Origin of the sequence: Streptomyces phaeofaciens (genome assembly GCF_014648915.1) — a bacterium.
GTDB lineage: Bacteria > Actinomycetota > Actinomycetes > Streptomycetales > Streptomycetaceae > Streptomyces > Streptomyces phaeofaciens.
On sequence record NZ_BMSA01000014.1, the window covers coordinates 171,381 to 227,154 of the forward strand.

Annotated in this window: 55 protein-coding genes and 1 riboswitch (2 of these 56 only partly in view); of the genes, 28 read left to right on the plus strand and 27 right to left on the minus strand. The window is 72.2% G+C overall.

Annotated elements, in window-relative coordinates; translation table 11 throughout:
• From IE275_RS23730 to IE275_RS23745, 4 genes are all read left to right on the plus strand, one after another.
• Positions 1–1,190, plus strand: partial view of an MFS transporter gene (locus tag IE275_RS23730; protein ID WP_189713393.1) — the 3' portion only. It extends 244 nt beyond the left edge of the window; only the last 1,190 of its 1,434 coding nucleotides appear in the window; its start codon lies off the left edge, out of view; the stop codon is at positions 1,188–1,190.
• A 93-nt stretch (positions 1,191–1,283) separates the two neighbouring features.
• On the plus strand, positions 1,284–1,796 hold the full coding sequence (locus tag IE275_RS23735; RefSeq protein ID WP_189713394.1) for a DUF2771 domain-containing protein: 513 nt from the start codon (positions 1,284–1,286) through the stop codon (positions 1,794–1,796).
• Positions 1,766–2,518 carry a futalosine hydrolase gene (locus IE275_RS23740; protein WP_189713395.1) on the plus strand — a complete coding sequence of 251 codons (753 nt, stop codon included), beginning with the start codon at positions 1,766–1,768 and terminating at the stop codon, positions 2,516–2,518. Before IE275_RS23735 ends, IE275_RS23740 begins: the two co-directional genes overlap by 31 nt.
• Positions 2,508–3,359, plus strand: coding sequence for a 1,4-dihydroxy-6-naphtoate synthase (locus IE275_RS23745; protein ID WP_189713396.1), 852 nt, complete (start codon positions 2,508–2,510; stop codon positions 3,357–3,359). The genes IE275_RS23740 and IE275_RS23745 overlap by 11 nt, the downstream gene beginning before the upstream one ends.
• A gap of 1 nt (position 3,360) precedes the next feature.
• Here the strand turns inward: IE275_RS23745 and IE275_RS47095 are convergent, their stop codons facing one another.
• A complete protein-coding gene (locus IE275_RS47095; protein WP_189713397.1) occupies positions 3,361–3,744 on the minus strand; it encodes a cold-shock protein in 384 nt (127 codons plus the stop codon).
• A gap of 177 nt (positions 3,745–3,921) precedes the next feature.
• Here IE275_RS47095 and IE275_RS23755 point away from each other — a divergent pair, with 177 nt between their 5' ends.
• Positions 3,922–4,173 carry a hypothetical protein gene (locus tag IE275_RS23755; protein WP_189713398.1) on the plus strand — a complete coding sequence of 84 codons (252 nt, stop codon included), beginning with the start codon at positions 3,922–3,924 and terminating at the stop codon, positions 4,171–4,173.
• Here IE275_RS23755 and IE275_RS23760 read toward each other — a convergent pair.
• On the minus strand, positions 4,149–4,784 hold the full coding sequence (locus IE275_RS23760) for an HAD family hydrolase (protein ID WP_189713399.1): 636 nt from the start codon (positions 4,782–4,784) through the stop codon (positions 4,149–4,151). The genes IE275_RS23755 and IE275_RS23760 overlap by 25 nt on opposite strands.
• Positions 4,785–5,013: 229 nt before the next feature.
• Complete coding sequence (locus tag IE275_RS23765; protein ID WP_189713400.1) at positions 5,014–6,009, minus strand: hypothetical protein; 996 nt, start codon at positions 6,007–6,009, stop codon at positions 5,014–5,016.
• Positions 6,010–6,114: 105 nt separating this feature from the next.
• On the opposite strand from IE275_RS23765, the gene IE275_RS23770 reads away from it, so the two are divergent.
• The gene (locus IE275_RS23770; RefSeq protein ID WP_189713401.1) at positions 6,115–8,670 is read left to right on the plus strand and encodes a helicase C-terminal domain-containing protein; all 2,556 of its coding nucleotides are present in this window, start codon (positions 6,115–6,117) and stop codon (positions 8,668–8,670) included.
• A gap of 91 nt (positions 8,671–8,761) precedes the next feature.
• Here IE275_RS23770 and IE275_RS23775 read toward each other — a convergent pair whose 3' ends face one another.
• Complete coding sequence (locus IE275_RS23775) at positions 8,762–9,304, minus strand: hypothetical protein (protein WP_229870480.1); 543 nt, start codon at positions 9,302–9,304, stop codon at positions 8,762–8,764.
• A 130-nt stretch (positions 9,305–9,434) separates the two neighbouring features.
• On the opposite strand from IE275_RS23775, the gene IE275_RS23780 reads away from it, so the two are divergent.
• The gene (locus IE275_RS23780) at positions 9,435–11,081 is read left to right on the plus strand and encodes a DNA repair helicase XPB (protein WP_189713402.1); all 1,647 of its coding nucleotides are present in this window, start codon (positions 9,435–9,437) and stop codon (positions 11,079–11,081) included.
• 80 nt (positions 11,082–11,161) lie between these two features.
• Here the strand turns inward: IE275_RS23780 and IE275_RS23785 are convergent, their stop codons facing one another.
• Positions 11,162–11,341, minus strand: coding sequence for a hypothetical protein (locus IE275_RS23785; RefSeq protein ID WP_189713403.1), 180 nt, complete (start codon positions 11,339–11,341; stop codon positions 11,162–11,164).
• Between the two features lie 261 nt (positions 11,342–11,602).
• Here IE275_RS23785 and IE275_RS23790 point away from each other — a divergent pair, with 261 nt between their 5' ends.
• Positions 11,603–13,648 carry a HelD family protein gene (locus IE275_RS23790; protein WP_189713404.1) on the plus strand — a complete coding sequence of 682 codons (2,046 nt, stop codon included), beginning with the start codon at positions 11,603–11,605 and terminating at the stop codon, positions 13,646–13,648.
• A gap of 69 nt (positions 13,649–13,717) precedes the next feature.
• Here IE275_RS23790 and IE275_RS23795 read toward each other — a convergent pair whose 3' ends face one another.
• Complete coding sequence (locus IE275_RS23795; protein WP_189713405.1) at positions 13,718–14,419, minus strand: copper homeostasis protein CutC; 702 nt, start codon at positions 14,417–14,419, stop codon at positions 13,718–13,720.
• A gap of 69 nt (positions 14,420–14,488) precedes the next feature.
• Between IE275_RS23795 and IE275_RS23800 the strand changes: the two genes are divergently transcribed.
• Entirely contained in the window at positions 14,489–15,133 is a 645-nt protein-coding gene (locus IE275_RS23800; RefSeq protein ID WP_189713406.1) for an HD domain-containing protein, read from the plus strand.
• Complete coding sequence (locus IE275_RS23805) at positions 15,130–15,636, plus strand: GNAT family N-acetyltransferase (protein ID WP_373299279.1); 507 nt, start codon at positions 15,130–15,132, stop codon at positions 15,634–15,636. The genes IE275_RS23800 and IE275_RS23805 overlap by 4 nt, the downstream gene beginning before the upstream one ends.
• A 49-nt stretch (positions 15,637–15,685) precedes the next feature.
• Here IE275_RS23805 and IE275_RS23810 read toward each other — a convergent pair whose 3' ends face one another.
• Positions 15,686–15,973 carry a DUF4031 domain-containing protein gene (locus tag IE275_RS23810; protein ID WP_189713407.1) on the minus strand — a complete coding sequence of 96 codons (288 nt, stop codon included), beginning with the start codon at positions 15,971–15,973 and terminating at the stop codon, positions 15,686–15,688.
• Complete coding sequence (locus IE275_RS23815) at positions 15,970–16,365, minus strand: DUF8819 family protein (RefSeq protein ID WP_189713408.1); 396 nt, start codon at positions 16,363–16,365, stop codon at positions 15,970–15,972. The genes IE275_RS23810 and IE275_RS23815 overlap by 4 nt, the downstream gene beginning before the upstream one ends.
• Positions 16,366–16,419: 54 nt before the next feature.
• Here IE275_RS23815 and IE275_RS23820 point away from each other — a divergent pair, with 54 nt between their 5' ends.
• The 5 genes from IE275_RS23820 to IE275_RS23840 all read left to right on the plus strand — a co-directional run bounded on the left by IE275_RS23820 (position 16,420) and on the right by IE275_RS23840 (position 21,033).
• Positions 16,420–17,343: a MurR/RpiR family transcriptional regulator gene (locus tag IE275_RS23820; protein WP_189713409.1), complete on the plus strand. Its 924-nt coding sequence runs from the start codon at positions 16,420–16,422 to the stop codon at positions 17,341–17,343.
• Between the two features lie 47 nt (positions 17,344–17,390).
• A complete protein-coding gene (gene murQ, locus IE275_RS23825) occupies positions 17,391–18,320 on the plus strand; it encodes an N-acetylmuramic acid 6-phosphate etherase (protein ID WP_189713410.1) in 930 nt (309 codons plus the stop codon).
• A 16-nt stretch (positions 18,321–18,336) separates the two neighbouring features.
• Positions 18,337–19,830 (plus strand): PTS transporter subunit EIIC, encoded by a 1,494-nt coding sequence (locus IE275_RS23830; RefSeq protein ID WP_229870482.1) that lies wholly within the window; start codon positions 18,337–18,339, stop codon positions 19,828–19,830.
• Positions 19,831–19,845: 15 nt separating this feature from the next.
• Positions 19,846–20,175 (plus strand): hypothetical protein, encoded by a 330-nt coding sequence (locus IE275_RS23835; protein ID WP_189713411.1) that lies wholly within the window; start codon positions 19,846–19,848, stop codon positions 20,173–20,175.
• A 288-nt stretch (positions 20,176–20,463) separates the two neighbouring features.
• On the plus strand, positions 20,464–21,033 hold the full coding sequence (locus IE275_RS23840) for a hypothetical protein (protein WP_189713412.1): 570 nt from the start codon (positions 20,464–20,466) through the stop codon (positions 21,031–21,033).
• 83 nt (positions 21,034–21,116) lie between these two features.
• Here IE275_RS23840 and IE275_RS23845 read toward each other — a convergent pair whose 3' ends face one another.
• The 6 genes from IE275_RS23845 to IE275_RS23870 form a co-directional block, all read right to left on the minus strand.
• A complete protein-coding gene (locus IE275_RS23845; protein ID WP_189713413.1) occupies positions 21,117–21,584 on the minus strand; it encodes a hypothetical protein in 468 nt (155 codons plus the stop codon).
• An 80-nt stretch (positions 21,585–21,664) separates the two neighbouring features.
• Complete coding sequence (locus IE275_RS23850) at positions 21,665–23,023, minus strand: S1 family peptidase (protein ID WP_189713414.1); 1,359 nt, start codon at positions 23,021–23,023, stop codon at positions 21,665–21,667.
• A gap of 312 nt (positions 23,024–23,335) precedes the next feature.
• On the minus strand, positions 23,336–24,880 hold the full coding sequence (locus IE275_RS23855; protein WP_189713415.1) for a carboxylesterase/lipase family protein: 1,545 nt from the start codon (positions 24,878–24,880) through the stop codon (positions 23,336–23,338).
• A gap of 133 nt (positions 24,881–25,013) precedes the next feature.
• On the minus strand, positions 25,014–26,486 hold the full coding sequence (locus IE275_RS23860; RefSeq protein WP_189713416.1) for an MFS transporter: 1,473 nt from the start codon (positions 26,484–26,486) through the stop codon (positions 25,014–25,016).
• Between the two features lie 139 nt (positions 26,487–26,625).
• Entirely contained in the window at positions 26,626–27,480 is an 855-nt protein-coding gene (locus IE275_RS23865; protein WP_189713417.1) for a metallophosphoesterase family protein, read from the minus strand.
• Between the two features lie 28 nt (positions 27,481–27,508).
• Complete coding sequence (locus IE275_RS23870) at positions 27,509–28,636, minus strand: NADH:flavin oxidoreductase (protein WP_189713418.1); 1,128 nt, start codon at positions 28,634–28,636, stop codon at positions 27,509–27,511.
• Between the two features lie 252 nt (positions 28,637–28,888).
• Here IE275_RS23870 and IE275_RS23875 point away from each other — a divergent pair, with 252 nt between their 5' ends.
• Positions 28,889–29,776, plus strand: a complete 888-nt coding sequence (locus IE275_RS23875) for a glycerophosphodiester phosphodiesterase (protein WP_189713419.1) — start codon at positions 28,889–28,891, stop codon at positions 29,774–29,776.
• Between the two features lie 118 nt (positions 29,777–29,894).
• Here IE275_RS23875 and groL read toward each other — a convergent pair whose 3' ends face one another.
• The 4 genes from groL to thrC all read right to left on the minus strand — a co-directional run bounded on the left by groL (position 29,895) and on the right by thrC (position 34,206).
• Complete coding sequence (gene groL, locus IE275_RS23880; RefSeq protein ID WP_189713420.1) at positions 29,895–31,517, minus strand: chaperonin GroEL; 1,623 nt, start codon at positions 31,515–31,517, stop codon at positions 29,895–29,897.
• Between the two features lie 345 nt (positions 31,518–31,862).
• Positions 31,863–32,069 carry a cold-shock protein gene (locus IE275_RS23885; RefSeq protein ID WP_007493268.1) on the minus strand — a complete coding sequence of 69 codons (207 nt, stop codon included), beginning with the start codon at positions 32,067–32,069 and terminating at the stop codon, positions 31,863–31,865.
• 463 nt (positions 32,070–32,532) lie between these two features.
• Positions 32,533–32,808, minus strand: a complete 276-nt coding sequence (locus IE275_RS23890; RefSeq protein WP_189713421.1) for a MoaD/ThiS family protein — start codon at positions 32,806–32,808, stop codon at positions 32,533–32,535.
• A 114-nt stretch (positions 32,809–32,922) separates the two neighbouring features.
• Positions 32,923–34,206 carry a threonine synthase gene (gene thrC / locus IE275_RS23895; protein ID WP_189713422.1) on the minus strand — a complete coding sequence of 428 codons (1,284 nt, stop codon included), beginning with the start codon at positions 34,204–34,206 and terminating at the stop codon, positions 32,923–32,925.
• Between the two features lie 18 nt (positions 34,207–34,224).
• Positions 34,225–34,371: riboswitch (SAM riboswitch) on the minus strand.
• 180 nt (positions 34,372–34,551) lie between these two features.
• Between thrC and IE275_RS23900 the strand changes: the two genes are divergently transcribed.
• Together IE275_RS23900 and IE275_RS23905 are read left to right on the plus strand one after the other, a co-directional pair.
• Positions 34,552–35,496 (plus strand): glucosyl-3-phosphoglycerate synthase, encoded by a 945-nt coding sequence (locus tag IE275_RS23900; protein WP_189713423.1) that lies wholly within the window; start codon positions 34,552–34,554, stop codon positions 35,494–35,496.
• A 105-nt stretch (positions 35,497–35,601) separates the two neighbouring features.
• The gene (locus IE275_RS23905; RefSeq protein WP_189713424.1) at positions 35,602–37,083 is read left to right on the plus strand and encodes an alpha,alpha-trehalose-phosphate synthase (UDP-forming); all 1,482 of its coding nucleotides are present in this window, start codon (positions 35,602–35,604) and stop codon (positions 37,081–37,083) included.
• Here the strand turns inward: IE275_RS23905 and otsB are convergent.
• From otsB to IE275_RS23920, 3 genes are all read right to left on the minus strand, one after another.
• Positions 37,053–37,904 carry a trehalose-phosphatase gene (gene otsB / locus IE275_RS23910; RefSeq protein WP_189713425.1) on the minus strand — a complete coding sequence of 284 codons (852 nt, stop codon included), beginning with the start codon at positions 37,902–37,904 and terminating at the stop codon, positions 37,053–37,055. The genes IE275_RS23905 and otsB overlap by 31 nt on opposite strands.
• Before the next feature lie 90 nt (positions 37,905–37,994).
• Complete coding sequence (locus IE275_RS23915) at positions 37,995–38,234, minus strand: DUF3263 domain-containing protein (protein WP_189713426.1); 240 nt, start codon at positions 38,232–38,234, stop codon at positions 37,995–37,997.
• A gap of 33 nt (positions 38,235–38,267) precedes the next feature.
• Positions 38,268–39,557 (minus strand): extracellular solute-binding protein, encoded by a 1,290-nt coding sequence (locus IE275_RS23920; RefSeq protein WP_444545886.1) that lies wholly within the window; start codon positions 39,555–39,557, stop codon positions 38,268–38,270.
• A gap of 204 nt (positions 39,558–39,761) precedes the next feature.
• Between IE275_RS23920 and IE275_RS23925 the strand changes: the two genes are divergently transcribed.
• From IE275_RS23925 to IE275_RS23935, 3 genes are all read left to right on the plus strand, one after another.
• The gene (locus IE275_RS23925; protein ID WP_189713427.1) at positions 39,762–40,703 is read left to right on the plus strand and encodes an ROK family protein; all 942 of its coding nucleotides are present in this window, start codon (positions 39,762–39,764) and stop codon (positions 40,701–40,703) included.
• Positions 40,703–41,935 (plus strand): N-acetylglucosamine-6-phosphate deacetylase, encoded by a 1,233-nt coding sequence (nagA, locus tag IE275_RS23930; protein ID WP_189713428.1) that lies wholly within the window; start codon positions 40,703–40,705, stop codon positions 41,933–41,935. Before IE275_RS23925 ends, nagA begins: the two co-directional genes overlap by 1 nt.
• 112 nt (positions 41,936–42,047) lie before the next feature.
• Entirely contained in the window at positions 42,048–42,968 is a 921-nt protein-coding gene (locus IE275_RS23935; RefSeq protein WP_189713429.1) for a 1-phosphofructokinase family hexose kinase, read from the plus strand.
• Positions 42,969–42,974: 6 nt separating this feature from the next.
• On the opposite strand, the gene IE275_RS23940 is transcribed toward IE275_RS23935, so the two are convergent.
• Both IE275_RS23940 and cdgB read right to left on the minus strand, forming a co-directional pair.
• Positions 42,975–43,934, minus strand: a complete 960-nt coding sequence (locus IE275_RS23940) for a carbohydrate-binding protein (RefSeq protein ID WP_189713430.1) — start codon at positions 43,932–43,934, stop codon at positions 42,975–42,977.
• A gap of 131 nt (positions 43,935–44,065) precedes the next feature.
• On the minus strand, positions 44,066–45,733 hold the full coding sequence (cdgB, locus tag IE275_RS23945) for a diguanylate cyclase CdgB (RefSeq protein WP_189713431.1): 1,668 nt from the start codon (positions 45,731–45,733) through the stop codon (positions 44,066–44,068).
• A gap of 473 nt (positions 45,734–46,206) precedes the next feature.
• Between cdgB and IE275_RS23950 the strand changes: the two genes are divergently transcribed.
• Both IE275_RS23950 and IE275_RS23955 read left to right on the plus strand, forming a co-directional pair.
• Entirely contained in the window at positions 46,207–46,725 is a 519-nt protein-coding gene (locus IE275_RS23950) for a flavin reductase family protein (protein WP_189713432.1), read from the plus strand.
• A gap of 74 nt (positions 46,726–46,799) precedes the next feature.
• Positions 46,800–47,330: a GNAT family N-acetyltransferase gene (locus tag IE275_RS23955; RefSeq protein ID WP_189713481.1), complete on the plus strand. Its 531-nt coding sequence runs from the start codon at positions 46,800–46,802 to the stop codon at positions 47,328–47,330.
• A 159-nt stretch (positions 47,331–47,489) separates the two neighbouring features.
• Here IE275_RS23955 and arfB read toward each other — a convergent pair whose 3' ends face one another.
• On the minus strand, positions 47,490–47,927 hold the full coding sequence (arfB, locus tag IE275_RS23960; protein ID WP_189713433.1) for an alternative ribosome rescue aminoacyl-tRNA hydrolase ArfB: 438 nt from the start codon (positions 47,925–47,927) through the stop codon (positions 47,490–47,492).
• 183 nt (positions 47,928–48,110) lie between these two features.
• Between arfB and IE275_RS23965 the strand changes: the two genes are divergently transcribed.
• The gene (locus IE275_RS23965; RefSeq protein WP_189713434.1) at positions 48,111–48,686 is read left to right on the plus strand and encodes a TerD family protein; all 576 of its coding nucleotides are present in this window, start codon (positions 48,111–48,113) and stop codon (positions 48,684–48,686) included.
• Between the two features lie 170 nt (positions 48,687–48,856).
• Positions 48,857–49,864, plus strand: coding sequence for a bifunctional GNAT family N-acetyltransferase/NUDIX hydrolase (locus tag IE275_RS23970; RefSeq protein WP_189713435.1), 1,008 nt, complete (start codon positions 48,857–48,859; stop codon positions 49,862–49,864).
• Here IE275_RS23970 and IE275_RS23975 read toward each other — a convergent pair.
• Complete coding sequence (locus tag IE275_RS23975; RefSeq protein WP_189713436.1) at positions 49,834–51,237, minus strand: M1 family metallopeptidase; 1,404 nt, start codon at positions 51,235–51,237, stop codon at positions 49,834–49,836. The two genes, IE275_RS23970 and IE275_RS23975, sit on opposite strands and share 31 nt — an antisense overlap.
• Before the next feature lie 57 nt (positions 51,238–51,294).
• Between IE275_RS23975 and IE275_RS23980 the strand changes: the two genes are divergently transcribed.
• Complete coding sequence (locus tag IE275_RS23980; RefSeq protein WP_189713437.1) at positions 51,295–51,795, plus strand: hypothetical protein; 501 nt, start codon at positions 51,295–51,297, stop codon at positions 51,793–51,795.
• A 79-nt stretch (positions 51,796–51,874) separates the two neighbouring features.
• Here the strand turns inward: IE275_RS23980 and IE275_RS23985 are convergent, their stop codons facing one another.
• Positions 51,875–52,573 (minus strand): pentapeptide repeat-containing protein, encoded by a 699-nt coding sequence (locus IE275_RS23985; protein WP_189713438.1) that lies wholly within the window; start codon positions 52,571–52,573, stop codon positions 51,875–51,877.
• A gap of 119 nt (positions 52,574–52,692) precedes the next feature.
• On the opposite strand from IE275_RS23985, the gene IE275_RS23990 reads away from it, so the two are divergent.
• Both IE275_RS23990 and IE275_RS23995 read left to right on the plus strand, forming a co-directional pair.
• On the plus strand, positions 52,693–53,664 hold the full coding sequence (locus IE275_RS23990; protein ID WP_189713439.1) for a zinc-binding dehydrogenase: 972 nt from the start codon (positions 52,693–52,695) through the stop codon (positions 53,662–53,664).
• Between the two features lie 79 nt (positions 53,665–53,743).
• Positions 53,744–55,246 (plus strand): MFS transporter, encoded by a 1,503-nt coding sequence (locus IE275_RS23995; RefSeq protein WP_189713440.1) that lies wholly within the window; start codon positions 53,744–53,746, stop codon positions 55,244–55,246.
• Positions 55,247–55,283: 37 nt separating this feature from the next.
• On the opposite strand, the gene IE275_RS24000 is transcribed toward IE275_RS23995, so the two are convergent.
• A protein-coding gene (locus tag IE275_RS24000) for an NAD(P)/FAD-dependent oxidoreductase (RefSeq protein WP_189713441.1) crosses the window boundary here: on the minus strand, positions 55,284–55,774 show its final stretch. The gene runs 928 nt beyond the window's last position; 491 of the gene's 1,419 nt are visible here — the last part of the coding sequence; its start codon lies beyond the right edge, outside the window; the stop codon is at positions 55,284–55,286.

Below are 55,774 nucleotides of genomic sequence, written 5' to 3' on the forward strand. Positions count from 1 at the left end.
TGATGATCACCGTCGCGCTCGCCTCCACCGTGTTCTTCTCCGTGCCGACCGACGAGGCCCGGGGGCGGGTCGCGCTCTACCTGGCGATCACGATGGCGCCCTTCACGGTGCTGGCCCCGGTGATCGGCCCGCTCCTCGACCGGCTGCCGCACGGGCGCCGGGCCGCCATGGCGGGCGCCATGTTCGCGCGGGCGCTGCTCGCCCTCGTCCTGTCGGGTGCGGTCGTCACCGGCAGTATCCAGCTGTACCCGGCGGCCCTGGGGGTGCTGGTCGCCTCGAAGGCGTACGGGGTGGTGCGCAGCGCCGTCGTGCCCCGGCTGCTGCCACCACGGTTCTCCCTGGTCAAGGCGAACTCACGGGTGACCCTCGGCGGCCTGCTGGCCACCGCGGTCGCCGCGCCGGTCGGGGCGGGGCTTCAGCTGGTCGGACCGCGCTGGCCGCTGTACGGCGCCTTCGTGATCTTCATCGCCGGTACGTTCCTGTCGTTCTCGCTGCCCCACAAGGTCGACTCCGCCAAGGGCGAGGACGTGGCACTGCTCGCCGCCGACGAGGAGCATCTGCACGGCCCGCACCGGCAGCCGGTGAAGCGGCCGGGCCTGCGGACCGTGGGGATCGCCGTCACCCACGCGCTGGGCGCCAACACGGCGCTGCGCTGGCTGTCCGGGTTCCTGACCTTCTTCCTGGCGTTCCTGCTGCGCGAGCACCCGATGACCGGGCAGAGCGCGGCGCTGTCGCTGGGCATGGTGGCGGTGTCGGCGGGCGTGGGCAACGCGCTCGGCACGTCGGTGGGGGCCTGGCTGCGGTCGCGGGCCCCGGAGCTGATCATCGTGACGGTGCTGGCGGTCGTGCTGGGCGCGGCGATCACCGCGGCCGTGTTCTTCGGGGCGGTGGTGGTGGCGGGCCTCGCGGCGATCGCCGGGTTCTCGCAGGCGCTCGCCAAGCTGTCGCTGGACGCGCTGATCCAGCGGGACGTGCCCGAGCAGGTCCGGACGTCGGCGTTCGCCCGCTCGGAGACGCTGCTCCAGGTGTCCTGGGTGTTCGGGGGCGCGGTCGGTATCGCGATGCCGCTGAACGGGGCGCTGGGCCTGTCGGTGGCCGCCTGTGTGCTCGCCCTCGGCTGGGTGACGACCGCCCGTGGCCTGATCGGCTCGGCCCGCCACGGCGGCGGGTCCCGCACCCGTGTGACGTGACCGCGGACCCGCCCCCGCCCCGCGTGGCGTAACACACAGCCACGCCGCACCCCGCGTAAGGAGCGGGTGGGATGTGCCCGATAACCTTCGGCCATGACCACGATGCCCCGCGGCGGAGCCGCTGATGTACCTGGCGTTGTGCGACGCCGCCGCGTCGTCGCCGCCGTCGGCGCTGTTTCCGCCGGACTGCTCGTCCTGTCGGCCTGCGAGAAGCCGACGCCGCTGTCCACGATCACCGTCGGCCGTACCTCGGTCAGCTCCGAAGCCACCTGCGGCGGCGAGGGCGACGCCCTGAAGGCCGCGGACCTGACGAAGTGCCTGGCCGACAAGGACATCAAGTCCATCAGTGTCGACCCGGACGAGACGGTCCGCTTCGGCGTCGACCCGGACGTCGCGGACAAGCGCTGGACGATCCTCATGAACGGCCAGCCGCTCACCGAGGACAGCGACAAGACCTACCGCACCATCCCGGGCAGCGTGTTCTTCAACGCCCAGTACGGCGCCCAGGGCGACTCCACCCTCGTCTCCATCAAGGCGGGCGACGGCAAGAAGGACAGCCAGACGGTGACCGGGCTGTGGTCGTTCAAGCTGAAGAAGGACGACTGACCACGTCCCGCACCCGCATCCTCGTGGCCGCCGCGGTCCCCGCCGAACGGGACGCGGTGGCACGGGCGTTCCCGGAGGCGTCCGGCCGTGTGACGCACCGGCCCGGCATCGCGCTGCACCACGCCGGCGACGGGTACGACCTGCTCGCCGCCGGGGTCGGCCCCGCCCTCGCCGCCGCCTCCGTCTCCGCCGCGCTGACCGCCGCCGTCCTGGAGGACGCGCCGTACGGTCTCGTCGTCTCGGCCGGTATCGCCGGCGGGTTCCAGCCCGAGGCCCCGGTGGGCTCCCTGGTCGTCGCCGACGTGATCACCGCCGCCGATCTGGGCGCGGAGAGCGCGGACGGCTTCCTGCCGGTCACCGAACTGGGCTTCGGCACCGTCACCCACCACCCGCCGAAATCCCTCGTACGGACGGCGGCGACAGCCACCGGGGCCCGCACCGGCGCCGTCCTGACCGTCTCCACGGTCACCGGCACCGCCGCCCGGGCCGCCGCGCTGCGCGCCCGCCATCCCCGTGCCCTCGCCGAGGCCATGGAGGGCTTCGGGGTCGCCGAGGCGGCCGCCGCGCACGGCACCGCCGTCCTGGAGATCCGCGCGGTCTCCAACCCCGTGGGCCCCCGTGACCGTGCCGCCTGGCGCATCGGGGAGGCACTGGCCGCCCTGACGACGGCCTTCGGGAAGCTCGCACCCGCCCTGGAGAGTTGGAACCGACATGACCAGTGACCAGCAGCTGCGGATCGCGTACTCCCCCTGCCCCAACGACACCTTCGTCTTCGACGCCCTCGCCCACGGCCGGGTGCCGGACGCCCCCGCGCTCGACGTGACCTTCGCGGACATCGACCTCACCAACGGCATGGCCGAGCGCGGCGAGTTCGATGTGCTGAAGGTGTCGTACGCGGTGCTGCCGTACATCCTCGGCACGTACACGCTGCTGCCCTGCGGGGGTGCGCTGGGGCGGGGCTGCGGGCCGCTGGTGCTGACGCGGGAGGCCGGTCTCGGACTGGCCGGGCGGACGGTCGCCGTACCGAGCGAGCGGTCGACGGCGTATCTGCTGTTCCGGCTGTGGGCGGCGGAGACCGTGCCCGGCGGGGTCGGCGAGATCGTCGTGCTGCCGTTCCACGAGATCATGCCGGCCGTCCGGGACGGCAAGGTCGACGCGGGGCTCGTGATCCACGAGGCACGCTTCACCTACCAGAACTACGGGCTGCACAAGCTCGCCGACATGGGCGAGCACTGGGAGTCCACGACCGGACTGCCCATCCCGCTCGGCGCGATCGTCGCCAGGCGCTCCCTGGGCGCCGAGACCCTCACCGGGCTCGCCGACGCGATCCGCGCCTCGGTGCGCGCCGCCTGGGACGCCCCCGAGGTCTCCCGCCCGTACGTCATGGAACACGCCCAGGAGATGGACCCGTCCGTCGCCGACCAGCACATCGGCCTGTACGTCAACGAGTTCACGGCGGAACTCGGCGAGGACGGATACGCCGCCGTACGCGGGCTGCTGACACGCGCGGCGGCCGAGGGGCTGGTACCGCCCCTCGGCCCGGATGCGCTGGACTTTCCCTGAACTACACGTCCAACTGGTCGGCGACCGCGCGCAGGAGACCCGCGATCTTCTTGCCGGAGGCCTTCTCGGGGTAGCGGCCCTTCTCCAGCATCGGCGTGATGTTTTCGAGGAGGGTCGTCAGATCCTGGACGATGGACGCCAGTTCGTCGGGCTTCTTGCGCTGGGCGGCCGCGACCGACGGGGTCGGGTCGAGGACGACGACGGAGAGTGCCTGGTCACCGCGCTGTCCGGCGACGACACCGAACTCCACTCGCTGGCCCGGCTTCAGTGCCTCGACTCCGGCGGGGAGGACGGAGGAATGAACGAAGACGTCACCGCCGTCGTCGCGGGAGAGAAAGCCGAAGCCCTTCTCGCTGTTGAACCACTTGACCTTGCCGGTAGGCACGTCTGTCCTCGTCCTCGTACTCGTCGGAAAACTGCTTCGGAAAAACAGTTCTGGAACGGCTCTTGATAGCACTTGGACGGGTCGACCCTGACCCGCCGGTACCAAGGCTAATGGTCTTCGGGCGGCTGACAAGACGTCGCCCGGTTGTTCCTTCGCGCTGGGAACTACCCTGGTCCGGTGCGTGACAAAACCCAAACGAATTCCGCCGCTCCCGGTGACCGACTGATCCGTGCCGGTGCCATCGTGTTCTTCGTCGGCGCCGTGGCCACCCTCGTCACGGTCGCCCCTCTGTTCCTCGGTACGACGCCATTTCCCACATACATGTTCGGATTGAGCATGCTCATGGGTGTCGGCTTCCTGATCGCGGGCGCCGGAGTGCTCCGCTCCGCCGCGGCGGGACGGCGTCAGGCGCGCGAAGCGGCCAGATAGCCGGCGAACCAGGCCGGGAACTCCGTCAGGTCGGCGAGGACCACGTCCGCGCCCGCCTCCCGCAGTTCCCCGGCCCCGCACGGACCGGTCGGCACCGTGACCGACAGCGCGTCGGCGCCGCGCGCCCCGCGGACGTCGCCCACGTGGTCGCCGACGTACACGCTCGCGCCGTGCTCGCGCAGCGCCGTCGCCTTCCGCTCGGCCCACAGGTCGCCGATGACCGCGTCGGCGTCGATGCCGAGGTGCTCCAGGTGCAGCTTGGCGTTGGGCTCCCACTTCGCGGTGACGACGATCGCCCGGCCGCCCGCGGCGCGCACGGCCGCGACCGCCTCCCGGGCGCCGGGCATCGCGAGCGTGCCGCCGACGGCGTACGCCGGGTAGATCTCCCGGTACAGGGTGGTCATGGCGGTGATCCGGTCGGCGGGGAACCAGTTGGCCATCTCCGTCTCCAGCGGCGGTCCGAGCCGGGTGACGACGAGATCGGCGTCGATGTACGTCCCCGTCCGCGCCGACAGTTCGACATAACAGGCGTGGATGCCGGGCCGGGAGTCGATCAGGGTCATGTCGAGGTCGAAGCCGACCGTGGGCGCGGGAGACGTCATGGGGGCCATTCTGCCCAGCTCCCGCACCCGTCCCACTTCTCCGGCTTCTCCGGTACGACTGCCCCGTCCGGCTTCCCTAGGGGGTGTCTCGTCGATCAGGCCGGATCAGGGAGCGGGGTCCGGTGCCGTGCATCGCAAGGCGGAGGAGGGCGTCATGGCGGAGCCATGGCAACCGACGACAACGCCGCGAGGCGCGGTGCCGGACCCCGCGAGCCCGGCATGATCGGCGAGACGCCCCCTAGGTCTGCCGCCGTGACCGCCAGACCAGGAACAGCGCCGTCGCGACCGCCGCGCCCTTGACCACCCAGGGCCAGGTCTCGGCGAGCGCGACGCTCATCCGCCCCTCGGCGATGGGCTCGCCCCAACGGCCCACGGACCGGCCCCACAGCCAGACGATCCCGGCGGCGGCCGCGAGCCCGGGCAGCCAGACCACGGCGAACTTGGTCTCGCGCTCGGTCAGCCGGTGCGAGGCGTAGGCGATGAGCCAGCCCAGGACCAGCGCGAACCAGTTGCCGAGCACCGCGCCGGCGACGAGCGACACGGCGGCCAGCAGCAGCAGGGGGTTGTTCCAGCCGGTCCCGGAACGGAAGAGGCGCGGCAGCCCGCGCCGGCCCGCGGGCGCGTCCTCGTCCCCCGCCGTCTCCGCCTCCGCGCCCTCCGCGCTCCCGAAGGGAACCGGCTCGGACTCGGACTCCTTCGGCCGGGGCCGCTGGAGCAGCTCGGGGATCTCCACACCGCCCACGAAGCCCGGCACCTCGTCGTCGACGACGAAGGAATCGGGCTCGCCCCGCCACCAGTCGGGCGGCCGCACACCGTCGCCCGGCGCGTCCGCACCGCCCCGGCGCGGGGCCGGCAGGTCCGAGGGGGCGGGGGACGGCGTACCCGGGCGGGGCCGCGGCACCGCCCGCCAGAAGCCCTTGGGCCGGGCCGGCTCCCCGTCGGGCGAACCGCTGTCCCGCTGCACGGGCACGGCGGGCGCCGGCTGTTCCCGGGGCGCCCCGGTGCCGTCGTCCGAGGCGGCCGCGACGACGTCGTCGGGCTCGCCGAGGCGCTCCAGGATGCGGCGGACGGCGGCGGGCGAGTCGACGGGCGTCCTGGCACGGCGCCGGTCGATCTCGTTGCGCAGCTCGGAGACGAGCCGCATCCGGGTGGCCGACGACAACTGCCGCTGCTGGGCGACGTCACCGACGCGGCTCAGATACTCGTAGACGACCTGGTCGCTCTCGATCCCCACGGGGGCACGTTATCGCGCAAGGAGGGGGAATCATCCCGTCCACCGCCGGAAGCGGAGGTCCCGCGGCGCAGCCCCCGGGGACGGCGACCCGCTACCGTGGGTCGGATGAGCAGCGATGAGAAGCCGGCGGCGGCTCCCCGGTCCCTCGCGGAAGCGCTCCGCGGCAGGGACGACACCTCCCTTGCCGCCCTCCTGCGCAGCCGCCCCGACCTCATCACCCCGGTCCCCAGCGACCTCACCCAGCTCGCCACCCGCGCCGGCACCCGTGCCTCCGTGGTGCGCGCGCTGGAGCGCCTCGACCGGTTCGCCCTCCAGACCGCGGAGGCACTGGCGGTGGCCGGCGACCCGGCGACGTACGGCGAACTGCTCGGCCTGGTGGCCGGGGACGCCCGCGACCCCGAGGTGACCGCCGCGCTGCCCGGCGCCCTCGCCGCCCTGCGCGAGCAGGCCCTGGTGTGGGGCGCCGACGACCGGCTGCGGCTGGTGCGCACCGCCCGGGAGTTGCTCGCACCGTCGGCGCAGCATCCGTCGCCGACCGGGCTCGGGCCGAGTGTGCAGGAGGCGACGGCCGGGATGTCGCCGGGGCGGATCCAGGAGATCGTGGCGACGGCCGGGCTGCCGTCCACCCATGACTCGGTCTCCGCCGTCGGCGCGCTGACCTCGCTCTTCACCGACCGCAAGCGGATGGCGGGCCTGCTGGCGGGCGCCCCGGCCGAGTCCCTGGAGGTGCTGGAGCGGCTGGTGTGGGGGCCGCCGTACGGGCAGGTCACGCACGATCCCGCGGTGCGGCTGCGCTGGCTGCTGGACCGCGGGCTGCTGCTGCCGACGGCGCCCGGCACGGTCGTCCTGCCCCGTGAGGTCGCCCTGCATCTGCGGGCGGGCCGGGCGCACCGGGCACCGGAGCCGGTGCCGCCGGCCGTGGGCGCGGCGGCCGGCCACCGCCCGCAGGTGGTCGACGCGACGGCGGCCGGACAGGCCTACACGGCCCTGGCGACCGTCGAGGAGCTGCTGCAGGACTGGGACGAGGGCGGACCCGCGGTGCTGCGGGCCGGCGGGCTGAGCATCCGGGACCTCAAGCGGACCGCCGTCGCCCTGGACCTTCCCGAGCCCGTGGCCGCGTTCTGGGTGGAACTGGCGTACGCGGCCGGACTGCTCGCCTCCGACGGCGAGGCCGACGAACGGTACGCGGCGACCCCGGCCTACGACGACTGGCTGGAGCGTCCGCCCGCCGAGCGGTGGGCCCGGCTGGCGGAGGCATGGCTGGCCGCGACCCGGACGTCCGGCCTGGTCGGCGGACGGGACGCGAAGGAACGCGCGCTGTCGACGCTGGGCCCCGGGCTCGACCGGTCCGCCGCGCCCGAGGTGCGGCACCGGGTGCTGGTACTGCTGGCCGGGCTGCCCGAGGGCGCCGCGCCGGACACGGAGGCGGTACTGGCCCGGCTGAGCTGGGAGCGGCCCCTGCGGGGCCCGCAGACCGCGCAGGGCGAGGACGACCTGCGGACCCGGCTCGCCCGCTGGACGCTGGCCGAGGCGGAGCTGCTGGGCGTGACCGGGCGGGGCGCGCTGTCCGCGCACGGACGGGCCCTCCTCGGAACACCGGCCGACCGGGCCCCGAAGGACGCGTCACCGACCCCGCAGGGGCCCGGCGACAAACTGCCCGTCCACCACCGGGCGGGCGCCGCAGGGCCGGAACCCCTGTCCACCACCGGGCGGGCCCGCGCCGCCGCGACCGCCGCCCGGCTGCTCGCGCCGCTGCTCCCCGAGCCGCTGGACCACGTGCTGCTCCAGGCCGACCTGACGGCGGTCGCCCCGGGCCCGCTGAAGCGCCCGCTCGCCGCCGTGCTGGGGGTTCTCGCCGACGTCGAGTCGAAGGGCGGCGCGACCGTCTACCGGTTCACGCCCGCCTCGGTCCGGCGCGCCCTCGACGCCGGTCGCACCGCCTCCGACCTGCACGCCTTTCTCGCCGCGCACGCGCGTACACCGGTGCCGCAGCCGCTGGCGTACCTGATCGACGACGTGGCCCGCCGGCACGGCCGGCTGCGCGTCGGCGCGGCCTCGGCGTACGTGCGCTGCGACGACGACACCCTGCTGAACGAGATCCTCGCCGACAAGCGGGCCACCGCCCTGCGGCTGCGCCGGCTCGCCCCGACCGTGCTGGCGGCCCAGGCCGACCCGGCGACACTGCTCGAAGGGCTGCGCGCGATGGGGTTCGCGCCCGCCGCCGAGTCCGCCGAGGGCGATGTCCTGATCACCCGGGCCGACGCCCACCGCACCCCGCCGCGCACACCGCCCGAGCCGGTCCCGGACGGCCCGCCGGTGCCCGACGCCACCCTGCTGTCGGCGGCGATCCGCGCGATCCGGGCGGGCGACCTGGCCTCGACGGCCCCGCTCAAGCCGGCCGACACCACGGCCCCGCTCGCCCCGGGCGAGCTGCCCCGCACCAGCCCCGCCGAGACCCTCGCCACCGTGCAGGCCGCCGTCCTCACCGGCGAGGCCCTGTGGATCGGTTACGTCAACGCCGAGGGCGCCGCCAGCCAGCGGGTCATCGCCCCGGTCCGGGTCGAGGGCGGCTTCGTGACGGCCTACGACCACACGGCGGACGAGGTCCGGACGTATCCGCTGCACCGGATCACGGGCGTGGCGGAGCTGGCGGGGGACTAGGTCGTGTCCGCAAAGTGGCGTCGTCTGCCCGCAGAGCCAGACGGGACTTTGCGGACACGGCCTCAGGGGGCGTCTCCCCGATCTTCGTTGGCTAACAGTCGCCGACCGGGGCGTCCGCGGGCAGGCCGAAGTGGGCGCGGGCCGCGGACTCCAGCCCGGACGCGTCCGTGGCTCCGTCGAGCCGGTACTCGGCGAGGACGCTGAAGTGGTCCTCCTGCCAGGAGGCGTAGTCGGCGCCGTCCGGCGGCTCCTCCTGCGAGACCACGCGGTAGCCGCCGTGCGGGTCCCGCTCCAGCCGCATCACCTGCGGATAGTGCGAACCGCTGCACTCCTGGAGGCTGCCGTCCCGCACCCCGTACTCCATGCACAGGGTGTCCACGCCGGCCCGCACCCGGCCGTCGTCCTGCCGCAGGTCCAGTGGATCCGCGGCGCAGAACCATCGCGCCCCGAGGGCGGCCTCGCCGTACCCCTCCTCGTCCGCGGCCTGCGCCGTGAGCCGGGCCTCGATCGCGGGCCGTACGGCGTCCCACAGCCCGGCGTCCACCTCACCGGTCGACCCGCGCGCCCACGCCCCGGTCGCCACCAGCACCACCACGGCCCCGACGCCGGGTCCCCAGATGCGTACGGAAGTCACCGCGAGCTCCTCACCGAGCCGCGCGCGCTGCGCGGCTTCCCCCGGACAAGACCGCCGAGAGGGGCTCGGGGTTGCACGCGGGATGGGGCACACTGGACGTTTGGCCGTGCGGAAAGGATGTGCGAACCACGTGAACGGACCGCTGATCGTCCAGTCGGACAAGACTCTGCTCCTTGAGGTCGACCACGAGCGGGCGGACGACTGCCGTCGGGCCATCGCACCGTTCGCCGAGCTGGAGCGGGCGCCGGAGCACATCCACACCTACCGGGTGACCCCGCTGGGCCTGTGGAACGCGCGGGCGGCCGGGCACGACGCGGAGCAGGTGGTGGACGCGCTCGTGGAGTACAGCCGCTACCCGGTGCCGCACGCGCTGCTCGTCGACATCGCCGAGACGATGGACCGCTACGGCCGGCTGACGCTGTCCAAGCACCCCGCGCACGGGCTGGTCCTGACGACCACCGACCGGCCGGTGCTGGAGGAGATCCTGCGCTCGAAGCGGGTCGCCCCGCTGGTCGGCGCCCGGATCGACCCGGACACCGTGGCCGTGCACCCCTCCGAGCGCGGACAGATCAAGCAGACGCTGCTGAAGCTGGGCTGGCCGGCCGAGGACCTCGCCGGGTACGTCGACGGCGAGGCGCACCCGATCGACCTGGACGAGGACGGCTGGGCCCTGCGGCCCTACCAGCGGCAGGCGGTGGAGAACTTCTGGCACGGCGGCAGCGGGGTCGTGGTCCTGCCGTGCGGTGCGGGCAAGACCCTGGTCGGCGCCGGGGCGATGGCCGAGGCGAAGTCGACCACGCTGATCCTCGTCACGAACACCGTCTCCGCCCGGCAGTGGAAGCACGAGCTGGTGAAGCGGACCTCGCTCACCGAGGACGAGATCGGCGAGTACAGCGGGACGAAGAAGGAGATCCGGCCCGTCACCATCGCCACCTACCAGGTGCTGACGACCCGGCGCAAAGGCGTCTACCCGCACCTGGAGCTGTTCGACTCCCGGGACTGGGGGCTCATCCTCTACGACGAGGTGCACCTGCTGCCGGCGCCGGTGTTCAAGTTCACCGCCGACCTCCAGGCCCGCCGCCGGCTGGGCCTGACGGCGACCCTGGTCCGCGAGGACGGCCGGGAGTCGGACGTCTTCTCCCTCATCGGCCCCAAGCGGTTCGACGCCCCGTGGAAGGAGATCGAGGCGCAGGGCTACATCGCGCCCGCCGACTGCGTCGAGGTGCGGGTCAATCTCACCGACTCCGAGCGCCTCGCGTACGCGACGGCGGAGGCGGAGGAGAAGTACCGCTTCTGTGCGACGACCGCGACGAAGCGGAAGGTGACGGAGGCGATCGTGCGGCGCTTCGCGGGCCAGCAGATCCTCGTCATCGGCCAGTACATCGATCAGCTGGACGAGCTGGGCGAGCATCTGAACGCGCCCGTCATCAAGGGCGAGACGTCCAACGCCCAGCGCGAGAAGCTCTTCGACGCCTTCCGTGAGGGCGAGATCAGTGTGCTGGTGGTGTCGAAGGTCGCGAACTTCTCGATCGACCTGCCGGAGGCGACGGTCGCCATCCAGGTGTCGGGCACCTTCGGCTCCCGCCAGGAGGAGGCCCAGCGCCTCGGCCGGGTCCTGCGCCCGAAGGCCGACGGCCACCAGGCCCACTTCTACTCGGTCGTCGCCCGCGACACCATCGACCAGGACTTCGCCGCGCACCGCCAGCGCTTCCTGGCGGAACAGGGCTACGCGTACCGGATCATGGACGCGGACGAACTGCTGGCACAGGACGGCTGAGGCCGGGCCGGGACGGCCGGGGCCGGGGCCGGGTCGCCGGCACCGGACGGGCCGGGGTCAGTGGTGCCGGCCGGCCGGGGTCACCGGCGGCGCACGCCGGCCTCCTCGCCGTACTCGCCGAGGATGACCACGTCGAAGGCGGCTCCCACGAAGACCTTGACCGCGCGCAGGGCGTCGCCGAGGCGGTGGCGGTGGGCGCCGGAGAGGGGGGTCGCTCCGGAAGGGCGACCGGGGGCTGGGTTGAGGGTCGCTGCACTCATGTCTCCATGATGGACACGGCGGCGGCGGACGGCATCGGTCCCAGGTCCCCGGTCGGCGTACTACCTGGGTACACCCGTGGACCCGGGCTTCCCCTACGGGACACGGGGTCCGCCCTCAGGGTGCGGGAAAACGCGTTGGCCCCTCCGGCCGCGCTCACCTAGAATCTCCGCTCTTGCCCGCCTCCCCTCGGAGTGCCGCCGTCCGGACGGAAACCGGACGGCATCGCCGTTGCCCACCCCAGCCGGCCCGGAGGCACCCCCTTGTCCACGCCCGCCCACGACGATCCCCTCGGCCGGGAGCGCGCCCACCTCTTCTCCTCCCGCGCCGCCCTGCGCGCCATGCGGGAGGACGTCGAGTCCCTCGACATCAGCGACGTCACCGCGAACTGGGTCAACGCCCAGATCCTGGAGCGCCAGATCGAGGAGCGCATCAAGGCGCTCGCCGACCTCAGTGACACCCCGCTGTTCTTCGGCCGGCTCGACTACCTGCACGCTCCCGGCGCCGACCGGGCGGAGGGCGCGGAGGGGGAACGGTTCTACATCGGGCGGCGGCATGTGCACGACGAGGGCGGCGACCCGATGGTCATCGACTGGCGTGCGCCGGTCTCGCAGCCGTTCTACCGGGCCTCGAAGAAGGACCCGATGGACATCGGGCTCAGGCGGCGCTTCGGCTACACCGGCGGCGACCTGACCGCGTACGAGGACGAGCACCTCTCCGACCCCGGGGAGGCGGCGCGCACCAGCAAGCTGCTCCAGCAGGAGATCGAGCGGCCGCGTGTCGGTCCGATGCGGGACATCGTCGCCACCATCCAGCCCGAGCAGGACGAGATCGTCCGTTCCGGGCTGGGCGGGACGGTGTGCGTGCAGGGAGGCCCGGGAACCGGGAAGACGGCCGTCGGCCTGCACCGTGTCGCGTACCTCCTCTACGCCCACCGGGAGCGGCTCGCCCGCACCGGCACCCTGGTCATCGGGCCGAACCGGTCCTTCCTGCACTACATCGAGCAGGTGCTGCCCGCCCTGGGTGAGATGGCGGTGCGCCAGGCGACCGTCGACGACCTGGTGGCGCAGGTGGAGGTGCGGGGCGCGGACGACGCGGCCGCCGCGATCGTCAAGGGCGACGCGAGGATGGCCCAGGTCGTGCGCCGGGCCGTCTACGCGCACGTCAGGATGCCCACCGAGCCGGTGGTCGTGGTGCGCGGCTCCCGCCGGTGGCGGGTCCCGGCGTACGAACTGGAGGTCATGGTCCGCGAGTTGCTGGACCGGGACATCCGGTACGGCGCCGCCCGGGACGCGCTGCCGCAGCGCGTCGCGCACGCCGTGCTGGTGCAGATGGAGCGTTCCGGCGAGGCGCCGGACGACCGGGTGCAGGACGCCGTCGCCCGCAACACGGCGGTCAAGGCGGCCGTGAAGGAGCTCTGGCCGCCGGTCGACCCGGCGAAGCTCGTGCTGCGGCTGCTCTCGGACCCGGACTTCCTCGCCGCGCACGCGGAGGGGATCCTCACCGAGGACGAGCAGAAGACGATCCTGTGGGCGAAGCCGGCGCGGTCGGTGAAGTCCGCCAGGTGGTCGGCGGCGGACGCGGTGCTGATCGACGAGGCGACGGACGTCGTGGAGCGCACGCACTCCCTCGGCCATGTCGTCCTCGACGAGGCGCAGGACCTCTCCCCCATGCAGTACCGGGCCGTCGGCCGCCGGTGCACCACCGGCAGCGCGACCGTCCTGGGGGACCTGGCGCAGGGCACCACGCCGTGGGCGACACGCAGCTGGGCGGAGGCGCTGACCCACCTCGGCAAGCCGGAGGCGGTGGTCGAGGAGCTGACCGCCGGTTTCCGGGTGCCGACGGACGTCATCACGTACGCCTCCCGGCTGCTGCCGCACATCGCGCCCGGACTGACCCCGGTCGCCTCGGTCCGGGAGAACCCCGGCTTCTTCGACCTGCGGCCGGTCGAGGAGACCGCCGAGGTGGTGGCCGCGTGCGAGGAGCTGCTGCGCAACGAGGGCTCGACCGGCCTGATCGCGGCCGACGCCCGGGTGCCCGTGCTCGCCCAGGCCCTGACGGCGGCCGGTATCGCCCATCTGGCCCCCGGCGAGGAGACCACCCGCGAGACCCGTCTCACCCTGGTCCCGGCCTCCCTGGCCAAGGGCCTGGAGTACGACTACGTGGTCCTCGACGAGCCCCGCGCGGTCGTCGACGCCGAACCGGACGAGCGCACGGGTCTGCGCCGCCTGTACGTGGCTCTGACCCGAGCGGTGTCGGGCCTGATCGTGACGCACGGGGGGCCGCTGCCGGAGCAGCTCACGGCCTGAGCAGCTCACGGCCTGAGCCCGCGGGGCCTCACCGGTCCGGCTTCCGGTCCCGTTTCCGGTCCGGCTGGGTCAGTGTTCCCGGCCCTCGTCCAGTGCCCGTCGCCACTCCCGCACCGCCTGCGCCGACACCGGGCCCGTCCAGCCCCCGGGGCGGGCCGCGCCGCCGATGTGGAAGGCGTCGATCCCGGCGGCGCGCAGGGCCGGCACATGGTCGAGGCGGAGGCCGCCGCCGACCAGGAGCTGCTGCTCGTAGCCCTGCTCGCCGCCGCAGGCCGCCTCGGCGAGCAGGACCGGCAGGCCCTCGTCGACGCCGGAGGCGGAGCCGGCCGTGAGGTAGGTGTCGAGGCCGGGCATGCCGTCCAGCTGCTTGCGCAGGGCGTTGCGGTCGGCGCTGTGGTCCAGGGCCCGGTGGAACGTCCAGGGGCAGCCGTCCAGTTCCGCGACGATCCGTTCCACGGCGGCCAGGTCAGGACCGCCCTCCGCGTCGAGGAAACCGAGCACGAACTCCTCGGCGCCGGCCGACCGCAGCGCACGGGCGGCCCGCACGAGCCGGTCGACGTCGCCCGCGGCGAAGCCGTCCGCCAGCCGCAGCATCACGCGCAGCCGGAGGCCGACCGCGGCCCGGATCGCGGCGAAGACCTCGACGGGCGGGGTGAGCCCGTCCGCGGCCATGTCGGTGATCAGTTCGAGGCGGTCCGCGCCTCCGGCCTGCGCGGCGACGGCGTCCTCGGCGTCGAGGGCGATCACCTCCAGAACTGCACGCTCGCTCATGGGACCCCATTCCTCGGCGATAGGTCTAAACCAATTCAAGAGTATCTCCGTCCGCGCGACAATGAGGCCATGGCCGATCTCGACGCGCTGCGCGCACGCTTCGCCCACACCCTCCGGGCAGCCCGGGAACCCGGCGAGGGCCCCGACCCGGCGCCCTACGCCGACCGCCTCCTGACCCGCTGGCAGGAGCCGCAGCGCCACTACCACACGCTCACGCACCTCACGGCGGTCCTCGACCACGTCGACGCGCTGGAGCGGTACGCCGCCGACCCGGCCGCCGTCCGGCTGGCCGCCTGGTTCCACGACGCGGTGTACCTCCCCGACCGCTCCGAGAACGAGGAACGCTCGGCCCGCCTCGCCGAACGCGCCCTGGCGGAGGCCGGGGTTCCGGACGCCCGAACCGCCGAGGTCGCCCGCCTGGTCCGGCTCACCGTCACCCACGACCCGGCCGACGACGACCGCGACGGCCAGGTGCTGTGCGACGCCGACCTCGCGATCCTCGCCGCGCCGCCGTCCGCGTACGCCGCGTACACCGCCGCCGTCCGCGCGGAGTACCACTTCGTGCCGACCGACGCCTTCCGCACCGGCCGCGCCGCGGTCCTGCGCCAACTCCTGGACCTGCCCCGGCTGTTCAGGACGCCGTACGGGGCGGCGGAGTGGGAGGCGACGGCCCGCTACAACCTGCGGGGCGAGCTGGAGCTGCTGGCCTCGTGATCCGGACCGCGACCGGCCGCCTCACCCTCCGGAGCGCCGCCCTGCCCGCCCTCGCCGAACTGCGGGCGGGCGGCAGCGGCGGCTACGCCTGGCTCGGCGGCGCGCCCTACGAGGGGACGCGCGGCGCCGCCGGCATGGCGCTCAAGGCGCATGAAGCGGGCGTCCTGCGCCCCGGCTTCGGGCTCTACGTCCTCGTACGGACCGCGGACGGCCGGGCCCTCGGCAGCATGGGCTTCCACGGCGCCCCCGACGAGGACGGCCGCACCGAGATCGGCTACGACCTCGTCGAGCCCGCCCGCGGCCACGGCTACGCGACCGAGGCCCTGCGCGCGCTGGCCGACTGGGCGCTGGCCCGGGACGACGTACACCGGCTGTTCGCGACCGTCGCCCACGCCAACGCGCCCTCGCGCGCCGTGCTCGAACGGTCGGGGTTCGTCCTGGTCGGGGAGGGCGAGGAGGAGTACGCCTACGAGCTGCGCCGGCAGCGGCCGGTGCTCCCCTAGAGCCGGTCGTTCGGATCATGCCGCGCGGGGTGTGGCCCGCAGGCCCTGGCTAGACCGTGTCCGGACCGGGGCCCCGTGCCGCGCCCTTGCGTCTGCGCAGACCCGCCCCGTGCAGCAGCCGCACCACCTCGCGGCTGCCGACCTCGACCGCCCCGGCGGCGACCACCTCGGCGTACCGGTGGGACGGGATGTCGTAGTGGTCACGCTCGAAGGCGCGCCGGGGCACGCCCAGGTGCCCGGCGAAGTCGTGCAGTTCGTCGTACGAGACGTCGCTGACCAGGTGGGACCACATGCGTCCGTGTCCCGGCCAGTTCGGCGGGTCGATGTAGACCGTCACGACGAGGACGTTCCCCCGGACGCCGAGCCCAGGGCGCCCACCGCCGCGACCTTCACGCCCGCCAGATGGCACACCCAGTGCGGGTCCGGCCCCAGCTCCGGTTCGACGTCGAGCGCGTGCGGGTCGCCGGAGCCGCACACCGGGCACAGCGGCCAGCGCCCGTACCGCTCCAGCAGGGCGTCCTGCACGTCCTGGGCCACCAGCCCGGCCACGTAGTGCGCCCCCTCCGGCCACTGCTCGACCCACCAGCGCCGCTGGATCACCGAGTCCTCGACCATGGACACCACGTCCGCCGCGGCGACCTGACCGGCGGCCAGATCGGCCAGCACGAGGGAACGCGCGGCGTGCAGGGCCTGTTCCAGGGGACTCACGGAGTCGGCGGAGGGATCCATGTCCCCATTGTGCGCACTCTTGACCGCTTCCAGAACCGAAAATACCTTTCAGAAGTGACCCAGGATGTGAAGGAAACTTTCAGTCCGGCTCAACCGGCCGCGTCCGCACCGGCGCCCGCGCCCGCCGCCCTCGCCGCCAAGGTCCGCACCATGGCCCCGTCCCTGACCCGTTCCATGCAGCGCGTGGCCGAGGCCGTCGCCGGCGACCCCGCCGGCTGCGCCGCCCTCACCGTCACCGGCCTCGCCGAACGCACCGGCACCAGCGAGGCGACCGTCGTGCGCACCGCCCGGCTGCTCGGCTACCCCGGCTACCGCGACCTGCGGCTCGCCCTCGCCGGGCTGGCGGCCCAGCAGCAGTCCGGGCGGGCGCCCGCCCTCACCACCGACATCGACGTCGACGACTCCCTCGCCGATGTCGTCGCCAAGCTCGCCCACGACGAGCAGCAGACCCTCGCCGACACCGCCGCCGGCCTCGACACCGCGCAGCTGGAGGCCGCGGTCGGCGCGGCCGCCGGCGCGCGGCGCATCGACGTGTACGGCATCGGGGCGTCCGGGCTGGTCGCCCAGGACCTCACCCAGAAGCTGCTGCGGATCGGTCTCATCGCCCACGCCCACAGCGATCCGCACCTCGCGGTGACGAACGCGGTCCAGCTGCGCGGCGGCGACGTGGCGATCGCGATCACGCACTCCGGGTCGACCGGGGACGTCATCGAACCGCTGCGGGTCGCCTTCGAACAGGGGGCCACGACCGTCGCGATCACCGGGCGGCCGGAGAGCGCGGTGACGCAGTACGCGGACCATGTGCTGACCACGTCGACGGCCCGGGAGAGCGAGTGGCGGCCGGCCGCGATGTCCTCGCGGACGGGACAGCTGCTGGTGGTGGACTGTCTGTTCGTGGGGGTGGCCCAGCGGACGTACGCGACGGCGGGGCCCGCGCTCGCCGCGTCGTACGAGGCGTTGGCGCACCGGCACCGGTAGGAGTGTCCCGTGGAGCATCGCACCGGAGTCGAAAAGAGCCTCTTCCCATGACCTCTCTCCCCCATGACCTGCGCGCCCAGCTGAACTCGCTGACCACCGAGGCCTTCCGGCCCGAACTCGCCGAGATCGACCGCCTTCCCACTCTCGCCATCACCCGGCTCATGAACGGCGAGGACGCCGCCGTGCCGGCGGCCGTGGCCGAGCGGCTGCCCCAGATCGCCGCCGTGATCGACGCCGTGGCCGAGCGGATGACCCGGGGCGGCCGGCTGATCTACGCGGGAGCCGGGACGGCGGGACGGCTCGGGGTGCTCGACGCCTCCGAGTGCCCGCCGACCTTCAACACCGCTCCCGGGCAGGTCGTCGGGGTCCTCGCGGGCGGGCCCGCGGCGATGGTGACCTCGGTCGAGGGCGCGGAGGACTCCCGGGAACTGGCCGCCCGGGACCTGGCGGCACTCTCGCTGACCCCCGAGGACTCGGTGATCGGCGTCTCCGCCTCGGGGCGCACGCCGTACGCGATCGGCGCCGTCGAGTACGCGCGCTCCCGGGGCGCGCTGACCGTCGGGCTGGCCTGCAACGCGGGCAGTGCGCTGGCCGCGGCCGCCGACCACGGGATCGAGGTGGTCACCGGTCCCGAACTGCTCACCGGCTCGACCCGGCTGAAGGCGGGCACGGCCCAGAAGCTGGTCCTCAACATGGTCTCGACGATCACGATGATCCGCCTGGGCAAGACGTACGGGAACCTGATGGTCGACGTCCGCGCGTCGAACGACAAGCTGCGCGCCCGCTCCCGGCGGATCGTCGCCCTGGCGACGGGCGCCGCGGACCCGGAGATCGAGGTGGCCCTCACGGCCACCGGCGGCGAGGTGAAGGACGCGATCCTGGTGCTGCTCGCGGGGGTGGACGGGCCGTCGGCCGCCCGCCTTCTGGAGGAGTCCGGGGGACATCTGCGTGCCGCGCTCGGTGCGGCGGGCGGCTGAGCCGCACGCTCGGGGGGTGCCTATCGACGCCTCCTCCACCGCCGCCGCGATCCTGCCGCTCGTCGGCGGCCCCGCGAACGTCACCTCCGTCGCCCACTGCATGACCCGGCTGCGCCTGCGCCTGGCCGACCCGTCCCGGGTGGACGGGGAGGCGCTGCGCGAGCTGCCCGGGGTGCTCGGGATCGTCGCGGACGACGACACCTGCCAGGTGGTGCTCGGCCCGGGGGTGGTGGCACGGGTGACGGCCGAGTTCGAACGGCTGACCGCCACGCCGGAACCGGGCGCTCAGGGGGCGGTCGCACCGGATGGGGCCGCACCGGATCCGGCCACGGTGGCACCGGCCGCTCAGGGGTCGGCCGCTCAGGGGTCGGCCGTTCAGGGCGCCGAACCGCCGCCGGCCCGCACGGCGCGCGGCGCGACCCCGCTGAAGGCCGTACTGCGCCGCCTCGCCGCCGTCTTCGTCCCGCTCATCCCGGCCCTGATCGGCTGCGGGATCCTGGCCGGCCTGAACGGGCTGCTGGTCAACACCGGCCTGCTGCCCGGCCTCACCCCCGCCCTGGCCGCCGTCGCCGCCGCGTTCATGGCGCTGATCGCCGTGTTCGTCGGCCACAACACGGCGAAGGAGTTCGGCGGGACCCCGATCCTGGGCGGTGCGGTGGCGGCGATCGTGGTCTACCCGGGGGTCGCGAAGGTGACGGCGTTCGGGGTGACGCTCTCCCCCGGCCAGGGCGGGGTCCTCGGCGCCCTGGCCGCCGCGCTGCTGGCGACCTACGTCGAGAAGACGTGCCGGGGCCGGGTCCCCGAGACCCTCGACGTGCTGCTGACCCCGGCGCTGACGGTCCTCGTCGCGGGCCTGGGCACGCTGTACGGGATCATGTACGTGGCCGGCGCGGTGTCCACGGCGATCGGCACGGCGGCGAACTGGCTGCTGGCGACGACCGGCGCCTTCGCGGGCCTGGTCCTGGGCGGCCTCTTCCTGCCGCTGGTGATGCTCGGCCTGCACCAGGCCCTCATCCCCATCCACACCACCCTCATCGAACAGCAGGGCTACACGGTCCTGCTCCCGGTCCTGGCCATGGCGGGCGCGGGCCAGGTCGGCGCGGCCGTCGCGGTGTACGTCCGGCTGCGCCACGACGTGTCCCTCGGCGCGTCCCTGCGGACGACCATCAGGTCGGCGCTCCCGGCGGGCCTGCTGGGCGTCGGCGAGCCGCTCATCTACGGCGTCTCGCTGCCCCTCGGCCGACCGTTCCTCACCGCCTGCACGGGCGGCGCGGCCGGCGGGGCCTTCGTCGGCTTCTTCGCGATGCTCGGCGACAAGGTCGGCGCGAGCGCGATCGGCCCGTCGGGCTGGGCACTGTTCCCGCTGCTGGCCGGGAACCGTGGACTGGGCATGACCGCGGCGATCTACGCGGGCGGGCTGGTGACGGGATACGCGGTGGGTTTCGCCGCGACCTACGCCTTCGGCGGGGTGACCGCGGCGGTCGCGGCCCAGCGCGCACACAGCTCCTGAGGGGAGGATGGCACCGTGCTCGTCGTGGAGATCCATGTACCCCTGACATCCCCGCCCGGTCTGCCCGCGGGGGCGTACCCCTACCCCTGGATCGACGAGGTCGAGGACGTCCTGGCCGAGCTGGAGGAGAACGGCGTCGCCGAGGTCTTCGACGAGGGCGTGGAGTACGGGGATTTCTACGTCTTCTTCGTCACCGGCGCGGCGGAGGCGGAGCTGCTGGGGGTGGCCGCCCGGGTGGCCGCGCTGCCCGGGGTCCCGGCCGGGGCCCTCGCGGTCGTGAGCGACGACCCGGACGGGGAGATCGGGCACGGCCGGCGGCTGGAGCTGCCACCGGCCGCGAGCTGACCGGCCACCACCGCTTACCGCCGGCCGGTGACCGGCGTGACCGGCACGCCGACGTGCCCGCCGACACCGGCGCGACCGGGGTGACCGGCATGACCGGCGACACCCGCGTGACCGCGTGTCCGGCGACACCGGCGCGACCGGCGTGCCCGGACACCTTCGCGATCCGGGTGCCGACCTCGCCCGGGTCGTGACCGGCGCCGTGGCCGACGGACCCGTGGGAGGCCGCCGCACGTCGGCCGTCGGCCGCCCCTCGACGGCCCCGGCGCCGCCCGCCCTACTCTTGGTGCCATGAACCACGCCCAGCTCACCGCCCTGGGCCGTGCCCTCCGGCTGCTCGGGGAGCACGGCGAGGCCCTGACCTCCGACACGCCCGACGCCCGGTTGCACGAGGTCAAGGCCGATCTGCGGCGCGCCCTGGAGCTGCTGGACGAGAGCGTCACCAGCACCGCCGCCACCACCCGCTGCGCCGAGCACCCGAACGGACCGGTCGACGAGGCCGCCCCCGATCTCTGCCTGCTCTGCGAGACCCGGCGCCGGGCGGCCCGCCGCGCCGAGTTCAACGGCCCGGCGCCGCAGCCCGCGCACACCTCCACCGCCCCCTCCCGGTACGGCACCCGGGCCGACCGGCCCCAGCCCCAGCAGCGCTGGCTGCCGGAACTGTGGAACGGCCAGGAGTGGCAGCTGTGCGGGACACCGCGGCGGGACCGGCAGGAGGCCGAGCTGTACCTCGCCGCCCTGCGCCGCGGCTCCCGGCCCGCCATGGCCTACCGGCTGGTGCACGAGTTCACCGACTACGAGGTGCTCCGCATCTGGGGAACCCCGGTGAAGGTCGACATCGAGCCCTTGGGCAACCTGTAGGCCCGGGCTTCAAGGACTACGCGGACGGGCCGTCGAGCCTGGGGCCGCACCCACGCAGCCCCAGGCTCGCCTCCTGATACAGATCAGGTGGGCCATCGATCGGGAAGGCCGGCGTCCCCGGTCGCCGGCAGCACTCCTTGCGTGGGACTGATGGTCCGCCACATATCGTCCGCACCATCACGCGTGAGGAAGAGAATGACCTGCTTCTGATCGCGGAGGGGGTCTCCTTCGGGATACGGATCCCCGGCAGCGCACTTCTGAGGCGTCGAAACGACCTTCAGATCCTCATGCCCCACCGCGTCTCCCTTGAACAGAGGGAGCCCCATCGTCCTGACCGAGTAGACGTGTGCCTCGGTGCCGTGGACCTTCTCGCTACCGACCGCCTTGACGACGTCGGCGGTGACGACCCAGTCCGCTTGCTCAAGAGCCTTGCTTGGACTGGCGTAGGCGGGCCAGTCGCCACAGTCGCCCTGGCCGTCGTCAGCGGATGCCGACGAACACGCCGTCAGACCGACCAAGAGGACCAGTGCCACAGAGAGCCGGGCTTTCATGGAAGCCGTCCTGTTCCATCCTCGAGCCTTGCCACCGACCGTACGGCGGTTTACAAGGCAGCGCTTACGCACCTGGCACATCACCCGGTGGCGAGATTCCCCATGCTGTACGTCGATGTGTAGCCGATCGAGCTGTAGTGCATCTTCCCGGCGCCGTCGGATCCCGAAAGGATACCTCGTGCGGTATTTCCCGTAGTGCTGCTGGCGACGGCACCGCCACTGTCACCGGGCTTTGCCGAGAATGTGGCCGCGGACTGCCCGTACACGACACAACCGCATGTGCTGCTCCGGCGGCTCGCGTTCGTAGAAGTGATCTTTCCGCAGGTCGGGGTCGCGGAGTTCCGGCCGAAGAGGCAGGAGCTTGACCCCACAGATCCCAGCGCCTGCTTCTTGACGACCCGGGCCTTGCTCGAATTGTTCTGATACAGCCAGGGCTTCGCGTCGCTGGAGATACTTATGAAACGCATGTCCGCATGCGTGCCATTCTTCAGGGCATTGTTACTCGTCAGCGAACCGTACGCGGCTCCCGATTTGACCGTACCGCTGTTCCGGCCCCAGTCGCAGTGCCCCGCGGTCACGGCCCCCCATGAACTGCCCTTTTTGACGACCCATCCGATGGTGCAGCCTCCCCCGCTGGGCATGGTGACTCCCACCCCGCCACGTCGGGGCGAGCCGCATGCGTTGCGGGACGTGCACGCCAGATCGTCGGCACCCTTGCTGACAGTGATGTTCGCGGGAACGCCCAGGTTCCCGAGGGTTTCCCGCAGGCCCGCCGGATCGGTACCGGGCTTCAAGGCCACGTTGAGCCGATTGGCCTCCACGTCCTCCTCGACGGAGACGACCGACACCGTGTCTGCGGTGCTGTCGTCCCACTCCCACACCGTCTTCATGGCGTTGGTGAGTTCCAGGGACGAGCGCTGGACGACCCGGAACTCGACGTCATCGGCGGAACTGCCCGAGGAGACGGCCTTCGCCGCGAGTTCGTCCCGGGCCTCCTTCCCAGGCAGCGCATCGGCGAACTGCACGACCAGGCGTCCACCGTTCTTGGTGTCGAGGAACTGGCCGGCGAAGTTGCCCTGCTCGCCGAACTTCTGAACCATCGGCTCGACCGCGGATGTCAGCGTGTCGCGGCGCTGCATCTCCGCAGCCTCGGCGGCCGTTCCGATGAAGCCCCATTCGTTGACGAGCGGCTGCGTGTCCTCGTCCGCGGAAGCAGCGAAGGCCATGTCAGCCTTCAGGGTGGAGGGCAACTCGGTGCCGCTGGCCTCGAATCCGAACTCGCGGCGCAGTCGGTCGGATTCGGCGATGATGTCTTCGTCGGCCTGCCCCGTTGGCGTTGGCAGGCCGACGACGCCGGGCGAGGTGGGCGCCGCCTGCACCGCCATCGCAGGAGTCGCCACCGGTACTAGCATTCCGGCCACTGCCAGGGCAGGCAGCACGACGGATCTGATCCTCATTCGATTCCCCCATTGAAGCGAATATCCAAGGGTGTTGCACGGAGCCCCCCGGCAACTTCCACGGACATGTGGTGCTTACGTGGTCAGCGTGAGCACCGAGGCGTTGGTCAGCGCCTGGAGAAACAGTACGGTTCTCGAACAAATGGATCAAGAGAGATGTGACGCGTTCGCGGTGACTTGTCCTTGAAGCAACCCCAGTTCGGGCAGCACTCCGTGACGGTCTCTCAGTTCGCGGGACTCCGCTGATCGAGTAGGTCGCGGCCCTTGGGCGTCATCCGGCCCAAGCCTCCAGCCCTATCCCTGGGCAGCCGGCAACGGCAGCGGCGGGAAGTCCCTCCCCTCCCACAGCCGGCGGGACGTCTCCTGCGGGTAGGGGACCGTCTCCGGCCGCACGTCCAGCACCCGCACCGGCCTGCGCCCGGTGTCGTACGGGGCCCAGCCCGGGTCGCCGGTGCGCGCGAAGGACGTCCAGGACGTGCGGAAGAGCTCCGAGAGCGCCCGCGCCTCCTGCGTCACCTCCGCCCCGGCGAACAGCAGGTTCCCGAGGTCCGCGTCGAACGTGCCGAACAGCAGCGGGACGTCCAGGCCGTGGCAGGCGCCCAGGGTGCCGCCCATTCCGGGGGCCTGCCAGGTCAGCTGGTAGACGTGGGCTCGCCCGCCGGCCGCCACCTGCGCCTCGGCCAGGTGCAGGGACGGCATGTGGAACAGCCAGTCCGACTGGACGCGCTCGAACAGCTCGGCCGGCCCCGCGTCCGGGTAGGCCCGGCGGTAGGCGCGTTCGCCCGCCTCTCCGTCCGGGGCGAACAGCCGCAGCGCGTCCGCCGCCTGTTTCTCCGTCACCTTGTCCGCCAGACCGCCCAGGACCAGGAACAGACGCCACTCCTGCGCGTTGTGCCCGACGAGGAGGTCGATGTCCCGGGCGGCGCCCTCGGCCAGCGCCCGCCAGGGGGTCGTCGGCAGCACCTCGCCGTCCACCACCGGGGAGAACGGGGTGACCGTGGGCGCCACCCGGCCCCAGCGGTCCACGCGCTGCCCCATCGTGGTGCCCAGCGCGGCCCCGGCCTCGGGCAGCGCCCGCGGGTCCACCGTCGCCAGGTCGGCGGCCGTCGGGCGCAGGCCCGCCTCCGCGGCGATCGCGGTCGCGAGGTCCCGGGCCAGTTCGTCGGAGAAGTACGTGCCGGGCACGCTCTGGGCGATCGCCCGCCCGAACAGGCCCCGTGCGCCCGGCATCGCCAGCAGCGCCGCCACGGACCCGGCGCCCGCCGACTCGCCGAACACGGTCACCCTGCCGGGGTCGCCGCCGAACCCCGTGATGTTGTCCCGCACCCACTCCAGCGCCGCCACCTGGTCGAGCAGGCCCCGGTTGGCGGGCGCCCCCTCGATCCGCGCGAACCCTTCGACGCCGACGCGGTAGTTGAGGGTGACGACGACCAGGTCACCGGCGCGGGCTATGTGCTGGGCGTCGTAGCCCGGACTGCCGGAGTGGCCGAGCTTGTAGGCGCCGCCGTAGATCCACACCATCACCGGGCGATGCGCCCGGTCGTCGGCGTCGGGTGTCCAGACGTTGACCGTCAGCCAGTCGTCACCGGTGGGCGCGTCGAGGACGCCCGTGCGGCCCTGGATGCCGGCCTCCTGCGGGGGTGGCGGGCCGAAGACGTACGCCTCCCGTGTGCCGTCCCACGGGTGGGGCGGGCGCGGGGCCTGGAAGCGGGCCTCGCCGACCGGGGGCGCGGCGAACGGGATGCCCCGAAAGACCGTCAGACCGCTTTCCCGGCGGCCGCGGACGGCACCCGCCGCGGTGCGTACGACGAGTGCGGGTCCGGCCTCGGATGTCGTCATCGGCGCTCCTGAAGATCGGTACTCCTGAAGAATCGCGGGTCACTCGTGGAACGGCTGCTGATCACGGAAAGTGCCGGAGGCGGCCGTCACCCCTCGTGTGGGTGACGGCCACCTCCGGCCGGGCCGACGCGGCTCACACCTTGACGGGTGCGGCCTCCTGCGTCCCCTCGGCGGCGGCGGGCTCCGCGGCGGTCTTACGGCCGGGGATGAAGCCGGCGAGGAAGAAGGCGAGCAGGGCGGCTCCCGCGCCGATCGCCATGACGACCTTGAAGGCGTTCTCCGAGGGCAGGGCGTACCCGCCGAAGTCGGTGGTCATCCGCGCGAGGACGACACCGGCGACGGCGCTGGCGAAGGACGTGCCCAGCGACCGCATCAGGGTGTTGAGGCTGTTGGCCGCGCCGGTCTGGGAGGGGTCGACCGCGCCCATGATCAGGGCGGGCATCGCGCCGTAGGTGAAGCCGACGCCGGCGCCGATGACGCAGGACACCAGGACCAGGTGCCAGACCTCGCTCATGAGAGCGATGTTCAGGGAGTAGCCGGCGGCGACGATCAGGGCACCGATCATCAGGGTCACCTTCGGCCCCTTGGCCTTGGTGATCCGGGCGGAGACCGCGGACATGACCATCATGACGAAGCCCTGCGGGGCCAGCACCAGGCCGACGGTCAGCATCGACCTGCCGAGGCCGTAGCCGGTCTGCTCGGGGAGCTGGAGCAGCTGCGGCAGGACCAGGGACATCGCGAACATCGAGAAGCCGAGGGCGACCGAGGCGAGGTTGGTGAACAGCACCTGGGTCCTGGCGGTGGTGCGCAGGTCGACCAGCGGCTGCCGGGCCTTCAGCTCCCAGCGGCCCCAGGCGAACAGGATCAGCACGGCGGCGGCGCCCAGCCCGAGCGTGGTGGCGGAGGTCCAGCCCCAGTCGGCGCCCTTGGACACGGTCAGCAGCAGTGCGACCAGTCCGGCGGACAGGCCGAGCGAGCCGACGAGGTCGAAGCGTCCGCCGGCGCGGTGCCGCGACTCGGGGACGAACGCCAGGACGAGGAGGAGGGCGACGACGCCGAGGGCGGCGGAGGTCCAGAAGAGGACGTGCCAGTCCCAGTTGTCGGCGATGAACGCGGCGGACGGCAGTCCGAGCGCGCCGCCGACGCCGAGGGAGGCGCTCATCACCGCGGTCGAACCGGCGAGCTTCTCCGCGGGGACGGTGTCGCGCAGGATGCTGATGCCCAGCGGCACCACGGCGGCCGACAGGCCCTGGAGCGCACGGCCGACGATCATCGGGACGAGGGAGTCGGCGAAGGCGCAGACCACCGAGCCGGAGATCAGCAGCAGGATGCTGACGACCAGCATCCGCCGCTTGCCGATCATGTCGCCGAGCCGGCCGACGACCGGGGTGGCGACGGCGGCCGCGAGCAGGGTGGCGGTGACCGCCCAGGCGGTGTCGGAGGCGGGCGCGTCCAGCAGCTTCGGCAGCTCGGGGACGATCGGGATGACCAGGGTCTGCATCAGCGAGACGACGATCCCGGCCAGGGCCAGCACCGCCACCACGGCGTTCGACCCCGGCCGGGCGGATGTCTCCGCCGCGGCGGGTCGGGCAAGGGCGTCGGACATGACAGGGCCTCCGTCGAACGCGCGAGGATGAACTGCTTGACTCAAGCAAGCTTATGGCGATTGATTGAGTTAAGCAAGCTAAATGGGAGCGTGCGCCACTGACCAGGTGGAACGCGCTCCCACGGACCCCGTCCGGGCCTCAGCCGTGCCGCTCGACGACCTGCCGGGTCCGCTCCTCGTCCAGCTCGTAGACCGTCTCGTGGGCCCGCGGATCACGCGCGTGGAAGGTGTGGAACAGCGGACCCGTCGCCCCACCCAGCTCCACCAGCGAGGCGGACGCCCCGCGCACCGCCCGCTCGGTCCCCGGCGCGGTCGTCAGATCGATCCGGTTGACCACCCCCGGCGTCACCCACACCGGCACCGACGCCAGGAACCCGCAGAGCTGGGCGTGGAAGTGACCGGTCAGGACGACCCGTACGTCACTCCCCCGGATCGCCGCCGCCAGCGCGTCGGCGTCGCGCAGGCCGAAGACCCGCTGGGTCGAGGAGATGCCCAGACTGATCGGCGGGTGGTGGAAGGCGAGCACGGTGCCGTGCTCGGCGGGCGTGCTCAGCACGCCCTTCAGCCAGTCGAGTTGGGCGTCGCCGAGCCGGCCCCACACCTTCCCCGGCACCAGCGAGTCCAGGGTGACCAGCCGTCGGCCACCGACCGTGCTGACGGCGGCCAGCTCGGCGCCGGGGAACTCGGCCTCCGCCTCCGGATGCCCGCTGCCCAGCACCTTCGCGAACGCGGTGCGCTCGTCGTGGTTGCCGGTGGTGTAGAAGACGGGAGCACCCATCGCGCGCCCGAAGTCGCCGACCAGCTCCCTTACGGTCGAGTACGCCTCCACCGAACCGTCGTCGGCGACATCGCCCGTGACCACGATCGCGTCCACGTCCCGCTGATGGCGGAGTTCGGCGAGCATCAGCCGCAGGGAGCCGGTGGCGTCGGTGCCGGGCCGGGCCGGGGCGTCGCCTCGTTCGACATGGGTGTCCGAGAGATGAAGGATTCTCATCTCCCGGACGATACGCGCGTGTTGGGGCTCAGCTGAGGGTCTTCAGCGCGGCCGCGTCGTAGGGCTTCAGCTCGTCGGTCCGGCCGGCGAGGACCTTGGCCGCCCACTCCGGGTCCTGGAGCAGGGCGCGGCCCACGGCCACCAGGTCGAACTCGTCGCGCTCCAGGCGGTCGAGGAGGTCGTCGAGGCCCTTCACCGGGGAACCCTCACCCACGAAGGCCTTGATGAAGTCGCCGTCGAGGCCGACCGAGCCGACGGTGATGGCCGGCTTGCCGGTGAGCTTCTTGGTCCAGCCCGCGAGGTTCAGCTCGGAGTCGTCGAACTCCGGGATCCAGTAACGGCGGGTGGAGGCGTGGAAGGCGTCCACACCGGCCGCGGCGAGCGGGGTCAGGATGGCCTCCAGCTCCTCCGGGGTCTCGGCGAGCCGGGCGTCGTACGCCTCCTGCTTCCACTGCGAGTAGCGGAAGATGACCGGGAATTCGGGCGAGACGGTCTCGCGGACGGCGGCCACGATCTCCGCGCCGAACTTCGTCCGGGCCACCGGGTCGCCGCCGTAGGCGTCGCTGCGGCGGTTGGTGCCGGACCACAGGAACTGGTCGACGAGGTAGCCGTGCGCGCCGTGGATCTCGACGCCGTCGAAGCCGATGCGCTCGGCGGCGGCCGCGGCCTCGGCGAACGCGCCGATGACGTCGTCCAGGTCGCGCTGGGTCATGGCCTTGCCGGTGCCCTCGGTCCCGTCGACCCGGATGCCGGAGGGGCCGACGGCGGGCGCGTCCGCGAACGGGGGCTCACCCTGCTTGCGCACCATCCCGATGTGCCACAGCTGCGGCACGATCGTGCCGCCCGCCGCGTGCACGTCCTGCGCGACCTTCGCCCAGCCCGCGAGCTGCTCCTCGCCGTGGAACCGGGGCACCCGGTCGCTCTGTCCGGCGGAGTCGTGCCCGACGTAGGTCCCCTCGGTGACCAGCAGGCCGACACCGGCGGCGGCGCGGCGGGCGTAGTACGACGCCACGTCCGCACCGGGGACGCCGCCCGGGGAGAACATCCGCGTCATGGGCGCCATCGCGATGCGGTTCGGGACGGTCAGGCCGTTGATCGACACCGGCCGGGAGAGGATCTCGGCGGCACGGGAGGGGCTGGACTGGGTGACGCTCACGTGGGGGGCTCCTCAGAATGGGGACCAACTGGTATGTGCACATGCATCGAGTGCCTGTGCAGACTTCAACCGACCCGCGCGTGCGCCACATTCCGGTTCCGGCACCCCGCCCGTGTGATCCCGCACACGCCCGAGCCCACCCCGCACGGCCTCGTCCCCGCATGGAGCAGCACCACTGGGCACCTCTCCCCCGCCGGGCCAAGACTCATGGTGAAACCCCACCCCCCCCACACCCGAAACGGGACCACACCCATGCTCATACGCACGTGCACCCTGACGTCCGTCGCCCTCACCCTGTCCCTCGTACCGCTCGCCCCTTCCGCGTACTCCGAGGCCGCCACGGCCCGGAGCGGCCCCGTCGTCATCGGTCACCGCGGGGCCGGGGGCCTCGCCCCCGAGAACACCCTCGAAGCCGTGGACCGCGCCGACCGGGCGGGGGTCGACTGGGTCGAGGTGGACGTACAGCGCACCAGGGACGGCGTGCTCGTCCTCATGCACGACCAGGACCTCGCCCGCACCACCGACGCCGAGACGGTCTTCCCGAACCGCGCGCCGTGGAAGGTGGGCGACTTCACCGCCGCGGAACTGGGCCGACTCCGCGCGGGAACCTCGGCCGAGTGGAAGGGGTCCGGGTACGAATCGGCCCGCATCCCCACCCTCGGACAGCTGCTGGACCGGCTGGACCGCAACGACCAGGGCCTGGTCCTGGAGGTGAAGTGGCCGGGCAACTTCCCCGGCGTCACCCGGGACATCCTGAACGTCCTCAACCGCAAGGGCTGGCTGGACACCCACCACGTCAACGACCGCCTGTACATGATCAGCTTCCTGGCCGCCGCCCTGAAGGACGTCCGCTCGCAGCGGCCGGACATCAAGCTGGGCATCTGCGACGAGCAGCCGACGGCCGCCAAGCTGGAGTCGTACGCGAAGTTCGCCGACGTGATCAACCCCGAGCACCGGGGCACCACCGCGAACCTCGTGAACCGCGCACACGCCCTCAAGGGCCCGCACGGCACGCCCCTCAAGGTGTGGCCGTACACGGTGAACACCACCAGCCAGGCACTCCGGCTGAGCGGCCTGGGCGTGGACGGCTTCACCAGTGACGTCCCCGACCGGATGAGAAGCGCACTCGGTCAGGGCTGAGCCACCGGCCGGGCGGCCGCACCCACCGGCGGACACCGGAAGAAACGCCCGAGGGCGGCACCCCCCGCGTCAGCAGGGGGTGCCGCCCTCGGTCAGGACGTTGATCGACCAGGGTCGATCAGAAGTCCATGTCACCGCCCGGCATGCCGCCGCCGGCCGGCGCGGCGGCCTTCTCCGGCTTGTCGGCGATGACGGCCTCGGTGGTGAGGAAGAGCGCGGCGATGGAGGCGGCGTTCTGCAGGGCAGAGCGCGTGACCTTCGCCGGGTCGATGATGCCGGAGGCGATCATGTCGACGTACTCACCGGTCGCGGCGTTCAGGCCGTGGCCGACCTGAAGGTTGCGGACCTTCTCCACGACGACGCCGCCCTCGAGACCACCGTTGACGGCGATCTGCTTCAGCGGGGCCTCGAGCGCGATGCGCACGGCGTTGGCGCCGGTCGCCTCGTCACCCTCGAGGTCCAGCTTCTCGAAGACGGAGGACGCCTGGATGAGCGCGACGCCGCCACCGGCGACGATGCCCTCCTCGACGGCGGCCTTCGCGTTGCGGACGGCGTCCTCGATGCGGTGCTTGCGCTCCTTGAGCTCCACCTCGGTCGCGGCACCGGCCTTGATGACGGCCACGCCGCCCGCGAGCTTCGCCAGGCGCTCCTGGAGCTTCTCGCGGTCGTAGTCCGAGTCGCTGTTCTCGATCTCGGCGCGGATCTGGTTCACCCGGCCGGCGACCTGGTCCGAGGAGCCGGAGCCGTCGACGATGGTGGTCTCGTCCTTGGTGATGACGACCTTGCGGGCCTTGCCCAGGAGGTCGAGGGTCGTGTTCTCGAGCTTGAGACCGACCTCCTCGGAGATGACCTCGCCACCGGTGAGGATGGCGATGTCGTTCAGCATCGCCTTGCGGCGGTCGCCGAAGCCCGGGGCCTTGACCGCGACGGACTTGAAGGTGCCGCGGATCTTGTTGACGACCAGGGTCGACAGGGCCTCGCCCTCGACGTCCTCGGCGATGATCAGCAGCGGCTTGCCCGACTGCATGACCTTCTCCAGGAGCGGGAGCAGGTCCTTGACGTTGGCGATCTTGGAGTTCGCGATCAGGATGTACGGGTCGTCGAGGACGGCCTCCATACGCTCCATGTCGGTGGCGAAGTACGCCGAGATGTAGCCCTTGTCGAAGCGCATACCCTCGGTGAGCTCCAGCTCCAGACCGAAGGTCTGGGACTCCTCGACGGTGATGACGCCTTCCTTGCCGACCTTGTCCATGGCCTCGGCGATGAGCTCGCCGATCTGGGTGTCGGCGGCGGAGATGGAGGCCGTCGAAGCGATCTGCTCCTTGGTCTCGACATCCTTCGCCTGCTCGAGCAGCGCACCGGAGACGGCCTCGACGGCCTTCTCGATGCCGCGCTTCAGAGCCATCGGGTTGGCGCCGGCGGCTACGTTGCGCAGGCCCTCCTTGACCAGGGCCTGGGCGAGAACGGTCGCGGTGGTCGTACCGTCACCGGCGACGTCGTCCGTCTTCTTGGCGACTTCCTTGACCAGCTCGGCGCCGATCTTCTCGTACGGGTCCTCGAGCTCGATCTCCTTGGCGATGGAGACACCATCGTTGGTGATCGTGGGGGCGCCCCACTTCTTCTCGAGGACGACGTTGCGGCCCTTGGGGCCGAGCGTCACCTTCACGGCGTCCGCGAGCTGGTTCATGCCGCGCTCGAGGCCGCGCCGCGCCTCCTCGTCGAACGCGATGATCTTGGCCATGTGAAGTGGTCCCTCCAGGACTGGGGGTGATTCCTTCGGACCGCGCCCGCGCCCGCGACGGACGGCTCGCATACCGCGTGGTTCCTTGCCCCACTTGGCCTGCGGGCCTCACCGACCCGGTCCTTCGTTGTCACTCTCACCTTCAGAGTGCTAACGCCAATGATTAGCACTCGGCATGGTCGAGTGCAAGCGCCTCCGGGTGATCCGCAGGTGAAGACGGGTGCCGTCCGGGCACGCCCGGGGCGGCCCGGACGGCACCCGGGCATGCCGAAGGGCTCGCACCCCGGGAGGTGCGAGCCCTTCGAAGATGGAACAGAAGAACGTCGCTGTCAGTCGGCGCGTGCTTCAGCCGGTCGCCAGCCGGACCATGTCCGCCTGCGGCCCCTTCTGGCCCTGCGAGATCTCGAAATCGACCCGCTGACCCTCTTCCAGGGTGCGGTATCCGTCCATCTGGATCGCGCTGTAGTGGACGAAAACATCCGCACCACCGTCGACCGCGATGAAGCCGTACCCCTTCTCCGCGTTGAACCACTTGACGGTGCCCTGAGCCATGCCTAACTCCCCTATTACTGGCCCTTGCACAGATCCACACTTCGCGGATCCGGGTCAGACCTCACCCCCCAGTTGGTTGGGGGCGTGCGCCGGAACGCGTCGACCGCGGCTGAATGTATCTGTCCAACTGCCGTCTGCAACAGGTCAGTCGGACGAGAATTCTGGACGCACGCGATCCGGAATGTGGCGAGAATTCGCCAGAACTCAGGGCAAGTCGGGCCCCGCAAATGCCACAAATGCCGCCCAAGAGACACGCACTTTGGCTGCTTCTTATCGGGCGCACCATGGAAATCAAAGACTCCGGATCAGGGTTTCGCGACCCGGTTCCCCAACTGTACCGCGCTCAATCACACTGAATTGCCCCCTCCGCTTCTCTCACGGAGGGGGCAATTCGATGAACACTCGGTAATCACTGTTACCGACGGTTACTACTGGTGGGTACTGAACGGCGGTCAACCACCGGTCAGCCGCCCGCGACGGCCGGGATGATCGAGACGCCGGCGCCGTCCGGAGTCGCCGTCTGAAGCCCCTGCTCGAAGCGGACGTCGTCGTCGTTGACGTAGACGTTGACGAACCGGCGCAGCTTGCCCTGGTCGTCCAGGACGCGCGCGGCGATCCCGGTGTGGTTCGCCTCCAGGTCGGAGATGACCTCACCGAGGGTCGCCCCCTCGGCCTTCACCTCGGCCTGGCCACCCGTGTACGTGCGGAGGATGGTGGGGATGCGGACGGTAACGCTCATGACTTTCGACCTCCGGTCAGGTGGAGCGCCTCACAGGGGCGCGGGAGCGGTGTCGGTGTGCGGCGCCGCCGCGGGGCGCGACCGGCCCCACCGACCCGCGGACGGACGACGGCCTCAGGCGAGACCGGCTTCCCGGAACGACTCCAGGCTGGGGCGGATCGTCGCGGTGAGGCCCGTGCCGGCCACCGCGTCCAGGGTCTTGAGACCGTCGCCGGTGTTCAGCACGACCGTCGTCTTCGTCGGGTCGAGCAGACCGCTGTCGATCAGCTTCTTCGTCACGCCCACGGTCACACCGCCGGCGGTCTCCGCGAAGATGCCCTCGGTCCGCGCCAGCAGCTTGATCGCGTCGACGACCTGCTCGTCGTTCACGTCCTCCACCGCACCGCCGGTGCGGCGCGCGATGTCGAGGACGTACGGGCCGTCCGCCGGGTTGCCGATCGCCAGCGACTTGGCGATGGTGTTCGGCTTCTGCGGGCGGACGACGTCGTGGCCCGCCTTGAAGGCCACGGACACCGGCGAGCAGCCCTCGGCCTGCGCGCCGAAGATCTTGTACGGCTTGTCCTCGACGAGCCCGAGCTTGATCAGCTCCTGGAGCCCCTTGTCGATCTTCGTGAGCTGGGAGCCGGAGGCGATGGGCACGACGAGCTGGTCGGGCAGCCGCCAGCCGAGCTGCTCGCAGATCTCGTACGCCAGGGTCTTGGACCCCTCCGCGTAGTACGGCCGCAGGTTGACGTTGACGAAGCCCCAGCCCTCGCCGGCCGGGTCGCCGATCAGCTCGGAGCAGAAGCGGTTCACGTCGTCGTAGTTGCCCTCGATGCCGACGAGTTCACCGCCGTAGATCGCGGCCATGACGACCTTGCCCTGCTCCAGGTCGTGCGGGATGAACACGCAGGAGCGGAAGCCGGCGCGGGCCGCGGCGGCACCGACCGCACCGGCGAGGTTGCCGGTGGAGGAGCAGGAGAGAGTGGTGAAGTGGAAGGCGCGGGCGGCCTCGATGGCCTGGGCGACGACCCGGTCCTTGAAGGAGTGGGTCGGGTTGCCGGAGTCGTCCTTGACGAAGAGCTTGCCGGCCTCGACGCCCAGCTCGCGCGCCAGGTTGTCGGCGGCGACGAGCTTGGTCCAGCCCGGGTTGATGTTCGGCTTGTCCGCCACGTCGGCCGGGACGGGCAGCAGCGGCGCGTAGCGCCAGATGTTCGCGGGTCCCGCCTCGATGCGCTTGCGGAGCTCCTCCGTGTCGTAGGAGGAGAAGTCGTACGCGATCTCGAGCGGGCCGAAACACTCCTCGCAGGCGAAGAGGGGGCCGAGCGGGACGCGGTGACCGCACTCGCGGCAGCTCAGCGCCGTGGCGGGACCGAGGTCGACAGTCGTGGATTCGGTGGCAACAATCTGCGCAGCCATGTGAGGGGAGGCCCTTTCTCCTCATCTTCCTCACGACGCACTTCGCCGTGAGACGGATTTGGCACCTTCCCGAGCCGGGAGCCTCGCCACGTCAACGTGGAAAGACCGGCTGGAGGGTTGCCGGGGCTTCATCGGGCCGTATCCCTCTGCCCCTCTGGATGAGCGGTATGCAGTTGTTGATCTCGTTGAACGCTTGACGACCCCGGACATGCGATGGTCACCCGCGTTGTTCAAGACTGTAACCGAAGGCCAGGACAGTTGAGATAGTCGTCCGTACCGCGAGATGGATCACACGGTCACCCGCTGTGCACCTGGTGTGATCACGACAGTGAGGAGCCGCAGACTGTGCTGGAAGAAGTCGAGCGCTGGCTGACCACCCGCTCCTGGTCCATGACCGACCGTCCGCTGCACCGGATACTGGCCGCCAAACGCGCCACGGGCCAGTCGGTGTCCGTCGTCCTGCCCGCGCTGAACGAGGAGGAGACGGTCGGCGACATCGTCGCCGTCATCCGTCACGACCTCATGCAGCAGGTCCCGCTGGTCGACGAGATCGTCGTCGTCGACTCGGGGTCGACCGACCGCACCGCCGCCGTCGCGGCCGCGGCCGGCGCCAGGGTCGTCCACCGGGACGAGATCCTCCCGCGCATCCCCGCCGTGCCCGGCAAGGGCGAGGTGCTCTGGCGCTCCCTGCTCGTCACCGGCGGGGACATCGTCTGTTTCATCGACGCCGATCTGAAGGAGTTCTCCTCCGACTTCGTCTCGGGCATCGTGGGGCCGCTGCTCACCGACCCGGGCGTGGACCTGGTCAAGGCCATGTACGACCGTCCGCTCGGCGGGGCGGCCGGCCAGGGCGGCCGGGTGACGGAACTGATGGCCCGGCCGCTGCTCAACATGCACTGGCCGCAGCTGGCCGGATTCGTCCAGCCGCTGGGCGGCGAGTACGCGGCCCGCCGCAGCCTGCTGGAGCAGCTGCCGTTCCCCGTCGGGTACGGGATCGAACTGGGCATGCTGGTGGACGCCCTGCACCTGGTGGGCCTCGACGCGCTGGCCCAGGTGGACGTGGGGGTGCGCAAGCACCGCCACCAGGACGGCCAGGCGCTCGGCCGGATGGCGGCGGCGATCTACCGCACCGCCCAGCTCCGGCTGGCCCGCGGCCATCTCGTACGGCCCTCCCTCACCCAGTTCGAGCGCGGTGCGGACGGTTTCGAACCGCGCACCTACTCGGTGGACACGGAGGAACGGCCGCCGATGGCGGAGATCGCGGAGTACCAGTCGCGCAAGGTCGCATAACACCCCGGCCGGGCCGTATACGGCGGAGAACACGGCCGGATATGGCCCGTCGACCGGCGGTGACCGTACGTTTGAGCGTTTCCGGACCGGGCTAGGTTGAGGCGTATGGCTACCACGCACGAAGCTGCCGCCCGGGGTGCTCAGGTGCTGGTCGCGTCCAACCGCGGCCCGGTCTCGTACACGGTCCGCGAGGACGGATCGCTGCAATCGAAACGGGGCGGCGGCGGGCTGGTCTCCGGCCTGTCGGCCATCGGCCCCGACGCGGGCGCCCTCTGGGTCTGCTCGGCGCTCTCCGACGGCGACCGCGAGGCGGTCCGGCGCGGGGTCGGCGAGGAGGGCGTGCGCATGCTGCCCATCGCGGCCGACGTGCACGCCGACGCCTACAACGGCATCGCGAACTCGGTGCTCTGGTTCATCCACCACCTGCTGTACCAGACCCCGCTGGAACCGGTCTTCGACGCGGAGTTCCGGCGACAGTGGGCGTCCTACGAGACGTACAACCGGGCGTTCGCCGAGGCGCTGGCGGAGGAGGCGGCCCCGGGCGCGGCGGTCCTCGTGCAGGACTACCACCTGTGCCTGGTCCCCGGCATGCTCCGGGAGCTGCGGCCCGACCTGCGGATCGGCCACTTCTCGCACACGCCCTGGGCGCCCGCGGACTACTTCGCCCTGCTGCCGCGGGACATCCGCGAGCAGCTGGTCCTGGGCATGCTCGGGGCCGACCGGCTGGGGTTCCTGACCCACCGCTGGAGTGCGGCCTTCTCGTCGTGCGTGCAGGCCCTGGACCTCGACGTGGCCGCGCGGATGGCCCTGTCGGGGGTGCCCGAGTCGTTCCAGTACGCACCGAAATGGAACGGACCTGGTCACCGGACCTGGCTGGGTGTGCACGGCCTCGGCGCCGACGCCGACTTCCTGCGCGAGCGCGCGCACCGGCCGGACGTCGAGGAACGGATGGCGGCACTCCGCGAGGAGATCGGCGAGGGCCGGAAGGTGATCGTCCGGGTCGACCGGACCGAACTGTCCAAGAACATCGTGCGCGGCCTGCTGGCCTACCGGCAGCTCCTCGACGACCACCCGGAATGGCACGAGCGGGTCGTCCACGTCGCCTTCGCCTACCCCTCCCGCCAGGACCTCGCCGTCTACCGCGACTACACGGCGGAGGTGCAGCGCCTGGCCGGGGAGATCAACGACCACTACGGCACTCCCGGCTGGACCCCGGTCGTCCTGCATGTGAAGGACGACTTCGCCCGCTCCCTGGCCGCCTACCGCCTCGCGGACGTGGCCCTGGTCAACCCCGTCCGGGACGGGATGAACCTGGTCGCCAAGGAGATCCCGGTGGTCTCCGACGACGGCTGCGCGCTGGTGCTGTCCCAGGAGGCGGGGGCGTACTGGGAACTCCGCGAGGACGCCCTCGTCGTCAATCCGTACGACGTCCTGGAGACCGCCCGTGCCCTGCACGACGGGCTCACCATGAAGCCGGAGGAGCGGGCCGAGCGCACCAAGAGGCTGGCGGCGGCCGCGACCGCGCTCCCTCCGGCCCAGTGGTTCCTGGATCAGCTTCAGGCGCTCCGGGAGCTTCCGCCGAGCTGACCGGCCAGCTCCCGCAGCAGCGCCACGACACCGGCGGGCCCGTCGACGACCAGGTCCGCCCGTTCCGCCAGCTCGGTGACCTCGGTGCTGCCGCTGCACACCAGCAGACCGGGGACGCCGTCGGAGCGCAGCTTCTCCACGGCGGCGAAGGCGGGGAGGTCACCGAGGTCGTCACCGGCGTAGAGCACCGACGCGGCGCCGGTCTCGCGGACGTGCTCCAGCAGGGCCACGCCCTTGTCCATGCCCGGAGGGCGCAGTTCCAGGACCATCCGGCCGGGCTCGACGATCAGCCCGTGCCGGGCGGCGAGGTCGGTGAGGGGAGCGCGCAGGGCGTCGAAGGCGGCCTGGGGGTCGGTGGCGCGGCGGGTGTGGACGGCGACGGCCCGGCCGCCCTTCTCCTCGACCCGGACGCCCTGCCCGCCCCCGGCCGCGTCGATCACCCGCGGCAGCTCGGCGCGGACGGCGGCGACACCCGGATGCGGGGGCGGGGCGGTGAGGGCGCCGGTCCTGGCGTCCCAGCGCTCGGCGCCGTAGTGACCGAGGACGACGAGATGCTCCAGGCCGCGCACCCCCGCGAACCCGCCGTTGCGTACGGCGACCTCGGCGGGCCGCCCGGTGACGACGGCGACGGCGGCGACCTCGGGGGCGAGCGCCATGAGCGCGGGGAGGGCGTCGGGGTGGGCCCGCGCGTCCTCCGGGTTCTCGACGATGGGAGCGAGAGTGCCGTCGAAGTCCAGCCCGACGAGAGTGGCGGACGGGCGGTCGACGATCGCGTCCAGCGCAGCACGGCCGGCCGGTGTGGTGGGTACGTGGATGCCCATACGGTGACGATATCCGGGGGGCCGGTGCAGGGGGGCGCCGCGCGCGACCCGGGGACCACTGGCTGCCGGGCGGGTGCAAACGGTCAGCGGTCAGCGTTCGGAGCGTCGGGCGTCCCGTACTCGGCGCAACCTGTTCACCGTCACCGGGTCGTGGGCCAGGGCCCTCGGGTCGTCCAGGAGGGCGTTGAGGAGCTGGTAGTAGCGGACCGGGGAGAGGCCGAGCCGCTCACGGATCGCGCGTTCCTTCGCGCCGGGGCCGGGAAAACCCCGGCGTTCCAGGGCGAGGATGTCCCGCTCCCTCGCCCCCAGCTCTTCCTCGTCGCGCTCCATGCCCGCACCGTAACCCCGGCCACCGACACCCGGTCACTCCCCGGCGGCACTCTCCGCGGTCGCGGCCGTCGTCTGGAGCTGGCCCAGGATCGCGGCCGGGCTGCCGGACGGGGTCACGGCCCGACCGATCTCCTGCTTCACGGCGGCGCTGACCTGCGCCCAGGAGGTCCACCCGACCGGGTACAGCTGGGAGAGCGGGAGTTCCTCCAGGAACGGCTGGAGGTCGGCGTCCTGCTTGACCGTGCTCATGACCTGGGAGGCGGAGTTGGTGACCGGCAGCAGGTCGTACTCGCGGGAGAAGTCGAGGACGTTCTCCTCGCTGTAGACGAAGTCGAGGAAGTCGCCGATCTGATCGGCGTGCCCGTTCTTGCGGAAGGCCAGCATCCAGTCGGCGACGCCCATGGAGACCCTGGCGGGGCCGTCCACGCCGGGCATCGGCACCATGCCGACCTTCACGCCCTTCTTCGCGGCCGCCTTCATCAGGGACGGGTGGCCGTTGAGCATGCCGACGTCCCCGTTCGTGAACGCGGCGAACGCGTCGGCGCGGTCGAGCTTGCCGGGTGCGACGGGGCCGGTCAGGCCCTTGCCGACCAGCTCGTTCTTCAGCCAGCCGAAGGTGGCGACGTTCTCGGCGGAGTCGAGGCTGTAGCTGCTGACGGTCTGGGTGTAGCCGCCCCCGCCGCTGAGCAGCCACTGCATGGTCTCGGCCTGCGCCTCCTCGGAGCCGAGGGGCAGCGCGTACGGGTACTTCACGCCGTCCTGCTTGAGCGCCGTCGCGTCCGCGGCGAGCTCGGCCCAGGTGGTCGGCGCGGTGAGGCCGGCCTTCTCGAAGAGGGTCTTGTTGTAGAAGAGCAGCCGGGTGGAGGAGGCGAAGGGCAGGCCGTACTGCACGCCCCGGACCTTGCCCGCGTCGGCGAGCTGGCCCACGAAGTCGGCCTCGACGGGGATGGAGAGCACATCGCCGGCCTTGTAGAGCTGGTCGTCGGCCGCGTAGTCGGCGTAGGCGCCGATCTGCGCCATGTCGGGCGCGTTCCCGGCGTCGACCATCTCCTTGACCTTGGCGTCGACGTCGTTCCAGGACAGGACGGTCACGTCGACGGTGACGTTCGGGTGGTCCTTCTCGTACGCCGCGACCAGCTTGTCCCAGTACTTCTCGGAACTGTTGGCCGCGCTGTCGCCGTAGTCGGCGGCGACCAGTCTGAGGGTGACGTCGTCGGAGCCTTGGCTGAGTCCGCAGCCGGAGAGCACCGCGGCCATGCCCAGTGCGGACACCCCCGCGATCGTCCCGGCGATCGTTCCCGACTTTCCTGCCCGCCGCTGCACTGGCCTCTTCTCCCGACTGCTCACTGCGTCCGATGATCCAATGGACCAACAAGTAATTGTTCCTACCAATGGACCGCTATCCGGATTAAGGTCTACACCACCTATGTGGACTAGACCTCCTTCGGGCCTCCTGGGGCGGCACGCTACCCCCAACCCGCGCAAGTGGACTAGACCTCTTGCACGTACTCGGTCCACACTGTTCCCGTGAGACATGTCATCGCCCTCGACGTGGGCGGCACCGGGATGAAGGCCGCGCTGGTCGGGGCCGACGGCACCCTGCTGCACGAGGACCGCCGCGCCACCGGCCGCGAACGCGGCCCCGACGCGGTGGTCGCCGGCATCCTCGACTTCGCCGCCGACCTGCGCGCCCACGGCATCGACCGGCTCGGCGAACCCGCCGCCGCGGCCGGCGTCGCGGTACCCGGGATCGTCGACGAGACCCGCGGCATCGCCGCCTACGCGGCCAACCTGGGCTGGCGCGACGTCCCCCTGCGCACCCTGCTCACCGAACGGCTCGACAGCCCCGTCGCGCTCGGCCACGACGTACGCACCGGCGGACTCGCCGAGGGCCGGGTGGGCGCGGGCCGAGGCGCCGACCGGTTCCTGTTCGTGGCGCTCGGCACCGGCATCGCGGGCGCCATCGGCGTCGACGGCCGGGTGGAGGCGGGCGCGCACGGCTTCGCCGGCGAGATCGGCCACATCGTCGTACGGCCCGCCGGAACCCCCTGCCCGTGCGGGCAGCACGGCTGTCTGGAGCGGTACGCCTCGGCGGCGGCGGTCAGCGAGGCCTGGGCGGCTGCCTGCAAGGACCCGGAGGCGGACGCCGCGGACTGCGCGAAGGCCGTCACGTCCGGCGACCCGAACGCCGTCCGGATCTGGCAGGGGGCCGTGGACGCGCTCGCCGACGGCCTGGTCACCGCGCTCACCCTGCTGGACCCGCGCACGCTCGTCATCGGTGGCGGGCTCGCGGAGGCGGGGGAAACCTTGTTCACACCGCTGCGGGACGCCGTCCGGCGGCGGGTCACCTTCCAGAAACTGCCGACGATCGTGCCGGCGGCACTGGGCGACACCGCGGGCTGCCTGGGCGCGGGGCTTCTCGCCTGGGATCTCCTGAAGACAACCGACGGCATGGAGGTAACAACCTGATGGCCACCCCCCTAGGGGCGCGGGGCGCCTCATCACGCGGCTCCGCCGCGCGGGCGCGGCACACCGCACCCACCCCGCAGCCCGCGACCGGCACGGCGCCCATCGTTCTCTCCGGCGCCCACGTGGTCCTCCCCACCGGAACCGTCCCCGACGGCCGGGTGGTCATCGACGGCACCCGCATCGCCGCCACGGCCCGGGACGACGCCCGGGTCGTCGACGCGCGAGGCCACTGGCTGGTCCCCGGCTTCATCGACCTCCACAACCACGGCGGAGGCGGAGCCTCCTTCTCCGGTACGGCGGAGGACATCCAGAAGGCCATCCACACCCACCGGCTGCACGGCACCACCACCCTCGTCGCCTCCACCGTCACCGACGACATGGACTTCCTGGTGCGCCAGGCCGGCCTGCTGAGCGAGTTCACCGAGCAGGGCGACCTCGCCGGGATCCACTTCGAGGGCCCGTTCATCTCACCGTGCCGCAAGGGCGCCCACTCCGAGGAACTGCTGCGCGACCCGGACCCGGCCGAGGTCCGCAAGCTGATCGACGCGGCCCGCGGCCGGGCCCGGATGGTCACCCTGGCCACGGAACTCCCCGGCGGCCTGGACTCCGTACGGCTGCTGGCCGAGCACGGCGTGATCGCGGCCGTCGGGCACACGGACGCCACGTACGAGCAGACGGTTCAGGCCATCGAGGCCGGAGCGACCGTCGCCACCCATCTGTTCAACGCCATGCCCACCCTCGGCCACCGCGCGCCCGGTCCGATCGCCGCCCTCCTGGAGGACGAGCGGGTCACCGTGGAACTCATCAACGACGGCACCCACCTGCACCCCGCCGCCCTGGAACTGGCCTTCCGTCACGCGGGCGCGGGCCGGGTCGCCTTCATCACCGACGCGATGGACGCGGCCGGCATCGGCGACGGCCGCTACATGCTCGGCCCGCTGGAGGTCGAGGTCAGCGAGGGCGTCGCCCGGCTGGTGGAGGGCGGCTCGATCGCCGGCTCCACCCTCACCCAGGACCGCGCCTTCAAACGGGCGGTGACCGTCGACCGCCTCCCGGTCGAGGACGTCGTCACCGCCCTCTCCACCAACCCGGCCCGTCTCCTGGGCATCTCCGACAAGGTCGGCTCCCTCAGCCCCGGCAAGGACGCCGACCTGGTCCTCCTGGACGAGAACTTCGACCTCAAGGGCGTGATGCGCAAGGGGGATTGGGTGGTGGATCCCCAACTGGCCTGAAACGTCCCCCCGTACAGGAACGGTGGCCGACCCGAGGACTGGGCCGGTCGCCGTCCATTTGGCATGATCGGGCCTCCGGAAGCACGTGCACGAGTAATCGGGGGAGGTCCAGGTGATCCTCACGGTCACGCTGAACGCCGCTCTCGACCTCACCTATCGCGTACCGGCACTGCGGCCGCACACTTCGCACCGGGTGACGGACGTGGCGGAACGGCCTGGCGGCAAGGGGCTGAACGTCGCCCGGGTGCTGGCCGCGCTCGGGCACGAGGTGACGGTCACCGGGTTCACGGGCGGCGACACCGGCCGTCTGATACGGGAGCGGCTCACCGGGGCCGTCGACGCCTTCGTGCCGGTCCGCGGCTCGTCCCGCCGTACGGTCGCCGTCGTCGACGCCCGCACCGGCGACACCACCCAGCTCAACGAGCCCGGCCCGCTGATCACCCCCGCCGAGTGGTCCGCCTTCCTGGCGGCGTACGAGGAACTGGTGGCCGGCGCCGAGGCGGTGGCCCTGTGCGGCAGTCTGCCGCCGGGGGTGCCCGTGGGCGCGTACGCGGGCCTGGTGCGCACGGCACGGACCGCGGGCGTACCCGTCCTCCTGGACACCAGCGGGGAGCCGCTGCGCCGGGGCGTCGCCGCCCGCCCGGACATCGTCAAGCCGAACGCCGACGAGCTGGCCGAACTCACCGGCTCCCACGAGCCGTTGCGCGCCACCCAGGACGCCCGCCGGCGCGGCGCCCGGGCCGTGGTCGCCTCGCTCGGGTCCGAGGGCCTGGTCGCGGCGACCGAGGAGGGCCGCTGGCGCGCCACCCCGCCCGCCCGGCTCCGCGGCAACCCGACGGGCGCCGGCGACTCGGTCTCGGCCGGCCTGCTCTCGGCCCTGGCAGAGGGCCTCGCCTGGCCGGACCGTCTCTCCCGCGCGGTCGCTCTCTCCGCGGCGACGGTCCTGTCCCCGACGGCCGGCGACTTCGACCGCACGGCCTACGAGGACCTGACGAACCGGGTCACGGTGACCGGGGAGGCCACCGCGGCCTGATCCGGCCTAGTCCTTGACCTGGCCCTTCTTGAGCCACAGCTGGTCCAGGAGCACATTGCACTTGTCGCCGTTCTCGCAGGAGACGGAGATGGTGTTGGTGCCCTTGGTGAGCGTCGGCCAGGCGTAGGTCTTCGTCCATCCCTTGGCGAAGTCACCGTCCTGGGCCTTCGCGAAGTTACCCAGATTCAGCTTGCTGCCGAAGGCCTTGCCGTTGACGGTGAGCGTCATCGACTGGTCCTCACCGGCCGCGCTGTAGTGCGCGAAGACCGTGTAGGTGCCGTCCTCGGGAATGCCGTTGACGGTCCAGGTGACGGAGTTGCCCACCTGGTTCAGGTTGCCCACGTAGACGCCGCCGTCGGCCTGCGCGCCCTGGACGTCCGAGGCCAGCGCCGCGGCGCCGCCCAGCCGGAGGGCCTTCGCGTCGATCGTCGGCAGTTCCTCGTCCGTCGCCTCGCTCGTGGAGGACCCGCTGGGCGAGGCGCTCGCGGAGGAGGTGGGCGCGGTGGAGACCTCGTCGGCCCCGGCGTTGTCGTCGGTGCCGTCGTCGCCGTTGGCCATCACCACGACGATGCCGACCACGACCGCGGCGACCACCGCGACCGCGCCGATCAGCAGGCCCTTGGTGTTGGGGCCGCGGCCACGGCCGCCGCCGCCCTGCGCGGACGGCTGACGACCCGTCGGGCCGCCCCCGGCGGTGAAGGACTCGGGCGCCGCGTTCGGCTGGCCGTACGCGCCCTGCTGGGGGACCGTCGGCTGGCCGCCGCCGTACTGCCCGTACGGGGCGGTCTGCTGCTGTGGCTGTCCGTACTGGCGCTCGCCGACCGCGCGCACCCGGCTGACCGAGTTCGGGTAGCCGTAGCCACCACCGGAGGGCGGCTGGGCTCCGTTGGCCTGACCGTCGGCGTAGAGGTAGCCGAACGGGTCGTCGTCCTCGGGCGTGCTCGCGCCGTTGTTGCCGGGCGTCATCCCTTCGTACTCCTCAACAGGTGCGGGGTTGATGCGATGCAAGGTGAGAATGGCGAGCCTACCCGCTCCCCGTGCCCCAAACGGGTGACTCGGATCGCATCAGCTCGGTAACCAGGATGCTGACCTGGTGATCATCCCGCACGTCTGTGCTGTTTGGGACGAGATCGTTTCTCGACGTACATCCGCTCGTCGGCGGACTTCAGCACTTCGTCCGCCGTCATCCCGCAGTGCGCCCAGCCGATGCCGAAGCTGGCGCCCACCCGGACGGCGCGTCCCTCGGCGCGGATCGGCTGGATGATCTCGTTGCGCAGACGGACGGCGAGGTCCTGGGCGTCGGCGCGGCCGAGCCCGTCGGCGAGGATGACGAACTCGTCGCCGCCGAGCCGGGCGACGGTGTCGCCGTCGCGGACCCCGTTCGACAGGCGCCGGGCGACCTCGATGAGGACGGCGTCACCCGCGTTGTGCCCGAACCGGTCGTTGATCGACTTGAAGCCGTCGAGGTCGCAGAAGAGGACCGCGAGCCCCTTGGTGCCGTCGTCGTGGGCGACCTCTTCGGGGGCGACCGTGTGGACATGGTGGTCGTAGGCGTCGTACGCCTCCACGCCGCCGGGCCGGTAGTCGAAGCCGTGGCCGTTGGCGTCGAAGGCGGGGTGGCCGTAGGCCTGGTCCATGGCGTCGACGGCGGCCGGGTGGGTCGACTGGGGGCGCTGACAGAGCCGGGAGGAGAGGCGGGAGCGCAGTTCGGCGGAGTTCGGCAGGCCGGTGAGGGAGTCGTGGGAGGCGCGGTGGGCGAGCTGGAGCTCGCGGCGCTTGCGCTCCTCTATGTCCTCGACGTGGGTGAGGAGGAAGCGGGGGCCGTCGGCGGCGTCGGCGACGACGGAGTTGCGCAGGCTGACCCAGACGTAGGTGCCGTCCCGGCGGCCGAGGCGCAGTTCGGCGCGGCCGCCCTCGGCCGAGGTGCGGAGCAGGGTGCCTATGTCCTCGGGGTGGACGAGGTCGGAGAAGGAGTAGCGGCGCATCGCGGAGGCGGGCCGGCCGAGGAGGCGGCAGAGCGCGTCGTTGGTCCGGAGGATCCGTCCGTGCTGGTCGCCTCCCATCTCGGCGATGGCCATGCCGGAGGGGGCGTACTCGAACGCCTGCCGGAAGGATTCCTCGCTGGCGCGCAGGGCCTGCTGCTCGCGTTCGAGTCGGACCAGTGCCCGCTGCATATTCGCGCGTAGACGTGCGTTGCTGATCGCGATGGCGGCCTGGAAGGCGTACATCTGGAGCGCCTCGCGGCCCCAGGCGCCGGGCCGCCGGCCGTTGCGGGGCCGGTCCACGGACAGGACGCCGATCAGTTCGCCGCTGGGGCCGCTGCCGGGCGTGGGGGGCGTGAACATCGGCGCGAAGAGCCGGTCGGAGGGGTGCCACTCGTCCTCGAAGCGGGGCGCGGGCCCGTCGGTGTACCACTGCGGGACGTCGTCGTCGTCGAGGATCCAGCCCTCGGTGTGGGGTATGAAGACCAGGTCGCCCCAGGTCTCGCCCATGCTCAGGCGCCGTTCCCAGGACTCGCGGGAGCCGACCCGGCCGGTGATCAGGGCCTCGGCGGCGGGGTTCCCGGAGAAGGCGGCGACCACGAGGTCGCCGTCGGGGCGCACAAGGTTGACGCACGCCAGCTCGTAGCCCAGCGCGGTGACCACGCCGTCGGCGACGGTCTGCAGCGTGTCGGCCAGGCTGCGGGCCGTGTTCATGTCGGCCATGACCTGGTGCAGCTGTCGCAGGGACGCAAGGCGGACGTACGGTTCCGACTCGGTCTCCATGCTTCGCCCTCCCCCCGAGACTTCGCAGCGAATCAAGGGTTGTCTTCGGCGTAACGTCGTTTCTGGTGCTGTGCCTGTCGGTCTGTGTGTCCTTGTGACGCCTCCGCCACTGAATCACAGCGCGCTGCCCACTCGGTACACAGGGTCAACAATTAATGGCCCTTGTGACTCAAGTCACAGATAAACGTGAACAATTGCGTGGAGTTTCTGCGTTTTCTCTGTGTGTTTACTGAGCGTATGACGACACCCGGCCGAGCGTACGGGAAGGGCGGGGCTAATCGCGCCGCGGACCGTGCAACGGGGAGATCACGGATCCGCCGGGGGTCCTAAGACCGTGACCGGACCGTCCTCGGGCCAAAGCCCGATGCGGGGCCGTCCGGGCGGAGACTAGCGTGCCGAGGGTGCTGCCTCCAGACGTGCTGAAGACTCCCTCCGTCCCCTCCCCCTCCACGCCCTCCGGGCATGCTGTGGGGGTGAGCAACGACGAGTTCCGTGCGGTCATGTCCCGGCTGGCGGGCGGGGTGGTCCTGGTGACCGCGCAGGAACCGCCGCTGGACCCGGACGACCCCCGCGCACCGCAGGGCGAGTACGCCGGCATGACGGCCACCGCCTTCCTGTCGGTCTCCCTGGACCCGCCGTTGGTCCTGGTCAGCCTGCGCACGGGCGCCCGCATGGACGACCTGCTCGACGAACAGCCCCTGTGGGCGGTGTCGGTGCTCGCCGAGAGCCAGCGGCACATCGCGGGCCGGTTCGCAATGAAGGGCCGCCTCAGCGACCGGCTGCTCTTCGAGGACATCCCGTACACCCCCGGCGCGATCACCGGCGCGCCCCTCGTGGGCGGCGCGCTGGGCAATCTGGAGTGCCGTACCGAGCAGCGGGTGACGGCCGGGGACCACACGCTGGTGATCGGCCGGGTGCTGGGCGCGCGGATGCCGAGCGCGGACGGCGGACCGCTGGTGTATTTCCGGGGCAGGTACCGGCAGTTGGGGTGAGCGTCCGGCGATCGGCCACGGCCCGGAATTCGGTGGCCGGTCCACGGCTCCCGACTTACGGTGCCCGGATGACGATGCCATCGACCCCGCCCGCCACTTCACCCCCCACTTCCGGGACTTTCCTCAGGCTCGAAGAAATCACACGCGCGAACATCGAGGCCGCGCTGGGAATTCGGGTGCGTCCCGAACAGGAATTCGCGGTCTCCCCGGTGGCTAAGTCGCTCGCCGAGGCATACGTCCATCCCGGCGTCGCCTGGCCGCGTCTCGTCGTCGACGGCGACCGCCCCGTCGGCTTCCTGATGGCCTTCCTCGACATCGACTGGAACGACGACGGCGGGAGCGTGATCCGCTCCGGGCTGTGGCGCCTGAACATCGCGGCCGGCGAACAGGGGCGTGGCTACGGGCGTTTCGCCGTGCGTTCGGTCGCCGAGGAGATCCGCCGACGGGGCGGCAGGGAGCTGTACGTCACCTGGCACCCCGGCGAGCACGGCCCGGAGAACTTCTACCTCGGCCTCGGCTTCCGGGACACCGGGGAGCGGAGCGAGGGGGAGACGGTGGGGGTCCTGGCGCTGGACGGACCGGACGGCTCCACCGGACCGAGCTGACGTCGGGCCCGGCCGGGCGCCCGGGATCCGGGACGACGCCGATCACGGCGATCGGATTGTGTACGAACGTGAAGGCGAGGGCCCGCTCCACGCGGTGGTCGACCGCGCGGGCGCGCCCCGCTCCACGCCCCGGAATGCCGCGTCGGACGCCCCGGGCGATCAGCCCCAGTCCCGCCCGGAGCGACCCCGCTTGGTCTCCGCGCGCTGCTTCTTCTCCCGCAGCCGGCGCTCGTTGATGCCGCGGGGGATCCGGGTCGGCCGGCGCGGCTTGGGCGGCGGCGCCGTGGCCTCCGCGAGCAGCGCCGCGAGGCGTACGGCGGCGGTCTCGCGGTTGCGCCACTGGGACCGGTGCTCGGAGGCACGGACGGCGACGACCCCGTCGACCAGCCGCCCGGCCAGCCGCTCCAGCGCACGCGCCTTCCACACCTCGGGCAGCGCCTCGGTGCGGGCCAGGTCGAAGCGGAGCTCCACCTGGGAGTCGCTGGTGTTGACGTGCTGCCCGCCCGGCCCCGAGGACCGCGAGAAGCGCCAGATCAGCTCCGCCTCGGGCAGGGCGACGGAACCGCGGATGAGATGAGGACCGGACATGTCGTCCATGGTCCCGCTCCTGTCCGGTCCACGTCACCCCAATATCGGCGGTACCGCCACCCGGCGGAGGGACACTTGGTAAAGAAAGTAAAGACACGGGGAACCTTCGGCCCCCTTCGCTGCGTTCCTAGGGATAGCTGTAGCTTCGTGCCGCACGAAGCCTGTACGCAACGAGGGAAAGGACTCCCAACCATGGCTGTAAGCCTGTCCAAGGGTGGCAACGTCTCGCTCACCAAGGAGGCTCCGGGCCTGACCGCCGTCGTCGTGGGCCTCGGCTGGGACGTCCGCACCACCACCGGCACGGACTTCGACCTCGACGCCTCGGCGATCGCGGTCAACCCCCAGGGCAAGGTCTACTCGGACGGCCACTTCGTCTTCTTCAACAACAAGCAGACGCCGGACCAGACGATCGTCCACACCGGCGACAACCGCACCGGTGAGGGCGCGGGCGACGACGAGGCGATCAACGTCAACCTGGCCGGTCTCCCGGCCGACATCGACAAGATCGTCTTCCCGGTCTCGATCTACGACGCGGAGAACCGCTCGCAGAACTTCGGCCAGGTCCGCAACGCCTACATCCGTATCGTCAACCAGGCCGGCGGCACCGAGATCGCCCGCTACGACCTCTCGGAGGACGCGGCGACCGAGACCGCCATGGTCTTCGGCGAGCTGTACCGCAACGGCGCGGAGTGGAAGTTCCGCGCCGTGGGCCAGGGCTACGCCTCGGGCCTGGCGGGCATCGCCCAGGACTTCGGCGTCAACGTCTGATCCGACGCCCCGCCTCCCGCGGAGCCCCCGGTCGCCCTCGGGCCGACCGGGGGCTCCGCGCGTCCGCCCACCCTGGCGCGGGCGGACCCGAGCCCGCGTGGCCCCGAGCGGAGTCCCGGCCGGCGTGAAATCCCGGGAGGAGTCCCGGAGCGGCGCCTACCCTCCGTCCCATGCTGCTGACCCCGCTCCCCCTCACCCCCGACCACGACATCCCGGGCCCCCTCCTCACCGAACTCACCGCCCTCTACGCCTCCAACCACGAGTTCCAGGCGCTCAGCGGCGACTTCCCCAACCCGGACGACATCCGCCCCGAGCAGGTCGCGGCCGCGCTCGCGCGGGAACTGGCCGATCCGGGCGTCGAGGTTCTGCTCGCCCGCAGCGAGGGCCTCCTCGTGGGGGTGGTGATCACCCTCGCCCGGCATCCCGACCCGGCCGACCCCGACCCCTGGATCGGACTGCTGCTCGTGGACGCCTCCGTCCACGGCCGGGGCCACGGGCGGCGCATCGCCGAGCAGGTGGAGGAGCGGTTCCGGCGCGCCGGCCGCACCGCCGTGCGCCTCGCCGTCCTCGGCGCCAACCCCAAGGGCCTGGCCTTCTGGACCGCCCTCGGCTACGAGATCGTCGACCACCGCCCCGACCTCCAGCTCGGCCGCCCCTGCGCCGTACTGCGCAAGCCCCTCGGCGCCCCCCGCCGCACGCCCCGTCGTGCCGCCCGGATCGCCGTGGTCGACCCCGAGGGTGCCGTCTTCCTCTTCCGCTACGACAACGTCGAGGTCGGCGTCCACTGGGCGCTGCCCGGCGGCGGACTGGAGGCGGGCGAGTCACCGCGCGAGGGCGCGCTGCGCGAGCTGGAGGAGGAGACCGGCTGGACGGACCTCGCCCCGGGCCCCCTGCTGTGCACGTGGGAGCACGACTTCACCCACACCGGCACCCCCGTCCACCAGCACGAACACGTCTACGTCACGCGGGGCCCGCACCGGGAGCCCACCGGCCCCCACCTCCCCGCCGCCCACGCCTCGGACGGCATCCTCACCTGGCGCTGGTGGACGCGGGAGGACCTGCGCAGCGCACCCGAGCCGGTCTGGCCACCCGAACTGGCCCGGCTGCTCGACGAACACGACGAGCACGACGAGCACGACGACAACCGTCAGGGCCGCTCCGGCTTCCCGTCCCCGTAGAGCCAGTCGTCCCAGACCTCGGTGAAGTCCTCGTCCGGAGCCTGTTGCTCCACGTAGGACGTGAAGTCCTCCGTGTCCGCGTTGCCGTGGCGGTGGGTGGCGGTCCAGCCCTGGACGATGTCGTAGAAGGCGTCGTCGCCGACGGTCTCGCGGATCCGGTGGACGACCATCGCGCCGCGCTGGTAGACGGTGTCGGCGGAGATCACCTCGGCGTCGGTGGGCTCGGCGGGCGGGAAGTCCCAGAGGCCCTCGTAGTCCTCCTCGCCGTGCTCGTACACGTCGGTGAAGGTCTCCTCGGCGGTGAGGCCGCCCTCGTCCTCCGTCCACAGCCACTCGGCGTAGGTGGCGAGGCCCTCGTTGAGCCACATGTCCGCCCAGGACTTCGGGGTGACGGAGTCGCCGAACCACTGGTGGGCGATCTCGTGGACGAGGGTCTCGGTGTCGGGGGCACCGGCGTAGACCGGCCGGTTCTGGGTCTCCAGGGCGTAGTCGGCGTCCTCGGGGCGGTCCACGATCGCGCCGGTGGAGGAGAAGGGGTACGGGCCGAAGTTGTTCTCCGCCCACTCCATCACCTCGGGGAGCCGGGCCAGCACCGCGCGGCTCGCCTCGGCCTGCGACGGGTCGACCGCGACGTACACCGGCAGACCGCTCTGCGTGGTGGACCGGGTGACCGTGTACCGGCCGATCGCGAGCGTGGCGGCGTGGCTCGCCATGGGTTCGGCGGTGTGCCACACGAACGTGGTCTTCCCGCCGCTGGTCCGCCGGCTCTTCAGCTCGCCGTTGGAGACGGCCGTCAGCCCCTTCGGGACGGTGACGGTCAGGTCGTAGGACGCCTTGTCGGACGGGTGGTGGCTGCCGGGGAACCAGGCCATGGAGCCGGTCGGTTCGCCGAGCGCCAGTGCCCCGTCGGCGGTGGGCAGCCAGCCCTCCTCGGAGCCGTCCGGGTCGGTGATCGTCCGGGGCCGGCCGGAGTAGTCCACCGTCACCTCGAAGGTCTCGCCCTCGGCCAGTCGGTCGCTCGGGCGGACGGTGAGTTCCTGGCCTTCGCGGTCGGTGCCGGCCTCGTGGCCCTCCACGACGACCTTCGAGACGTCGAGGCCGGTCAGGTCCAGATCGAACGCGTCCAGGTCCTGGGTGGCGCGGGCCGTGATCACGGCCTTGCCGGTCAGCCGCTCGCCGTCGGGGTCGTAGGCGAGGGTCAGGCCGTAGTGGGAGACGTCGTAGCCGCCGTTGCCCGCCTTCGGGAAGTACGGGTCGCCCACGCCGGACGCACCGTGGTGCGCGCCGTCCTCCGAACCCCCGTCGCAGCCGCTGAGGGCGAGGGCGGTGGTCAGCAGTAAGGCGGCCGGGACAAGGCGTACGGATCGGGACATGTCAGAGATCCTATGGGGAGGGCGGGTCCGGACAAGGAGGCGTGACACCATCCCTACGTGCTCGACATCGGCTACGCCCTCTCCAACCGCTTCCCGGACCCGCCGCAGACGGACTACCGCCGCGCGGACGTCCACGCCCTGCGCCACGACCTGTTCTGCGGGGACGTCTACCTCGCCGACGCCAAGGCGGACCGGGAGTTGTCCACAGCCTGGGGATGGGTGCCGGTGCTCGACTTCGCGTGGGCGCTGTGCGACATCGTGGAGCGGATCGACCGGGATCCGGCGGGCTCCCGCGCCTCCCGCCCCCAGTACGCCGAGCTGGACTTCACCGAGTCCACCGACCGCATGCTCTTCGAGCGCCGCTTCGGCTGGGTGGACATCGAGGCCGACTGGATGCCGGCCGAGGAACCCCCGCTCACCTTCTCGCACGCCGAACTGCGCCGTGAGTCCCGCGACTTCCTGCACGACCTGCTCGCCGACCTGATCGACCTGCACGAGGACCTGGGCGAGAACCCGGCGATCTGGACGCTCCAGGCGAAGTTCCCGAGGGTCGGGTGACCCCCCTCCGGGCTCCCTTCATGACCCTCCCCTGACGCTCCCCCGGCCTTCCCCTCGCCCCTCCTCCCCAGGCCCCCGCTCAGCCCTCCACCCTGATCCCCAGCTGCCCCGCCAGCACCGGCGCCAGGTCCAGCAGCTGCCCGGCGCTGATCACCGCTCCCGCCAGCCGGTCCACCCCCGCCGCGAGGGTGAGTTCCGAGGCGCCGCGCAGGTCGACGTCCGTCAGGGTCGCCGCGGTGAGGTCGGCGGATCTCAGCGCGCAGTCCACGAACTCGACCCGCTCCAGCCGGGCCCCGCCGAAGTCCGGCTCGACCAGGACGCAGGACTCGAAGACGACGTCCCGCAGCCGCGCCTGACGCAGGTTCAGATAGTCGATCTTGCCGCCGCGGACCACCACCCGCTCCAGTACGGCGCCGTGCAGCTGCGTGCCGCCCAGCCGGGCGTCCACCAGCTCCACGTCCCGCAGGGTCGACTCGGCGAGCTGGGTGCCGACGCCCCGGATGCCGGTGAGGACCGAGTCGAGCAGCCGGGCGTGGTGCAGCCGTGTCCCGTCCAGCGCGCAGCCGGTCAGCGCGCAGTCCATGAAGCGGGCGCCCGCGCCGTCCTGCCCGGCGAGGTCCGTCTCGCGGAACTCCAGCCCGTCGTAGTCCCCGTCGGGTTCCAGCTCCCCGCCCCCGTACGGCTCCAGGGCCGGCAGCCGCACCTCCGGCCGCCGCGCGCTCTTCACGCCTGTCGCCTTGCCCGCCCCGCCCGCCCCGCCTGCCCGTGTCCTCGCCATCCCCCCATGCTGCACCCCGGCACTGACAATCCCCGGCCCGCCCTTGACCTCGACCAGACTTGAGGTCGGAGGGTGGGAGCGCAGAAGTCCGAAGGACCGCACTCTTTGGGGGAAACCACATGCACGCCGTCCGTCTGCACGCCTACGGCCCCGCCGAGAACCTCACCTACGAGCAGGTCGAGGATCCCGCCCCCGGCCCGGGCCAGGTCCGTATCGCCGTGGCGGCCGCCGGGGTGCACCTGCTCGACACCGCGCTGCGCGAGGGCATGAAGGGCCCCGCGCCGGAGCCCGCGCCACTGCCCACCGTCCCCGGGCGCGAGGTCGCCGGTGTGGTCGAGGCGCTCGGCGAGGGGACCCCGGACTCCTGGCTCGGCAAGCGGGTCGTCGCCCACCTCGGCTTCGCTCCCGGCGGCTACGCCGAACTGGCCGTCACCGACGCCGGCCGTCTGCACGAGATCCCGGCGAACCTGGACCCGGCCCAGGCCGTCGCCATGATCGGCACGGGCCGTACGGCACTCGGCATCCTCCAGTTCGCCGAGCCCGGCCCGGACACGGTCGCCGTGGTCCCCGCGGCGGCCGGCGGCATCGGCACGCTCCTCGTGCAGTACGCCCGCAACGCCGGCGCCACCGTCGTGGGTCTGGCCGGCGGCCCCGGGAAGACGGCGCTGGTCGCGGCGAACGGCGCCGATCTCGCCGTCGACTACAAGGACCCCGCCTGGCCCGACAAGGTCCGCGCCTTCCTCGGCGGCCGCACCGCGGACGTCGTCTTCGACGGCGTCGGCGGGGACGTCGCCCGCAAGGCGATCGCCCTCCTCGGCCCGCGGGGCAGGCACATCGTCTTCGGCTGGTCGGCCGAAGGCCTCGGCGACGCACAGGGCCTCTTCGTCGAGGGTGTCTCCGAGTCGGTGCTCGGGCCGGTGATGCTGGAGAAGGCGGGCGGTCTGCGGGCTCTGGAGACGCGCGCCCTCACCGAGGCCGCCGAGGGCCGGCTCACCCCGGCCGTGCACCGCTTCCCGCTCGCCGAGGCCGCCGCCGCGCACCGCGCCCTTCAGACGCGGGGAACGACCGGAAAGGTGGTGCTGGAGCCCTGACCGGCGACCGGTCCGCGGCCTCGGACCGCATCACCCGTCCGGGGATGCAATACCTCCCGATTCATGGTCTTCTGGCCCAATGAGCGTCACCCGGACAGGTGAATCCGCCGCCCCGCGGCAGGAACCCGACCCACACCGCTGGTGGGGCCTGGTGATCATCGCCCTCGCCCAGCTCATGGTCGTCCTGGACGCCACGATCGTGAACATCGCGCTGCCGTCCGCGCAGCGGGCACTGGGGATGTCCGACGGCAACCGCCAGTGGGTCATCACGGCCTACACGCTCTCCTTCGGCGGCCTGCTCCTGCTCGGCGGCCGCATCGCCGACCTGGTGGGCCGCAAGCGCACCTTCGTCATCGGGCTCATCGGCTTCGCCGCCGCCTCCGCGTTCGGCGGCGCGGCCACCACCTCGGGCATGCTGTTCATCGCCCGTGCCCTCCAGGGCGCGTTCGCCGCCCTGCTGGCCCCGTCCGCGCTCAGCCTGCTGACGACGACGTTCACCGACCCCAGAGAGCGCGGCAAGGCCTTCGGGATCTACGGCGCCCTCGCCGGCAGCGGCGCCGCGATCGGCTTCATCGTCGGCGGGCTGCTCACCGAGTACCTCAACTGGCGCTGGTGCCTCTACGTCAACGTGCCCATCGCGATCGTGGCCGTCCTCGGCGCCCTCGCCCTGCTCCACGACAGCCCCGGCCACCCCGCCCGCCTCGACGTGCCCGGTGTGCTGCTGGGGTGCAGCGGCCTGGTCGCGATCGTCTACGGCTTCAGTGAGGCCGAGTCGCGCGGCTGGACCGACGCGCTGGTGCTGGGCCTGTTCGCGGCCGGGATCGTGCTGCTCGCGGCGTTCGTGTGGTGGCAGCGCCGGGCCCCGGTGCCGCTCCTGCCCCTGCATGTCGTCAAGGACCGCAACCGGGCGGGCTGCTTCCTGACCATGGGCCTGGCCATCATCGGCATGTTCGGCGTGTTCCTGTTCATGACCTACTACCTCCAGGTCATCCTCGGCTACTCCCCGGTGCAGACGGGCCTCGCCTTCCTGCCGCTGACCGCCGCGATCATCACCGGCTCCACCCAGATCTCCGCCCGGCTGATCAACCGCGTCCCGCCGCGCATGCTGATGGTCCCCGGCATGCTCCTGGCCGCCGGCGGCATGGTGATCCTCACGCAGATGACGGTCGACTCGTCCTACACGAGCGAGATCCTGCCCGCGCTGCTCCTGATGGGCCTCGGCATGGGCCTGACCTTCATGCCGGTGTTCTCTACGGCCACCGCCGGGGTCGCGCCGCAGGACGCCGGCGTCACCTCGGCCACCCTCAACACCTCGCAGCAGGTCGGCGGTTCCATCGGTACCGCGCTGCTCAACACGATCGCCACCACCAGCGGCACCGCCTACATCACGGCCCATCTCGCCGACCCGGCCCAGCGGGACCTCGTCACCCGCGAGGGCATCGTCCACGGCTACACGGTCGCCCTGTGGTGTGCCGCCGGGATCATGCTGCTGGCCGGCCTGGTCGCGGGCCTGATGGTGACGACCCGCCCGCCGAAGCACGAGGCCGCGGCACGGACGGCCGCCCCGGAGTCGGTGGCCTGACGGACACCCGCCCCCAGCCCCTTCCCACGCGCCTGCCCTAGTGGCGCCCGGCCACCCGGTCCGCGATCCGTGCCAGCCGCGAGGAGCCGGCGCTGTGCCGCTCGGTCTCCCGACGGTCGGCGGCGCGATAGGTGGCGTACATGCCCTGCACGCCCAGCCAGCGCAGCGGCTCCGGCTCCCAGCGGCGCACCTTGTGCCCGACCCACGGCAGACCGGTCAGGGCGGTGGGCCCGGCCTCGCCGGAGTCCAGCCGGACCAGGTCGCACAGGGTCCGCCCGGCGAGGTTGGCGGTGGCGACGCCGGACCCGACGTAACCGCCCGCCCAGCCGAGGCCGCCGGCCCGGTCCAGGGTGACCGTCGCGCACCAGTCGCGCGGCACGCCCAGCACCCCCGACCAGGCGTGCGAGACCCGCACCCCGGCCAGCGCGGGGAAGAACCCGACGAGGATCTCCCGCAGCGCCTCGACCGTCGCGGCCTGCGTCCGCCCGTCGTGGTCCGTCCGCGACCCGAAGCGGTACGGCACCCCGC

What these genes read in the sequence shown, in the direction of transcription:
- IE275_RS23735 (WP_189713394.1), top strand. Translation starts at nt 1,284, where the DNA reads ATGACCACGATGCCCCGCGGCGGAGCCGCTGATGTACCTGGCGTTGTG.
- IE275_RS23745 (WP_189713396.1), top strand. Translation starts at nt 2,508, where the DNA reads ATGACCAGTGACCAGCAGCTGCGGATCGCGTACTCCCCCTGCCCCAAC.
- IE275_RS23760 (WP_189713399.1), bottom strand. Translation starts at nt 4,784, where the DNA reads ATGGCCCCCATGACGTCTCCCGCGCCCACGGTCGGCTTCGACCTCGAC.
- IE275_RS23770 (WP_189713401.1), top strand. Translation starts at nt 6,115, where the DNA reads ATGAGCAGCGATGAGAAGCCGGCGGCGGCTCCCCGGTCCCTCGCGGAA.
- IE275_RS23785 (WP_189713403.1), bottom strand. Translation starts at nt 11,341, where the DNA reads ATGAGTGCAGCGACCCTCAACCCAGCCCCCGGTCGCCCTTCCGGAGCG.
- IE275_RS23795 (WP_189713405.1), bottom strand. Translation starts at nt 14,419, where the DNA reads ATGAGCGAGCGTGCAGTTCTGGAGGTGATCGCCCTCGACGCCGAGGAC.
- IE275_RS23800 (WP_189713406.1), top strand. Translation starts at nt 14,489, where the DNA reads ATGGCCGATCTCGACGCGCTGCGCGCACGCTTCGCCCACACCCTCCGG.
- IE275_RS23815 (WP_189713408.1), bottom strand. Translation starts at nt 16,365, where the DNA reads ATGGATCCCTCCGCCGACTCCGTGAGTCCCCTGGAACAGGCCCTGCAC.
- murQ (WP_189713410.1), top strand. Translation starts at nt 17,391, where the DNA reads ATGACCTCTCTCCCCCATGACCTGCGCGCCCAGCTGAACTCGCTGACC.
- IE275_RS23840 (WP_189713412.1), top strand. Translation starts at nt 20,464, where the DNA reads ATGAACCACGCCCAGCTCACCGCCCTGGGCCGTGCCCTCCGGCTGCTC.
- IE275_RS23845 (WP_189713413.1), bottom strand. Translation starts at nt 21,584, where the DNA reads ATGAAAGCCCGGCTCTCTGTGGCACTGGTCCTCTTGGTCGGTCTGACG.
- IE275_RS23855 (WP_189713415.1), bottom strand. Translation starts at nt 24,880, where the DNA reads ATGACGACATCCGAGGCCGGACCCGCACTCGTCGTACGCACCGCGGCG.
- IE275_RS23860 (WP_189713416.1), bottom strand. Translation starts at nt 26,486, where the DNA reads ATGTCCGACGCCCTTGCCCGACCCGCCGCGGCGGAGACATCCGCCCGG.
- IE275_RS23865 (WP_189713417.1), bottom strand. Translation starts at nt 27,480, where the DNA reads ATGAGAATCCTTCATCTCTCGGACACCCATGTCGAACGAGGCGACGCC.
- IE275_RS23875 (WP_189713419.1), top strand. Translation starts at nt 28,889, where the DNA reads ATGCTCATACGCACGTGCACCCTGACGTCCGTCGCCCTCACCCTGTCC.
- groL (WP_189713420.1), bottom strand. Translation starts at nt 31,517, where the DNA reads ATGGCCAAGATCATCGCGTTCGACGAGGAGGCGCGGCGCGGCCTCGAG.
- IE275_RS23885 (WP_007493268.1), bottom strand. Translation starts at nt 32,069, where the DNA reads ATGGCTCAGGGCACCGTCAAGTGGTTCAACGCGGAGAAGGGGTACGGC.
- IE275_RS23890 (WP_189713421.1), bottom strand. Translation starts at nt 32,808, where the DNA reads ATGAGCGTTACCGTCCGCATCCCCACCATCCTCCGCACGTACACGGGT.
- thrC (WP_189713422.1), bottom strand. Translation starts at nt 34,206, where the DNA reads ATGGCTGCGCAGATTGTTGCCACCGAATCCACGACTGTCGACCTCGGT.
- IE275_RS23905 (WP_189713424.1), top strand. Translation starts at nt 35,602, where the DNA reads ATGGCTACCACGCACGAAGCTGCCGCCCGGGGTGCTCAGGTGCTGGTC.
- otsB (WP_189713425.1), bottom strand. Translation starts at nt 37,904, where the DNA reads ATGGGCATCCACGTACCCACCACACCGGCCGGCCGTGCTGCGCTGGAC.
- IE275_RS23915 (WP_189713426.1), bottom strand. Translation starts at nt 38,234, where the DNA reads ATGGAGCGCGACGAGGAAGAGCTGGGGGCGAGGGAGCGGGACATCCTC.
- nagA (WP_189713428.1), top strand. Translation starts at nt 40,703, where the DNA reads ATGGCCACCCCCCTAGGGGCGCGGGGCGCCTCATCACGCGGCTCCGCC.
- IE275_RS23940 (WP_189713430.1), bottom strand. Translation starts at nt 43,934, where the DNA reads ATGACGCCCGGCAACAACGGCGCGAGCACGCCCGAGGACGACGACCCG.
- cdgB (WP_189713431.1), bottom strand. Translation starts at nt 45,733, where the DNA reads ATGGAGACCGAGTCGGAACCGTACGTCCGCCTTGCGTCCCTGCGACAG.
- IE275_RS23955 (WP_189713481.1), top strand. Translation starts at nt 46,800, where the DNA reads ATGCCATCGACCCCGCCCGCCACTTCACCCCCCACTTCCGGGACTTTC.
- arfB (WP_189713433.1), bottom strand. Translation starts at nt 47,927, where the DNA reads ATGGACGACATGTCCGGTCCTCATCTCATCCGCGGTTCCGTCGCCCTG.
- IE275_RS23965 (WP_189713434.1), top strand. Translation starts at nt 48,111, where the DNA reads ATGGCTGTAAGCCTGTCCAAGGGTGGCAACGTCTCGCTCACCAAGGAG.
- IE275_RS23970 (WP_189713435.1), top strand. Translation starts at nt 48,857, where the DNA reads ATGCTGCTGACCCCGCTCCCCCTCACCCCCGACCACGACATCCCGGGC.
- IE275_RS23975 (WP_189713436.1), bottom strand. Translation starts at nt 51,237, where the DNA reads ATGTCCCGATCCGTACGCCTTGTCCCGGCCGCCTTACTGCTGACCACC.
- IE275_RS23985 (WP_189713438.1), bottom strand. Translation starts at nt 52,573, where the DNA reads ATGGCGAGGACACGGGCAGGCGGGGCGGGCGGGGCGGGCAAGGCGACA.
- IE275_RS23990 (WP_189713439.1), top strand. Translation starts at nt 52,693, where the DNA reads ATGCACGCCGTCCGTCTGCACGCCTACGGCCCCGCCGAGAACCTCACC.
- IE275_RS23995 (WP_189713440.1), top strand. Translation starts at nt 53,744, where the DNA reads ATGAGCGTCACCCGGACAGGTGAATCCGCCGCCCCGCGGCAGGAACCC.